This window comes from Calidithermus chliarophilus DSM 9957 (assembly GCF_000430045.1).
Taxonomy (GTDB): domain Bacteria; phylum Deinococcota; class Deinococci; order Deinococcales; family Thermaceae; genus Calidithermus; species Calidithermus chliarophilus.
The window spans coordinates 1,353,384-1,397,282 of sequence record NZ_KE387023.1; the positions used below are offsets into that span (position 1 = coordinate 1,353,384).

Here is a 43,899-nt window from a genome sequence, read left to right on the forward strand (position 1 = left end):
GGCAGCGAGCAGGCCCAGCCGCCCAGCGCCTCGCCCAGCCACTCGCGCTCGGCGGGGTGGTGCAGCGCGGCCCACAGTTCGGCGGGGTCGAAGGCCCCGGCCCCGGCGGTGAGCTGGCCCCAGGGCGCGAAGCAGGCCACGGCGAGGCCGCTCAGGCCGGCCAGCCGGGCGACGAGGCCCCGGTCGCCGGAGTGCTCGAGCGCGTCCAGCAGCGCCTGCTGCACGGCCTCGGCGGGCGGGGCCGGGAGGTGGGCGGTGACGGCCCAGCGGACGGCCTCGAGCCCCGTCTCGTGGGGCACGGCGAAGACCGCGACCCCGGCCTCGAGGCAGGCCCGGCGCAGGGCCTCGGGCACGGCGGGGATGACCGCGCCCTCGTGGAGGCCCAGCGCGAGGGCGCGCCCCCCCAGCGCGGCGGCGAAGGCCCGCTGCCGGTCGGGGTGGCGGCCCATCCACAAGCCGGTGGTGAGGGCGAGGGAGCCGGGCTCGAGGCCCTGGGCCTCCTCGGGGAACTCCACCACCTGCACCCCCCGGACCCGGCGCGAGAGGCCGGCCTCCCCGCCGAGCCGCTTCAGCTTGAGGCCGGGGTGCTCGAGCAGTTCCCCCAAGGTCATGTCTTCTTCTACACCAAATTCCCCAAACAGTGTGTAAACCGACCCTTGTATTTGGCCCCCGGGAGGGCTACCTTCGCTTAGGACACGAGGTGGAGCCATGGTAGACCGCAGCCTGATGCACGGTTCCGTCACCCCGCTGGTGACGCCCTTCAAGAACGGACACATCGACGAGGCCGCCCTCGAGCGCCTCGTCGAGCGCCAGGTCGAGGCCGGCTCGCACGGCATCAGCGTGGGGGGGACCACCGGCGAGCCCGGCACGATGAGCCTGGAGGAGCGCAAGCACCTCATCGAGCTGGCGGTACGCTTCGCCCGGGGCCGGGTCAAGGTGATGGCCGGGACCGGCACCCTGCGCCTCGACGAGACGCTCGAGCTCACCCAGTTCGCCCGGCGGGTGGGGGCGGCCGAGGCGCTGGTGATCACGCCCTACTACATCAAGCCCAACCAGGAGGGCCTCTACCGCTTCTTCGGGCAGGTCGCCGCCAGCGTGCCCGACATGCCGGTCGTGCTCTACAACATCCCGGGCCGCTCGGGCATCGAGATCAAGATCCCCACCGTGGCGCGCCTGCGCCGCGAGTTCAAGAACATCAACGGGCTCAAGCACTCCTCCAAGGACGTCGAGTACGTCTCCGAGCTGCTGCGGACGGTGGGCCGCGACTTCCGCGTGTTCTGCGGCCTCGAGGCCCTCACCTTCCCCATGATGGCCGTGGGCGCCGTGGGCACCATCGCCGCCACCGCCAACTGGCTGCCGAAGGAGACCGCCGAGATGTGCGAGCTGCTCTTGCAAGGCCGCTACGCCGAGGCGCTGGAGCTCCACTACTACGGCCTCGAGGCCAACGACGCCGTCTTCTGGGACACCAACCCCATCCCGCTCAAGACGGTGCTCTCCTGGATGGGCCTCGTGGAGAAGGAGTGGCGCGAACCGCTGGGCCCCACCACCCCGGAGGTCGAGGCCCGCCTGCGTAAGATGGCGGAGGGCTACGGCCTGCTGGTGGCCCAGGCGGGCTGAGCAAGCAGGAGGCGACGCGCGATGAAGACCGTACGATTCTTTCACAACGGCTGGGTGCGCAAGGGCATCGTAGACCACGGGCTGGTGCTCGACGAGGCGGGCGAGCTGCACCACCCCGACAGCCTGCAGTACATGCTGCCCTTCGCCCCCGGCACCGTGGTGGGGCTGGCCCTCAACTACCGCGACCACGCCGAGGAGCTGGGCCTGGAGATGCCCAAGGAGCCGGTGCTGTTCATCAAGCCCGAGTCGAGCCTGGTGCCCCACAAGGCCCACGTGGTGCGGCCGAAGGGCGTGGAGTACATGCACTACGAGAACGAGCTGGCCGTGGTGATGGGCCGCGCCGGCAAGCCCGCCCGCCGCGTCAAGGCCGAGCGGGCCATGGACTACGTGCTCGGCTACACCATCGTCAACGACGTGACGGTGCGCGACTTCGTGGGCAACATGTACCGCCCGCCCATCCGGGCCAAGGGCTGGGACACCTTCGGCCCCATGGGCCCCATGCTGGTCTCGGCCGACGAGATCCCCGACCCCCACAACCTCGAGCTGCGCACCTACGTCAACGGCGAGCTGCGCCAGCAGGGCAACACCCGCGACCTCATCTTCAGCATCCCCGAGATCATCGAGTTCGTCTCGCGCTTCATGACCCTCAAGCCCTACGACGTCATCCTCACCGGCACGCCCAAGGGCATCTCCCACGTGCGCTCGGGCGACGTGATGCGCCTGGAGATCGACGGGCTGGGCGCGCTGGAGAACTCGGTGCGCGAGGAGATCATCCCCGGCGTGGGGTGAGCATGAGCCCCCAGGAGCTCTCCCCGGTCTACCGGTCGGCCGTCTACGAGGCCGGGGGCGTGGCCTTCACCCTGGGCGAGGCCCCCGCCGGGCTCGTGCTGTTCGGGGGGCGGCCCTTCGCGGTCGTCACCGCCCACAACCCCGGCAGCCAGCCGCTCCCGGCCGAGGAGAACGCCCGGCGGCACCGGGAACTCGAGCAGGTATTGCGCGAGGGCGGCTATGAGCTCGCTCCTGGTGTGGGCTGCTCGCCGGACGGAGAATGGCGGGAGGAGGGCTTCACGGTGTTCGGCATCGGCCTCGAGGAGGCCCTGGCCGTGGGCCGGCGCTTCGGGCAGAACGCCATCGTCTACGGGGAGGGCGAGCGGGTGGGGCTGGCTTGGTGCGAGGGCGGGGGGCTCGAGTGGTTCTACCCCCGGGAGGTGGGGAGGTGAGCCTATTCCTCGGGCAAAGCCCGCAAGGCCGCCCGGACCCGGGCCTCGAGGTCGTTAAGGTGGTTCTCGACCACGTCCCACTTGCGGATTCGCTCGAGGGCTTCCAGAACGTCCTCGTAGCGCAGGCGGTCATCCCTCATAGCGGTGTGGCGTCGCGGATGGCCCGCTCGAGCACCTTCGGGCGAAGCCAATTTTCCGGGGCTACGTCCACCTTGCAGCGGAGCAGGTCCTCTAAGCCGGCGATCAGCTCACCTAAATCCCACAAGCCACGGCCTGGCTCGAGGGTGACCAGCAAATCTACGTCACTAGCTTCGTCGGCTTGGCCACGGGCCAGTGAACCGAACACCCGCACGTTTGAGGCCCCGTGTTTAGCGGCAAGCGCGAGGATCGCCTCGCGCTTGGCCCTGAGGTCGGGCAAGCTCAAAATAGCCATAAAACCAGTGTAGCAGGAGGTCGAGCCTTGAAACTGGACGACAAAACCGCAGGCATCCGCCCCGAGTTCATCGAGCAGGTGCGGCAGAAGCTGGCCTCGCGCACCTTCGAGCACTACGTCGGCGGGCAGTTCGTCGCAGGCGCGCGGGGCGAGGTGTTCGAGACGCTGGACCCCGCCACCAACCGGGTCCTAGCCCGGGCCTACCGCGGCCACGCCGAGGACATCGACAAGGCGGCGCAGGCCGCGCACGAGTCGTTCAAGACGGGCTGGGGCAGGCTCAAGGCCCGCGAGCGCAAGAAGTACCTGCTCAAGATCGCCGGCCTCATCGAGAAGCACGGCGACGAGCTCGCCACCATCGAGTGCCTCGACGCCGGGCAGGTGCTCAAGATCGTGCGCGGCCAGATCGCCCGCACCGCCGAGAACTTCAGCTTCTACGCCGACTGGGCCGAGAAGGCCATGGACGGGCGCACCTACCCCGTGGACGCGGAGTGGGTCTACTACACCGTGCGGGTGCCGGTGGGCGTGTGCGGCATCATCACCCCCTGGAACGCCCCCATGATGCTCTCCACCTGGCGCATCGCCCCCGCGCTGGCGACGGGCAACACCGTGGTGCTCAAGCCGGCCGAGTGGTCGCCGCTCACCGCCTGGAAGCTGGCCGAGATCATGCAGGAGGCCGACCTGCCCCCCGGCACCTTCAACGTGGTGCAGGGCTTCGGGGAGGAGGCCGGGGCCCCGCTGGTGGCCCACCCCCTGGTGCCCCTGATCACCCTCACCGGCGAGACCACCACCGGCTCGATCGTGATGAAGAACGCCGCCGACCAGCTCAAGCGGCTCTCCCTCGAGCTCGGCGGCAAGTCCCCCGCCGTCATCTTCGAGGACGCCGACTTCGAGCGGGCCGTCGACGCCACCGTCTTCCAGATCTACAGCTTCAACGGCGAGCGCTGCACGGCCAACTCGAGGGCGCTGGTGCAGGAGTCCGTCCTCGAGGAGTTCGTGGCCCGGGTGGCCGAGCGGGCCGCGCGGGTCAGGGTGGGCCACCCCCTCGACCCCGAGACCGAGGTGGGGCCGCTGATCCACCCCGAGCACCTCGAGCGCGTGCTGGGCTACGTGCACATCGGGCAGGAGGAGGGCGCGAGGCTGGTGGTGGGCGGGGAGCGCGTGGGCAGCGAGGGCAACTACCTGCGCCCGGCGCTCTTCGTGGGCGAAAACCACATGCGCATCGCGCAAGAGGAGATCTTCGGGCCGGTGCTCACCGTGATCCCCTTCAAGGACGAGGCCGACGCCTTGGCCAAGGCCAACGACGTGAAGTACGGCCTGGCCGCCTACGTCTGGACCCGCGACGTGGCCCGCGCCCACCGCATGGGGCTCGCCCTCGAGAGCGGCATGACCTGGATCAACAGCCACAACGTGCGCCACCTGCCCACCCCCTTCGGCGGGGTCAAGTTCTCGGGCACCCACCGCGAGGGCGGGGAGTACAGCCTGGAGTTCTACACCGAGATCAAAAGCATCGCCGTGCCGCTGGGCGAGCACCCCATCCCCAAGTTCGGGAAGTGAGGCGGGCGGGTAAGCTGAGGCATGGACGACCCCAGCGAGATCGCCGCGCTGCGCCGCCGCCTCGACGAGCTCGAGCGCAAGCTCGCCTTCGTGATGGAAGCGCTCCGGCTGCGGTACACCGACGTCCCCGCCGCGCTCGACGGGGAGGTCGTCGAGCTCGTCAAGCGCAACCAGATCATCGAGGCCGTCAAGCTCTACCGCGAGCAGACGGGGCTGGGCCTCAAGGAGGCCAAGGACGCGGTGGACGAGATCGCCCGCAGGCTGAGACAGGGGCTTTAGGGGCGGCTGGCCCATCGGCGTGCTCCCCCGGGGGCGGACGCGATACTATGGGCGAACCCGATGCCGCCGCTGCCCCCCGTCCTCGAGCGGATGCAATCCCTGATCGCCCCCTGGGAAGAGCGCGGGGACCGGCGCGCCGTCTTCCTGGGCTGCTACGCCATGATGACCCACAACATGCTCGAGGCCCTCGCCCAGGGCGAGTTCCGCGACGGGGAGTGGGTGGACCGGCTGCTGCACCGCTTCGCCGACTACTACTTCGTGGCGCTGGAGGCCTACGAGCGCGAACCCGCCCGGGCGCCCGCGGTGTGGCGGGTGGCCCACGGCGCGGCCCGCAACCCCCGCCTGCGCGGGCTGCAGTACCTGCTGCTGGGGGTCAACGCCCACATCAACTACGACCTGGTGCTGGCCCTGGCCGACCTGCTCGAGCCCGAGTGGGAGGGCCTGGACCCGGCGCACCGTCAGGCGCGCTACGCCGACCACTGCCGGGTCAACGCGGTGATCGCCCGCACGGTCGATAGCGTCCAGGACGCGGTGATCGAGCGCCTGGAGCCCGAGATGGAATTCGTGGACCGGCTGATGGGCCCGCTCGACGAGTGGCTGGTCTCGAGGCTCATCGCCGGGTGGCGGGACAGGGTCTGGCACCACGCCCTCGACCGGGTCACTGCCCCGCGGGCCGAGCGGGACCGGCTGCTGCGGGAGGTCGAGACCGCGTGCCTCGAGACCGCCCGCCTGGTCCTGCTGGGCCGGGAGGGTTATACCCGATTCGGTTAGTTCGTCACCGTCCGGCGGCGCCGCCCCGCCTTGGCGGGGCGGCCGGCCGAAGTTATCCGCGTGGCGGGGGGCGGTAGCGCCCCTCGGGAGGGATACGCTTGCTTCGCCGACCGCCAGGGAGGGGTGTGCCCTGGGATTCAAAAAGATAGCCTCCGGGGCTCTTCGGATCGGATGATTATCTTTTTGAATCCGGTATAAGGGGCCCTCGAGCACGTGAAACCCCTGGCAGGCGACCCTGCCAGGGGTGGCTGTCGGGGTTACGGCTTCCCGCGCCGCCGCGGGGAGCCAGGGCCTCACTTGTCGAGCCAGGTGGTGCGCAGGCCCAGGTAGGAGGTGTTGGGGAAGTGCTCGAAGCCCTTGACGTAGGTCGCCAGGCCCTCGTACTGCGCCGAGTGGAACAGCGGCACCATGGGCACGAGCTGGAGGATGCGCTCCTGGGCGCGGTCGTAGATGGCCTTGCGGTCCTCCTGGTCGGCGGTGGCGCGGCCTTCCTCGAGGAGCTTGTCGAGGGTGGGGTCGCTGAAGTTCATGTAGTTGCCGCCGCCCTTGGTGTGGAAGGGGTTGTAGAGGAAGTCGTCGGGGTCGCCCTGCCCGGACTCGCCGATGATGGTGGCCACGAACTTCTTGCCGATGAAGTTGGGCAGGTAGACGCTCCACTCCTCGGCCTGGATGTTGACCTTGATGCCGACCTTGGCGAGCTGGGCCTGGATCACCTCGGCCGGGGCGCGCAGGAAGTCGTAGGTGCTGGTCACCTTGAGGTCGAGGGTGAAGCCGTTGGGGTAGCCGGCCTCGCGCAGCAACTGGCGGGCGCGGTCGAGGTTGGGCTTGCCGTAGGGGCTCTTGTCGTAGGAGTAGAAGCCCCCGGCCGGGATGGTGGTGCCCTTGGCGACGATGCCGCCCGCGCCGAAGAGGGCGACGTCCACGACCTCCTGCGGGTTGAGGGCGTAGGCGATGGCCTGGCGCACCCGCACGTCGTCGAGGGGCTTCTCCTTGAGGTTGAAGTACAGCGAGCGGAAGTTGGCCGACAGGCCGCCGACCACGTCGAGCTTGGGGTCGTTCTTGATGGTCTGGATGTCGGCGGCGGGGACGTACTCGATCCAGTCCACGCTCCCGGCGCGCAGCGCGGTGGTGCGGGCGGTGGCGTCGGGGAGGTAGATGTAGGTGATGCCGTCGAGGTAGGGCAGGCGGTTGCCCTTGCTGTCGCGCTCCCAGTAGTTGGGGTTGCGCTGCAGCACCATGCGGGTGTTGGGGATGTACTCGACGAAGACGAAGGGCCCGGTGCCCACCGGCTTGTTGCCCAGCGTGGCCGCGGCCTCCTTGGGCACGATCACGTTGAGGGTGAAGGCCAGTTTGGCCAGCAGCGGGGCGAAGGGCTGCTTGAGCTTGAAGACCACCGTGGTGCGGTTGGGGGCGGTGACCGAATCCACCACCGCGAAGTCGCCGGCCCGGGGCGACTTGACGGCCGGGTCCTTGATGCGGCTGATGGAATAGACCACGTCGGCGGCCTCGAGCGCGCGCCCGTTGTGGAAGCGCACGTCGGGGCGCAGGGTGAAGGTCCAGGTCAGGCCGTCGGGGCTCACGCTCCAGCGCTGGGCCAGCGAGGGCACGATCTTGCCCTTGGAGTCGAAGCGCACCAGGGTGTCGTAGACGTTCTCGAGCTGGTTGCGGGTGGCGGTGGCGCTGGTGGTGTGGGGGTCGAGGCCCACCGGGTCGGCCTGCATCCCCGCGCGCAGGACGCCGCCGCTCTTCTGGGCTCCCCCCGCGCCGAGCAAGGCCACGAGTCCGAGTGCTACTGCGAATCTTCTCATCCCTACCTCCTATTGCCTGCGCAGCCGCGGGTCGAGCAGGTCGCGCAACCCGTCGCCGAGCAGGTTGAAACCGAGTACGGTCAGGGTGATCGCCAGCCCCGGCCCGATCGAGATCCAGGGGGAGGTCTCGAGCAGTTGGCGGCCGTCGGCGATCATCTGGCCCCACGAGGGGGCGGGGGGCTGCGTGCCCAGGCCCAGGTACGACAGCGAGGCCTCGGCCAGGATGGCGAAGGCCAGCCGCAGGCTCACCTCCACGATCAAAGGCGAGGCGGCGTTGGGCAGCACGTGGCGGAAGAGGATGCGCCAGGGGCTGTTGCCCAGGGCGTGGCTGGCCTCGACGTAGGCCTCCTCGCGCACCCGCAGCACGCTGGCGCGGGCCACGCGGGCGAAGGGCGCGGAGTAGACCACGGCGATGGCGAGGGTGAGGTTCCAGAAGCCCCCGCCCAAAAACGCCAGCAGCGCGATGGCGAGCAGCACGGCCGGGAAGGCCAGCAGGATGTCGCTCAGGCGCATCACCACCACGTCCACGTTGCCGCGGAAGAAGCCCGCCAACGCCCCGGCAATCCCCCCGGCCAGCAGGGCCAGCGTGATGGAGATGGCGGCCACCGCCAGCGAGGTGCGCGCGCCGAAGAGCACCCTCGAGAAGGTGTCGCGGCCGTAGATGTCGGTGCCCAGGGGGTGCTCGAGGCTGGGCCCCTGCAGGCGGTCGGCGGGGTTGTAGGCCACGGGGTCGAAGGGCGCCAGCAGCGGGGCGAAGAGCGCGCAGAGCACCACCAGCAGCACCAGCACGCCCCCGGTGAGGGCGCTGGGGGAGCGCAGCACGGTGCGCAGCAGGCGGGCGCGGGCGGCAGGGGCGGCCTGGGTCTGGGTCATTCGAACCTCACCCGGGGGTCGATCAGGGCGTAGAGCACGTCCACCAGCACGTTCACCAGCACGAAGGCCCCGGCCACCAGCAGCACCGCGCCCTGCACCACCGGGTAGTCGCGCAGGTTGATGCCCTCCAGCGCGAAGCGCCCGATGCCCGGCAGGCCGAAGATCTGCTCGATGATCACGGTGCCGCCCAGCAGGTTGCCCACCTGCAGCCCCACCACCGTCACCACCGGGATCAGCGCGTTGCGCAGGGCGTGGCGGTAGACCACGGCGCGCTCGGGCAGGCCCTTGGCGCGGGCGGTGCGGGCGTAGTCGAGGGAGAGCACCTCGAGCAGGCTGCTGCGCACGATACGGGTGGTGGCCGCCGCCAGCGACATGCCCAGCGCCAGGGCCGGCAGGAAGAGGCTGCGCAGGTTGCCCAGGGGGTCCTCGCTGAAGAGCACGTAGCCGGTGGGGGGGAACCAGCCCAGCTTGAGCGAGAACAGCAGGATGAAGAGGATGGCGAGCCAGAAGCTGGGGGCGGCGATGCCCACGAGCGCGAAGAGGCTGGCGAGGTAGTCGAGGGTCTTGCCCCGGTTCACCGCCGCCGTCACGCCCAGCGGCAGGGCTATAGCCAGGGCGATGAGCAGCGCGAAGAGGGTGAGCTCGAGGGTCACGGGGAAGCGCAGGGCCAAGTCGGTGAGCACCGGGCGGTCGGTGCGCAGGCTGGTGCCCAGGTCGCCCTGCAGCAGCGCGCCGAACCACTGCCCGAACTGCACGTGCAGGGGCAGGTCCAGGCCGAACAGCCGCCGCAGCTCCTCCCGCCGTTCCGGGCTGACGTTGCCCTCGAGGCCGATCAGGTTGGTCACCACGTCGCCCGGCACCAGCCGCACCATGGCGAAGACCAGCACCAGCACCCCCAGCAGCGAGACCAGGGCTAAGCCGAAGCGTTTGAGCAGGAAAGGCAGCATGGCGGGGGTCCTAGATCAGCTCGATCTCGCACTGGACGGGGGTGGTGACCTCGATGCCCTCGGCGTGGGTCAGGAAGTTGAGCTCGCTGCGCACCCCGAAGCCCTCGAGGTAGACGCCAGGCTCGAGGGTGAAGGCGAAGCCCGGCAGCAGGCGGCGGCGGTCGAGGGTCTCCCAGCCGTCGAGGTGGGCGGCCTCGCCGTGCACGTGCTGGCTGCCCAGGTTGTGGCCGCTGCGGTGCAGCAGGGCCGGGGCGTAGCCCGCCGCCTCGAGCACGCCCCGCACCGCCGCGTCCGCCTCGTGGCCCTCGGGGTAGTCCCGGGCGGCGAAGCGCTGCTGCAGGTACTCCAGCCCGCGCTGCTGGGCGGCCTTGACGGCGGCGAAGGCCCGGGCGAACTCGGGGCTGGGGGGGCCGCTGTGGGCCACCCAGGTGATGTCGGCGAAGGGGGCCAGGGCGGAGGGGACCTTGCAGACCATGTCCACCAGCACGGGCTGGCCGGGCTCGAGGGCGCGATGGGCGGAGGGGGCGTAGTGGGGGTCGCGGGTGGCCGTGCCGAAGCTCACCGCCGGCTCGTGCTCGGCGATCAGCCCCCGCGCCTCCACCCGCCCCGCCAGGTAGCGGGCCAGGGCCTGCTCGCTCACCGCCTCCCGGCGCTCGCGCAGCCAGGCCATGCCCTCGCGGATGGCTGCGCCCAGGCCCTGCGCTGCCGTGCGGTGGTCGGCCTGCTGCTGGGGGGAGAGGGTGAGGAGCCGCTGGGCCAGGTCGCCCGAGCTCACCACCTGCTTGCCCAGCGCCCGCACCAGGTCCACGGTGCCCGAGTCCACCCGGCCGACGTAGGGGTTGTCCCCCTGGGGCGAGTGCTCCATGGCGAGGGTGCTCCTGCCCTCGAGCAGCTTCCGCAGCCCCCCGACCAGGCTGGCGCGGTCGTGGTAGCGCTCGAGGCGGGCCGGCCCCGGGAAGTAGGTGGCCTCGATGGCGTGGGCCAGCACGGCCGGCTCGCCCTCGCGCGGGACGAGGCAGAACCAGCGGCGCGTGACCCGCTCGGAGCCCAGATGGGTCAGGCGGTGGGCCAGGGGGTTGAGCCCCCGGAAGTCGTAGAGCAGCCAGCCGTCGAGCCCGGCCTCCTCGAGCCAGCCCTGGATTTCCTCGAGCCTCCTCCAGATCATCGCTTCCTCCTCGAAGTGGGGTGGTGCGGTTTTAAAGCAGCGGCGGGGTGCCGACCCACAGCACCCGCAGCTCCTCGTCGCCCTCGTTGCTCCAGATGTGCCGCAGGCCCGAGTTGAAGTGGGCGCTGTCGCCCGGGCCCAGGTGGTAGATCTGCTCGCCGATCTGCAGGCGCATGTGGCCACAGAGGATGTAGAAGAACTCCTCCCCGCCGTGCGTCACCGGCTCGGAGGTGTAGCGCGGGGGGTAGATCATCAGCAGGGGCTCGAGCTGGCGCTCGGGCGCGGTGCTGCCGATGCGCCCGTAGCGCACCAGGCTCTCGTTGAGGTTGAAGAAGCGCACCTCCGAGCCCTTGCGCACCTGCGCCGCGCTGCCCTCGGTGTCGAGGAAGTAGCTCACCGGGACGCCCAGGGCGCGGGCGATCTTGACCATCGAGGCGACGGAGGGCGTGGTGCTGCCCTTCTCGACCTGCGAGAGGAAGGGGGCGCTGAGCTCCGCCCGCTCGGCCAGCTCGCGCAGGGTGTAGCCGAGCTGCTTGCGGCGGTTCTGGATCATCCTTCCGAGTTCTTCGGGTTTCATGGCTTTTTCCCCTGGATGAGGATGCCGTAAGGTATATCAAATTTTGTTTGATATGTCAATCGATGATAAAGTGGGAGCCATGGACCCAGCCAACCCGGTGGTGCGCTTCGACACGGCCCTAGGATCGTTCCGCGTGGAGCTCTACCCGCGGCAAGCGCCGCTCACCGTCGCCAACTTCCTGCGCTACGTGCGGGAAGGGCGCTACCGGGAGGCCAGCTTCTACCGCACCGTGCGCTCCGACAACCAGCCCGACAGCCCGGTGGAGATCGAGGTGATCCAGGGCGGCTTGGGGATGGAGCCCCACCCCCTGCGCCTGCCGCCCATCGAGCACGAGACCACCGACCGCACCGGCCTCACCCACCGCGACGGCACGATCTCGATGGGCCGCCTCGAGCCCGGCACCGCCGCCTCGGAGTTCTTCTTCTGCATCGGCGACCAGCCCGAACTCGACCGCGGCGGCCACCGCAACCCCGACGGCCAGGGCTTCGCGGCCTTCGGCCAGGCGATCGAGGGCCTCGAGGTGCTCCGCGCCATCCACCGCCAACCCTCCGTAGGCCAGTACCTCGACCCCCCGGTGCCGATCCTCGCCGTCGTGCTGGAGTGAAGGGGAGCGGTCAGCGGCCAGCCGTCAGCTTGTGGCTCGTGTTGGGGATATCCCCCCCGGCCCCCCTTGCTAAGGGGGGTAAAGAACGGGCGTTTAGCACTCAGCTATCGGCTATGGGCTATCGACCATCACTCCATCACCCCAACGGCATCACCCACGGCCTGCCGCTAGGGTGCCGGGTAAGGGCGAAAGGCAGGCCGTAGACCCGCTCGAGGCGTTCGGGCTCGAGCACCTCATGCGGCGTGCCCAGCGCTACGGCGGCCCCCTGGTGCAACAGCAGGACCCGGTCGCAGAAGAGGGCGGCCAGGTTGAGGTCGTGCAGCACGGCCACCACGGCCCAGCCCTCCCGGGCCAGCCTGCGGCACAGTTGCAGCACCTCGACCTGGTGGCGGGGGTCGAGGTGGTTGGTGGGCTCGTCGAGCAGCAGCAGCCGGGGCTCCTGGGCCAGGACGCGGGCCAGGTCCACCCGGCTCTGCTCCCCGCCCGAGAGGGTGGGGTACTTGCGGTGGGATAGCGCCTGGGCCTGGGCGAGGCCGAGGGCGTGGGCAGTGGCTTGGTGGTCGCGGGGGTGTTCGGGGCGGCGCTCGAGGTGGGGCAGGCGGCCCAGGAAGGCCACCTCGTAGGCGGTGAAGGGGAAGCCCAGGTCGCGGCGCTGGGTCAGCACCGAGCGCAGCAGGGCCAGCTCGGCGGCGGCGTAAGCCGGGAGCGGCTTTCCCAGCAGCCGCACCTCGCCCGAGCTGGGCCGCTCCTCCCCCGAAAGCAGCCGCAGCAGCGTGCTCTTGCCCGCCCCGTTGGGGCCCAGGACGCCCAGCACCTCGCCCGCCCCGAGCCCGAAGCTCACGCCCCCCAGCAGGCGGCGCTGGCCCACCCGGAAGGACAGGGCGCGCGCCTCGAGCATCACCGGGCCACCTCCCGCTTGAAGCGCAGCAGCAGGGCGATGAAGAAGGGCGCGCCCAGCAGGCTGGTCACCACGCCCACCGGCAGCTCGGCGGGGGCCGCCGCCGTGCGGGCGATCAGGTCGGCCAGCACGCTCAGGATGGCCCCCAGCAGCACCGAGCCCGGCAGCAGGTAGCGGTGGTCGGGCCCGGCCAGCAGGCGGAAGAGGTGGGGGGCCACCAGCCCGATGAAGCCCACGCTGCCCGCCGCGGCCACCGCGGTGCCCACCGCCAGCGCGGCCAGGGCTACGGCCTTGCGCTTGAAGGGCTCGAGGCTCACCCCCAGGTGGAAGGCCTCCGACTCGCCCAGCACCAGCGCGTTCAGGGGGCGCGACAGGCGCAGCAGGCCCCACAGCGACAGCAGCGCGGTGGGCGCGATGGCCGCCAGCAGGCCCCAGGTGGCCCCGCCGTAGCCGCCCAGGGTCCAGAAGGTCAGGCTCCTGAGCTGCTCGTCGGTGGCGCGGCTCACCAGCAGCCCGATCAGGGCCCCGGCCAGCGCGTTGAGCGCGACCCCGGCGAGCAGCAGGGTCAGCACCTGCACCTGCCCGCCGCTGCTGGCCAGCGCCCACACCGCCAGCGTCGCCAGCAGCCCGCCCGCGAAGGCCATGAGGGGCAGGGCGTAGACCTCGAGCGCCCCCGCCCCCGGCAGCGCCACGATGAACGCGGCGGCCCCCAGCGCCGCCCCCGCGCTGACCCCGATCAGGCCGGGGTCGGCCAGGGGGTTGCGGAACAGGCCCTGCATCACCGCCCCGGACAGGGCCAGCAGCGCCCCGGCCACCACCGCCAGCAGCACCCGGGGAAAGCGCACCGACGTCAGCACCGCGTAGGTGGGGTTCTCGCGCTCCCACAGGACGCGCGGGATGTCCTGGGGCGCGACGGCGTAGGCCCCGCTGCCCGCCGCCAGCAGCACCACCAGCGGCAGCGCCACCCCCAGGCCCAGCAGGGCCAGCCGGTAGCGGGAAAAAGCCTTGGGCAACCGCAGAGCGCTCTGCATGGCTCAACCCAGCAGCCGGTGGCGGCTCAGGCGCAGCTCGCGCACGCTGAGGCCCTGCTCGTCGTGGCGCACCACCTGGCGGCGCTCGGGCAGCCAGACCCCCGCCACCTCGGCGTAGGCGTCGGCGAAGCTCTCCACGGCCTCGAGGCTCCCGTCGGCCCGGCGGTGGGTCACGGTGAAGTGCGCGGGGAGGTGCCTGGCGCCCGCCTCGGCGTAGGCGTGCAGGTGGATGCGGAAGGAGGAGGCGGGGAAGTTGCGCTCGACCACCCGGACCCGCCCCTCCTGCACCCACAGCGCCGAGCGCAGGGGGTCCTCGAGCTCGACGCGGGTGCCCAGCGGGCCCTCCCCCGTGACGCGCATGGGGTACTGCCCCTCGCCCTGGGCGAAGGGGCGGGGTGAGCGGTGGGCCAGCATGGAGGCCAGCTCGCGCCGGGGCCACTCGAGCAGGTCCTCCAGCGAGGGCTCGGCCCTGCCGACCGCCAGGTGCAGCTCGATGTCCCCGGGTGTGCGGGCCACCACGCGCCCGCGGTGCCAGCTACCGTCCAGGTAGAGCTCGAGGTCGGCGCTGAAGCCGCCGAAGCCCTCGGGCAGGGTGTAGGCGCTGGCGCGGGCGAGCTCGAGCAGCTCGTAGGCCGAGGCGGTGGCGTTCACAGCTCCTCCTTGGGCCCCGCGACGTAGAGCCCGCTGCGCTCGTAGGCCCCGATGAACAGGTCGAGCGCGGCCTGCCCGGTGCGGGGGCCGAAGCCGCCCAGGTACAGGTCGTCGATCGCCACCACCCGCCCGGCCTGCCCGGCGGGGGTCTGCGACACGCCGGGGAGCTTCCTCAGGCCCTCCACCCCGCCGATGCTCTGTAGGCCCTTGGTGAAGACCACGATCAGGTCGGGCTTGGCCGCCACCACCGCCTCGGCGGTCATCTGGGCGCAGTCCTTGATGCCCCTGGCCGCGTTGGCGATGCCCGCCAGCTCCATCATCCCCACCGGGTTCGAGCCCTCCCCGCAGACGAAGGTGGTCTGGGGGCCGCGCAGGTAGAGGAAGAGCCCCCTGAGCCTCGTGCGCCGCTGCGCGAGCTTGGAGCGCAGGGCCAGCAGGTCGCGCTCCATGCGCCGGATGAGCTCTTCCCCGCGCTGCACGCGCCCCACCGCGGCGGCTATGGTGCGGATCTTCTCGCGGGCCCCCTCGAGGGTGGGCCTGTCGGGCACGCGCACCACGCTCACCCCCGCGCCCTCGAGCTGCTCGAGGACCTGCGGCGGCTTGACGTCCTCGCGCCCGAGCACCAGGGTGGGCCGCAGCGCCAGGATGCCCTCGGCGTTGAGCCGGAACTGGTACCCCACGCTGGGCAGCCGCAGCGTGGCCGCGGGGTAGTAGCTGCTGTCGTCGCGCCCCACCACCCGCTCGCCCACCCCCAGGGCGAAGAGGATCTCGGTGGTGGAACCGTTGAGGCTGACGATGCGCTCGGTGGACCGCACCGTGACGGCCTGGCCCCGCGCGTCCTTGACAGTGAAGGGCTGGGCCAGCGCCAGCCCCGCCAGCAGGGCCAGCAGCGCCGTGCCGCGCCTCATCGGCCGGCCTCCTGGGCCGGGGCTTCGGCGCTGTCGGTGAAGACCTCGTAGGTCTCGAGCTGGGAGTGTCCCCGGAAGGCCTCGCGCGGCAGGGTGCCGCTGCGGGCGTGCCCCTCCTTGAACTCCGGGCTGTTCACCCAGCCCTCGAAGTGGGCCCGGCTCTCCCAAAAGGTCATCACCATATAGGGCTGCTCGGCGGGGTTGGCGGGCCGCAAAACCAGGTTGCGGATAAAGCCGGGCATCCGGTCGACGAGCCGGGCGCGGCGCTGGAAGTTCTCCTCGAATTGCCGGGCGTACTCGAGGTTCACCGAAATGCGGTTCATGGTAACGAACATCCCTGACCTCCTCGAGAGCCAAGGCTAGGACGAACGTCCCTTAAAGTCAAGTATTCCGGTCGGAATTTAGGTATATTGAAAATGATAACTGTTATTGCTGCCGGGAGCGGCCCAGGCTCGGCCTAGACGCCAGCCTCGGCGAGGGCCTGGCGGGTGGCGGTCTCGACGGCGGCCCAGTCGCCGGCCTCGAGCGCCGCCCTGGGGAAGAGGTTGGACCCCAGGCCCACCGCCAGCGCCCCGGCCCGCAGGTAGGCCGGGACTTCGGCAGGCTTGATGCCGCCGGTAGCCATGACCTGGAGGTCGGGGAAAGGCCCCAGCAGGTCCTTGAGGTAGGGGATGCCCCCGCTCGAGCCCGCCGGGAACAGCTTGACCACCTCCGCGCCCAGGGCCCGCGCCCGCACGACCTCGGTGGGGGTGAGCACGCCGGGGACGTAGGGGACCCCCCGCGCCCGGCACAGCTCGAGCACGTCCTCCCCCAGGTGCGGGCTCACCAGGAAGGCCGCCCCCGCCCCCGCGGCGGCCTCGGCCTCGCGGGCGCCGAGCACGGTCCCGGCCCCCAAGAGCACCGCCGGCAGGCGCTCGCGCAGCTCACGCAGGGCCTCGAGCACCCCGGGGGTGGTGAAGGTGAGCTCGACGGCCCGCAGGCCACCCCGAGCCGCTGCCAGCGCCGCCTCCACCGCGGCCCGGGCCGTGGGGGCCCGCAAGACCCCCACCACTTTCGCCTCCCGCAGCGCGGCTACCACCCCAGGCCCTTCAGGAAGCGCAGCTTCTCGAGGGTGTGGAAGCTCTCGCCGCCCTCGTGGTTGTTGTAGGGGTACACCCGGATCTCCTTGGGCCCGGCGTAGTGGTTGTAGGCGGCGTAGACGGTGCTGGGCGGGCAGATGTCGTCCATCAGGCCCACCGAGAACAGCGCCGGCGCCGTGGCCCGGGCCGCGAAGTTCACCCCGTCGAAGTAGCCCAAGGTGGCGAAGACCTGCCCCACCTTGTCGCGGTGGACGCGGCAGAAGGCGGCGATCTCGTTGTAAGGCGCGGTGTCCACGACCTCGGTGGCCCGGCGGTAGTGGCAGAGGAAGGGCACGTCGGGCAGCGCCGCCTGCACGTCGGCGAGCCCGGCGACCGCGAGGGCGATGCCCCCGCCCTGGCTCCCCCCGGCCACCGCGAGGCGGCCCGGGTCCACGGCGGGGTGGCTCCGCGCCGCCTCCACCGCCCGCACCGCGTCGGTGAAGAGGCGGCGGTAGTAGTAGGTCTTGGGGCTCAGCACGCCCCGGGTCAGGAAGCCGGGGTGCTGGGGGTTGTCGCCGTCGGGGGCGAGGTCGGGGGTGTCGCCCCTGCGCCACCTCGAGCCCTGCCCCCGCGTGTCCATGACGAGGTGGGCGTAGCCCGCGCTGGCGTAGGTCAGCCACTCCACCGGGAAGCCGCGCCCGCCGCCGTAGCCCACGTACTCCACCACACAGGGCAGCCCCCCCTCGCGCTGCCGGGGCAGCAGGAACCAGCCCTTGATGGGCTGGCCCGCGTAGCCGCTGAAGGTCACGTCGAAGACCTCGAGCGTCCTCAGCCCGAAGTCGGCCGGCTCGAAGCGGGCGTCGAGGGGGTGCTGGCGGGCCTCGGAGAGCGTCTGCCGCCAGAAGGCGTCGAAGTCGGCGGGCTCGTCGCGCTCGGGGAGGTAGGCCTGGAGGCGCTCGAGCGGGTAGTCGAAGAGGGGCATACGGCAGATTATTCGAGGGGGAGCGCGCTGTCCACCGTTTAGACTCTAGGCGTGTGGATCGGGATACTCAGCGACACCCACGGGGTGCTGGAGGCCGAGGCGCTCGAGGCGCTGCGCGGCGTGGACGAGGTCTGGCACGCCGGGGACGTGGGCAGCGAGGCCGTGCTCGACGCGCTCGAGGGGCTGGGCAAGCCCCTGCGGGCGGTCTGGGGCAACGTGGACGGCCCGGAGGTGCGGGCCCGCACGCACGGGCGCCTGGAGTTCGAGGCCGAGGGGATGAAGGTGCTGCTCGTCCACCAGGCGGGCACGCCCGGCCACTACCTCCCCGAGGTGCGCCGGCGGGTGCGGGCCCGCCGCCCCGACCTCATCGTCTGCGGCCACTCGCACATCCTGCGGGTCGAGCGCGACGCGGCGGGCATCCTCTACCTCAACCCCGGGGCCTGCGGCGAGGAGGGCATCCACCGGGTCAAGACGCTGGTGCGGCTCGAGGTCGCCGGCGGGCGCATCCGCAAGGCCGAGGCCGTCGAACTCGGCGCCCGGGTGGGGGAGAGCCGCGAGCGGGCCTGGCAGACCGTGGAGGCCTTCCTGGCGACGCGGGGCCTGCGGCTGGGCGAGGCCCAGGCCTCGGCCCTGGGCCGCCGGGCCGCCCGGGTCTGCCGCGAGCAGGGCTGGCCGGTGAACCCGGTCCACCACCCGCGCTTCGGCACGGTCAACGAGTACCCGGTCGAGGCCCTGGAGGAAGCCCTCACAGAAGGGCTCGGGTGAAGCCCCCGTCCACCACCAGGGTCTGGCCGGTGAGGTAGCTGGCGCGGCTGGAGAGCAAGAACAGCGCCACGTCGGCGATCTCCTGCGGCCGCCCCAGCCGCCCGGCCGGGATCTGCTGGGCCTGCTGCTGCAGGGCGGCCTCGAGGCTGCCCCCCTGCTGCTTGGCGCGGTACTCGAAGACCTCGGTGACCCGCTCGGTGAGGGTGTAGCCCGGGGCCAGCGTGTTGACGGTGATGCCGTGGCCGGCCACCTCGCGCGAGAGGGTCTTGAGGTAGCCGGTCACGGCGGCCCGCAGGGTGTTGGAGAGGGCCAGGTTCTCGATGGGCTCCTTCACCGCCAGCGAGGTCACGGCCAGGATGCGCCCGAAGCCCTGGGCCTTCATGCCCGGCAGGAGGCCGCCCACCAGCCGGATCAGGGGGTAGAGCAGGCTGTCGGCCGCCTGGCGGAAGTCCATGGCGCCGAGGTCCTGCGCCGGGGAGGGGCGGGGCCCGCCGGTGTTGGCCAGCAGGATCTCGACGGTGCCGAAGCTTTGGGCCTGGGCCAGGATCCCCTCGACCTCCTCGCCCCGGCTGAGGTCGGCGGGGATGGCCCTGGCCTCGCCGCCCATGGCCTCGATCTCGGCCACCAGTTGCTCGAGCTTCTCGGCGTTCCGGGCCACCGCCAGCACCCGGGCCCCCTCCTGGGCCAACCCCAGCGCGATCGCACGGCCGATCCCCTGTGAAGCGCCGGTCACCAGCGCGGTTTTCCCCCTGATTCCCAGGTCCATAAGGAGGAGTCTCGGGGCTCGGCCGCCGAGCGTCAAGGGGTGGGCCGCTAGGCCAGGCTCTTGACGTACCAGCTCAGCGACGGGCCGCTGTCGCGCAGGTGGGCGAAGCCCTGGCGCGACCAGAAGTGACGGGCGACCGGGTTGTCGCCGTAGACCACCGCGAACAGCCGCTCCACCTGGCCCCGCAGGCGGGCCTCGAGCTCGCCCAGCGCCCGGGCCCCCAGGCCCTGGCCCTGCAGGCTTTCCCGGATCAGCAGCAGGCTGATGGTCGCGGCGCCCTCCTCGGGGTAGGTGAGCTTGTAGTCGAGGTAGCCCACCACCTCCCCGTCTTGCTCGAGCAGCGAGACCCGGCGCCGGGGGTCGTGCTCGAGCACCTCGAGCTCCCGTTCGACGTCGGCCAGCGAGGGGACTTCCATGCCGATGAGGTTGAAGTAGGTGGGGCTGTCCAAATACAGGCGGTGAATCTCGGGGGCCAATGCCGGCAGTACAGGACGGAATTGAAAACGGTCAGCGATCCTCATGGTTTGCCCTGATTTTATCCCCTGGCACTCTGAGATTTGGGTTATAGGACACGGCGCAGGGGCGTTCAGGGCGCTCGTTGGTCGGATGCCGGGCGCCGGGCGCGGGTCGTACGGCGTACGGCGTACGCCGATAGCTCATAGCCGATAGCCGATAGCCGATAGCTAAACGCGGAAGGCAAGACGCAAAACGCCTTGACCCTAGACCCCCGACCCCCGACTCTTGATGCCGGTGGGGAGGGGGACCCAGCGGGGAATCAGTTAAGACGGGTATCCTCTGCCCATGAACCGTGTCCGCCTTCTCCTGTTAGCGGGCGCCGCCGGCTTGTTGGGGGCGTGCGCGATCCTGCCCATCACCCTCGACCTCTTGGGCCACCTCGGGAGCCGCAAGTCGGGGAGTTATAGCCGCGAAGTGCCCAGGGGTACGGTCACCTTCGACGGGGTGACCCTGCCGCAGGAAGGCCCCTGGAGCCTCGACTTCAGCGGCCAGAACGTCCCGGTGAGCTTCAAGTCGGTCCGCCTGATCTACGAGGTGGCGCTCGCCACGAGCGGGCCGGGGCTGAGCGGCACCGTGACCGTGCAGGCCTACCTGGCCCCGGCCGGCGTAGCCGACGTCGTGCAGGAGCGGTACAGGCTGGGCAGTTCCCAGGTCCTGGACCTTGGCGCCGGCAGCTTCGAGCTCGAGGGCAGCGCCGACCTCACCGCCGAGCAGGTGGCGGCGGTCAACGACAAGAAGGTCCAGGTGGTGCTGGTGTTCGGCGGCACCGCCACCGCCGCCGAGGGCGGCACCCTCCGGCTCGACTACGAGGTGAAGAAGCTGCTGCTGAGCTTCACCGTGATTTGACCCGCCCCGGCAGAAAAACCCCCGGCCGCGGCCGGGGGTTTTGGGGTTACGAGATCAGGAGCCTAGAACCGCTTGGCGGGCTCGAGCACGGTCACGTTGGCCGCCTGGGGCCCCTTGCCGTTCTTGCCGCTTTCCACCTCGAAGCTCACCACGTCGCCCTCGTTGAGGGTGCGGAAGCCCTTGGAGTTGATGGCGCTGTAGTGGACGAACACGTCGCTGTCCCCCTCGCGCTCGATAAACCCGTACCCCTTCTCGGCGTTAAACCACTTCACTTTGCCTTTCTGCATACTGCTCCTTACGTGCCGAGCGATCGCCCGCCGGGCGAGGCTCCATCCGGGTGACGGGGTCCTGCATTGCCTTGGGGGCTACCCCAGTGGCCCAGATGCCTCAGCCTAGCACGCTCTCATCTGGCGTGTCTATCCTTTGAAAACCCGCTTCAGCTTGTCCCAAAAGCCCTCCGGGGCGACCTCCTCGCCGGTCTCCTGGGCGAACTCGCGCAGGAGCTGGCGGGCGCGGTCGGAGAGGTTGCGCGGCACGGCAATCTCGGTGACGACCTGGAGGTTGCCGCGGTGGCGCCGCCCGGCGTGGGGCAGGCCCTTGCCCTCCATCTCGAACACCTCGCCGTGCTCGGTGCCGGGGGGGATGTCGAGGGGGATGGGGCCCTCGAGCCCCGGCACCTCCACCTTGGTGCCCAGCGCCGCCTGGGCCAGCCCCAGCTTGAGGCGGTAGACGAGGTGGGGTCCCTCGCGCTCGAGGTGGGGGTGGGGGGCGAGGCGGGGCCGCACGAAGAGGTCGCCGGGCCCGCCCGGCCCCAGGTTGCCCATGCCCGACACCCGCAGGAGCTGGTTCTCGTCGATGCCTGCGGGCATCTGCACCTTGATGTGCTCCTCGCGCCGCACCCGGCCCTGGCCCTTGCAGGTGGGGCAGGTCTCGCTCATGGTGTAACCCCGGCCGCGGCAGGCCGCGCAGGGGGCCTGGGTCATCACGTTGCCGAAGATGGTGCGCTGCACCTGCTCGACCACGCCCCGCCCGTGGCAGTTCCTGCAGGGCTCGCGCTTGCCGCCCTGGCCCGCGCAGGCCTCGCAGGTCACCAGCCGCTGGTAGTTCAGCTCCTTCTCGGCACCGTGCAGCACGTCGATGAGCTCGAGCTCGACGGTGGCCTCGAGGTCCTCCCCGCGGGGGGCCCGTCCCGGCCCGCCCGGGGAGCGGAAGCCGAAGACCTGCTCGAAGAGGTCGAACACGTCGCCGAACCCGCCGGGGAAGCCGCCCATCTGGGGGGCCTCGGTGCCGTAACGGTCGTAGTTGGCCCGCTTTTCGGGGTCGGAGAGCACCGAGTAGGCCTCGTTGATGGCCTTGAACTTTTCCTCCGCCTCCTTGTTCCCCGGGTTCTTGTCCGGGTGGTATTGCAGGGCCAGCTTCCGGTAAGCCTTCTTGATCTCGTCCGGAGTGGCCTCACGGCTCACGCCCAAGGTTGCGTAATAGTCCTTCATCGAAGTTTAGTCTAGCAGACTAAAGTTTTCGCCGGGGTGCCCCTGACGCGCGGCCCTCAGGCCTCCGGCTGGGGGAGAGCCCAGGCCGGCTGCCGCCAGCCGATGCGGCCGCGTAGCCGTGCGGTGTCGACCTGCGGCAGGTGGGCCTCGACGAGCTCGAGCACCTCCGCGACCAGGCGCTCGAGCTCCCGCGCCCCGGCGGCCGGGTCCGCGCCGACCAAGCCCTCCAGCCGCTCGGCCAGGCCGCCGGGCTTGTGGCGCAGCCGCTCGATGAACTTGCGCATGCGCTTGAACTGGAAGGTCGAGTAGTACACCCGGTTGACCCCGGCCAGCACCCCCAGCAGGTTCTGGGCGGCCTCGAGCAGGGTCTGCTGCTGCCACAGCCAGGCGTCGCGGGGGGCGAAGTACTCCTGCATCCCCCACAGCGGGAAGAACTGCAGGTGCTTGCGCACCATGGCCTCGGCCAGGGCCGCGGGGTAGTCGGCCAGCCGGGCCTTCCACCCCTCGATGAGCGCCTCGCCGTGCAGGGCCACCCCCTCTTCCAGGCCCGAGAGCGCCTTCTGCAGGGTGGGCTCGAGGTCGAGCCGCTCGAGCACGTCGTCCAGGGTCTTCTCCCAGCGCCCCACCGTAGTGTGCACGATCTGTACCTGCACCCCCCCGGCGTTGTAGGCCTCGACGACCGCGCCCTCCGCGCGGCTGTCGTTCACCCACAGCCGCTCGCCGCCCCCGTTCCGCCGCCGGGCCTCGGCCAGGGCCTCCTCGGTGGGCAGGGCGGCGTAGTAGAGGATGAGGTCGAGGTCGGAGCGGAAGTCGGCCTCCCCGGCGGCCGCCGAGCCTGCCAGCAGCATGGCGCGGCAGTCGGGGTGCGGGGTGTAGACGCGGGCGCTCTGCTGGGCGAGCGCCCTCAGGTAGCGGCTGGCCTCGGTCATGGTTCCAGTGTGGCAGGGCTCAACTCCAAAAAAATCTGGGATTGTCGAGTTGGCCCTGGGGCGATTAAGGTTGGGCTAAGCCCGTGAGTGACATGAGCGCTTTACACATCTCACTACCGCTGCTATAGTCGGAGGCAGATGCGACCCTCCGCCCGAGCTATCCTGTAACGGCGCTCATGCTTCGCTGCATGAGGCCGTCGGGATTTGCCCAGCGGGGGGTTTTGCTATGCCCGCGCCGAGCGCAGACCGAAGGTGATAGCAGTGAAGCGTAAGCCCCTACAGCCCAGGCTCGAGGCGGCGAGTCCTCGGAGGAAACCATGGTCCTGCTGACCCCCGGCCCCACCCCCATCCACCCCCTGGTCCAGGCGGCGCTCGCCAAGCCGATGCGCGGCCACCTCGACCCCGAGACCCTCGCCACCAACCGGCGCATCCGCGGCTACCTCGAGGCCCTCTTCGGCGCCGGGGAGGGGGCCCTGCTCGCGGCCATGCCGGGCTCGGGCAGCCTGGGGATGGAGGCGGGCCTGACCAACCTGGCCTCGCAGGGCGACGCCGTGCTGCTGCTGGTCAACGGCACCTTCGGCGAGCGCATGGTGGAGATCGCCCACGCCTACGGGATGCGCTACACCGTGCTGCGGGCCGAGCCCGGACAGCCCGTCGACCCCGAGGCCGTGCGCCGGGCCCTCGCCGAGCGCCGCTACCAACTCGTCACGCTGGTGCACGGCGAGACCAGCACCGGGGTGATCAACCCCGCCGCCGAGATCGCGGCCCTGGTGCGCGAGCACGGGGCTTACTTCATGCTCGACGCGGTGACCACCGCGGGCATGATGCCCCTCTCCATGACCGCCATGGGCGTGGACTACGCCTTCACCGGCAGCCAGAAGTGCCTCTCGGCCCCGCCCGGGCTGGCCCCCTTCGCCCTCTCCCGGCGCGGCCGGGAGCGGCTGGGCAAGGCCCACGTGCCGGGCTGGTACTCCGACCTGGCGCGCGTGGCGGTCTACTGGGAGCAGGAGGGCTACTTCTGCACCTCCCCGGTGCTGCTGCACTTCGCCCTCGAGGAGGCCCTGCGCCTCGCGCTGGAGGAGGGCCTGGAGAAGCGCTACCAGCGGGCCAAGCGCCTGTACGGCCAGGTGCTGGGGCTGCTCGAGGAGCTCGGCTTCCGCGCCTACGCCGCCCCCGAGGCCCGCCTGCACACCGTCCTCACCGTGCGCCCCCCTGAAGGCTTCAGCGAGGCCGACCTCCGCAAGGGCCTCTACCAGCGCGGCGTCTCGGTGGCCGGGGGCATCGGCCCCACCGCCGGCCAGGTGCTGCGCCTGGGCCTCATGGGCGAGAGCGCCCGCGAGGAGCACTACCGCGTCTTCTTCCGCGCCCTGGGCGAGGTCATGGGCAAGAACGGCCTGGAGGAGGCCTTCCTCGAGCGCGCCCAGCCAGCAGCGGTGTAAAGCGGTCAGCCGTCAGCTTGTAGCTCGTGGCCCGTGGCGTGTGGTGAAAGGAAGCCCTCCCCGCCGGCGGGGAGGGGTTATCCCCCCAACCCCCCTTGTTAAGGGGGGCAAAGAAAGGGCATTTAGCTATCGGCCATCGACCATCGACACATCGACCTAAATCCCCGGCTGCGTCAGGTAAATGTGCTCCAGCTCGGCCTCGAGCTGTCCCAGCGCCTTGTCGAGCGGGCCGCCCTCGTAGGGCAGCGCGGCGTAGGCCTGGATCTGGACGTTCTGCTTGAGGCGCTTGAACACCGGGGCCACGGCCTGGGGGCCGCCTTCTTGCAGGATCAGGAGGTAGCGGCCCTCGCCCAGGCGGAACACCAGGTCGGGGCCGCGCAGGGTCTGCAGGATGGGCTCGGGGGCCTGGTCGGGGGCGGTCTGCAGCATGAGCATCATCATGGGGCGGGCGGCGGCCATGGGCTCGAGGCTCGGCGCCAGGGCCATCAGGGCGGCCCGGTTCATGGCCCCGCCGCGCTCGCGGTAGGATTCCTGCTGCAGGCTGGGCAGGGGCGGGGTCTCCCGCTGCTGGAGGAAGTACAGGCCGCAGAGCACCGCGACGCCCGCCCCCAGCGCGGCTACCGCGGCGCTGCCCTGGTAGAAGACGGGCATGGAGGTGAGGCTTAGCGCGGCGTGGGTCGCCACCGTGTAGCCCAGCAGGCCCAGGCCAAGCACCCAGCACAGCCGCACCGCCGCCACCGCCGGGGCGCGGTTGTAGAGGCTGGCGGCGCCGGTGAGGATGAGGGCGGCCATCAGGTAGGCCAGGCCTGGGTAGAGGTCCTCGCGCTGGGAATAAAACCACAGAGGGGCTATACCCAGCAGCAGGAAGATCCAGGGCACGGCGTACAACCAGGGCATCCTCTCCAGCATAGGACATTCCGCCTCATATCCGAACATCTTTCTCACCTTCTGCCTTGTTTTGCTCTCCCACACGGCAAAAACGGCCGCCACCCCAGAGGGGACGGGGTTACCCTTTGGCCGGGGCCGATGCGGGAGAATAGGTTTGGACACGATGAGCCCACTCGCCGAACGCCTACGCCCCCGCCGCCTCGAGGAGGTCGTCGGGCAGGAACACCTCACCGGGCCCGGCAAGCCCCTGCGGCGGATGCTCGAGACCGGCCGCCTGCACTCCTTCTTGCTGTGGGGCCCGCCCGGAAGCGGCAAGACCACCCTCGCCCGCCTGCTGGCGCAGGGGGTGGGCAAGGAGATGATCGCGCTCTCGGCGGTCAACGCCGGGGTCAAGGAGATCAAGGAGGCGGTGGCGCGGGCGAGGGAGGTGGGCGGGCTCGTGCTTTTCCTCGACGAGATCCACCGCTTCAACAAGTCGCAGCAGGACGCGCTGCTGCCGCACGTGGAGTCGGGGCTCTTGACCCTGATCGGGGCCACCACCGAGAACCCCAGCTTCGAGGTCAACCCGGCGCTGCGCTCGAGGGCGCGGGTCTACGTGCTCAAGCCGCTCGACGAGGACGCGGTGCGGCGGGTGCTCGAGCGGGCCCTGAACCACCCGGAGGGCCTGGAGGGGGTGGAGGCCGAGCCCGAGGCGCTCGAGCTCATCGCCCAGGCCTCGCTGGGCGACGCCCGCCGGGCCTTGTCGGCGCTGGAGATGGCCGCGCAACTCGGCCACGGGCGGGTGGACGTGGGGGCCGTCAAGGAGGCGCTGGGCAGCCAGACCCTGGTCTTCGACAAGGGCGGCGAGGCCTTCTACGACCTGATCTCGGCGCTGCACAAGAGCGTGCGGGGCAACCACCCCGACGCGGCGCTGTACTACTTCGCGCGGATGCTCGAGGGCGGCGCCGACCCGCTGTACCTCGCCCGCCGCCTGGTGCGCATGGCCGCCGAGGACGTGGGCCTGGCCGACCCCCTGGCCCTGCGCCTGGCCGTCGCCGCCCGCGACACCTACGAGTTCCTGGGCAGCCCCGAGGGGGAGCTGGCCCTGGCCCAACTGGTGGTCTACCTGGCCCTGGCCCCCAAGTCCAACTCGGTCTACGTCGCCTGGAAGAAGGCGCAGGACCTGGCCCGCCAGCACCCCGACGCCCCGGTGCCCCTCAACCTGCGCAACGCCCCCACCGGCCTGATGAAGCAGCTCGGCTACGGCGAGGCCTACGCCTACTACCACGACGACCCCGAGGGCAGCTTCGCCCAGCCCTACTGGCCCGAGGGGATGCGCCCCGCCGAGCTCTACGAGGCCAGCGGCGAGGGCTGGGAGGAGCGGGTGCGCGAGCGGCTCAAGGGCCTGCGCGAGCGCTTCCGCAAGGCCGAAGGGTCACAGCCGCATCGCCGCTGAGAGGCTGAACAGCCCGCCGCCCCCCTGGAAGCTGCCCAGGTAGCTCAGCTCGAGCACGTACGTCGAGAACGCGTAGCCGCCGGTGAGCTGGTAGACCCAGCCGCTGACGGCCTGCCCGTCGACCGAGAAGCCGACCCACTGCACGCGGGGCGAGAGGTAGAAGGCCTCGAGGCCCGCCAGCAGCCCCACGTCCACGACCACCGGGATGCCCACGGTTTCGGGCACGAAGAGCACGTAGGGCAGGGTCAGGCCCGCGTCGAGGCTGAGGCCGGGCTCGAGCCGCTGCTTGACCCCGGCCCGCACCCCCAACTGCGCCGAGACGTTGAACTCGGTCTCGCCGTCGCCCCGCGCGAAGGCCAGGTACGGCAGGACGCCGCCCCCGCCCCCCGTACTCACCACCCCGCTCAGGCCCACGCTGACGCTGCTGCCGTCGACCGGCTCCGGGGTGCGGAGCACCGAGACCGGCAGGCAGCCGCTCAGGACGGCCGAGGCCGCCACCGCCAGGGCAAGTTTTCTCATGACCCCAGTCTAGCCGACTTCAGCGCTGCAGCAGCGGCCAGGACATGTCCTTCTCCGAGATCACCTCGATGGGCAGCGGCCACTCGATGCCGATGGCCGGGTCGTCGGGGCGCAGGCCGCGCTCGGTGCCGGGGGTGTAGAACTCGGAGACCAGGTAGAACACCTCGGCCCCGTCGGTGAGGGCCTGGTAGGCGTGGGCGAAGAGGGGAGGCACGTAGAGCGCCTTGCGGTTGTCGGCGCTGAGCTCGAGGCCGAACCACTTCAAGTAGGTGGGCGACTCCTGCCGCATGTCCACGATCACGTCGAAGACGGCCCCGCGGATGCAGCGCAGGAACTTGGCCTCCAGCGCCGGGGGCACCTGGTAGTGCAGCCCGCGCACCGTGCCCTTCTTGTGGTTGTAGGACATGTTGCCCTGCACGAAGCGGTCGGGGAGGCCGTGCTGGGCGAATTCCTGCTCGCAATAGGCGCGCGCGAAGAAGCCCCGGAAGTCCTCGCGCGGCTCGAGCTCGACCACGAAGGCGCCCTTCAGGGGGGTCTCGGTGAATTTCATGGGCTCGAGTATATCCACGCGGGCCGCGAAAAAGCGCGTCGGACGGCCGGAAAGCCGCGTGAACTGGGCGTTACGGCGTTTCGGGAGGGGGGCAGAGCGATCGAGCGTGACTTTTTTGGATTCCTATTGACAAGCCGAAAGTGAGAAGGTTATTAATAGACCCGTTCCAAGGGAGTGATTCTTTGGTTCGCCCGTTACTGACGGCCTAAAGCCCTATTTCCACCCAAAACTGGGACTCCAGAGGAGGCGCTTGCATGAAGCGTTGGCATACCCTACTGGCCTTATTTGCCCTAGCCGCCCCCGGTCTGCTGGCGGCGTGTACCCAAGCCCCCAAGGCCCGGCCAGCCTCGTGGGGCGCGCAGGCGGACGCGGCCGTGTCCAAGCCCAGCCGCAGGGGAGGGGGCCTGTCGGCCCAGTCTGCCCCCGGCACCGTCGCGTGGAGCCATAGCGAGGGCTACGCCGCTGAGCTGCTGGGGGTAGGGATGGGCACCACCCCGGCCTCCTCGCCCACCAACACCAACCCCGCCACCCTGGCCATCCCCGACCCCGCTAGCGCCAAGCGGGTGCTGGCCCAGGTGGTGGTCAAGGGCGGCAGCCGCCTCGGCACCGACGAGCCGGAGGTGACCTACCCCCAGTACCGCCAGCCCTACAAGGTCACCCTCACCCTCACCTGCGGTACCCAGAGCACCCCGGTCGAGCTGGCCGAGCCCAGCCACACCACCGAGTTCGGCTGGCACTATGAGCACGACTTCGCCAACCTGAGCTGTACCCAGCCGCTCAGCCTCAGCGCGCAGGTGGATGGCGCGGTCAACGACGACCCCGACCGGCCTTTCTACAGCCCGCGCAGCTTGCAGGCGGTGGTCTTCCGTCCCGCCAGCCCCTCCGCCCCCGCCAGCAGCGGCGCGGCCCCCCACGCCGATTTGTGGTGGGGTCAGGACCGGGTGACCTACTCCCTCGACCTGCCCCTCCCCTCAGCCTCGTCCGGCCGGGCGGTGGACGTGAGCTTCATCCTGGCCGACGCCGCGCCCGAGCCCGACGAGCGGGTGATGGTGGTGCGGGCCGAGGCCGGGGGGGTGGCGCTCGAGCAGACCTACCGCAACCACAACGTCGGCGACGAGCTGCGCATCGACACCCTCACCCTGCAGGGCGTGCCCGGCAGCGCCAGCTCGGTGCGGGTGACCTTCTCCTCCCCAGTCGGCGACCCCGACCGCATTGCCTTCACCGGCGGGGACTCCTTCTTCGTCAGCGGCGTGGTAGCCACCGCCAGGCCGGCTGGCTCCCCGCCTGCGAATACGGCTCCGATGATCTCGAGTTTCACCGCCAATCCTAACCCTGTGGGGGTCGGCCAGCCGGTGGCCTTCTCCTGGGTTACCTCGGACGCGGACGGTGACGCCCTGACCTGTACCATGGATCTGGGCAACGGCACCCGGCAGGCGGTTCAGGGGGATTGCAGAAGCGCGAACACCATCACCCATACCCCGGATACGGCCGGGGCGTTCACGGTGACCCTGACGGCCAGTGACGGCAGGGGAGGCACCGCTACCCGGAGCCTGACCCTCGAGGTGACCCCGCCGCAGTCCCAGCCTTACCTCGTGCCCTTCCCGGGTTCGGCGGTGCAGCAAGCCTGGCAGAAGGTGCTGGCCCTGCCGACGGTCTCGGCGCTCGGCTTGCGCTTCAACCTTGCCGAGGCGCTGGCCTCCACCTCCGGCCAGGGTGACTACTCCCTCTTCGTCCCCGAGCCCCTCCGCGCCGACTCGATCTATGAGTTTGTCCTGGTCAATGCCGCTGTGGAGAGCGGGCGGGTGATGGGCGCGCTGCGCTACGCCTTCGACCTGCACAACGACCTGGCGGACGTGACCAACCTGCTGGAGAACCGCACCACCCGTATCACCGGCGTGAGAAGTGCCACTACCGAGCAATTGGCCGCTGCCCTTGAGCCGGTCCTCGCTGCCCCTGCCTTCAGGTCGTCGCTAGGGTTGCTCACCCACAGAGCGGGGCCGGCGGTCGTGGCATCCACGAGTGGCTGTAACAGTTGCGCCCAACAGCTCAGCGACTACAGAATTGCACTGCAACTCTACGCCCAGACTGCCGCCAACACTCTCACCGACCTCAGCAGCATTTTCTGGGGTTACTTCGTCAGTGTCGGGGGGGTGCTGGGGACAAACATTGCTGCGGGGTGGTTCAGCTCGATCAATGTGGCGGGGGATTTGGCCGTCAATGCCCTCAATTTCGCCTTCATTGTCCGTGGCGGCCAGGCCCTGCGCGCCTACAACCGGGTATTCGCCTGCGCTCGCAGCAACGACCCGAACTACGAGACCGGCACGGCCGTCATCGCGGTGCTGTCCCCGCCCCTGCCGGGCAACCGCCTGGTCTTCGTGCAGAGTGTTCCCGAGCGCATTAGCCTAGGCAGCGGGCAGATCCGGACCGACGACCTCGAGGGCAGCGCCCGGCCCATCCTCGAGGCCGCCGTGCCCAACGCCGAGTTCGTGTTCGAGGAGTACAGCGGCCGGACAGTGCTCCCGGGCGGCAGCCAGGTGGACGCCTCGACCCTGAGCATCTCTACCGCCTACGCCACCTCGGTCACGGCACCCCTGTGTATGCCCTGACCTCCCTGGCCAGGGATCATTTCTGTTAGAATGGACCCGATCTGATGAAAGGCCCGATCGCCGACTTCTGGTTGTGGTACAACCTCAGCTTCGCGTTCATCTGGGTGCCGGTGGCCGGCATCTTCCTGGTCGACGCCCTGCGCGGGCTCTACCACCGCTACCGGGACACCAGCGCGGCGCTGGCGTGCCGGGTCGCCCGGGCCTACCACGCGGCCTTCTGGCTCACGCTCTTCTTCGGCGTGGCCTTCCCGGCCCTGATGTTCTGGCTGGTCGAGGGGGACGGCTTCGCGGCCGGGCTGTACCTCCTGTTCTTCGGCTGGCGCTTCTACCTGTACTTCTTCGCGTGGCGGTGAGGCTGGAGGTGACCCTACCGCATGAGCGGCTCGAGCCCGCGCCCCGCCCTCCTCTACCGCTGGTGACCCCGCGCCGTCCCTGGCGAGCATGAGCGCCCCGGCCTGCGACGGGGATGAAGGGTGCGGCTCCCCCGGCGGTGGGCCTCGTATGCGGGTCAGTCCGCCGCGCTCGCCAGCAGCGGCCTGGCCTTGCGGGCGAGGGCCTGGTAGAGCTCGAGGAAGCGCTCCTTGGCCCGCTGGCCCAGGAAGCCGGAGGGGGTGAGCTCGGGGGGCAGGCCGGGGTCGAGGAAGAGCAGCTTGCGGGCCTCGTGGACCAGGCGGGTGAGCTCGACGAAGGCCTCCTCGGGGGTCTGGGTTTTGGGCTCGGGCTGGGCCAGGAAGGCGCGGTAGCGCACCTGGGCGGCCTTAAGGTCGAAGGACTTCTCGATGAGCTCGACGGGGTCGGTGCTGGAGAAGCGCTGGCCCTGGAAGAGCTCGACGTAGTTTTGCAGGCCGTAGAAGCCCACCAGGTCGCGGGCGGCCTCGAGGCTGCCGTTGGGGCTGACCCACACCCCGGGGGCGGGGGTGCCGTAGCCCAGCAGCACCAGCTCGTTGCGGAAGCGGTCGCGCACGGTGCGCTTGGCCTCAGGCACGGCGTAGACCAGGATGCGCCACTGGCCGTCCCAGGGAGCGCCGTAGCTGTACAGCCGTGCCCTCACCTGCTCGACCTGCCAGGCCACGCGGGGCGAGAGGCGGTAGTAGGCCTTGCGGCCGCTGCGCTCGGGGATGATCCAGCCGCGCTTGACGCTGCGCGAGACCGCGGCCCGCACCGCCGGCTCGGAGAACTCCAACAGCTCCATCCAGCGGATGAGATCCCCCACCCAGGCCCGGTTTTCCGGGTAGAGGTGTTCCATGTAGAGGGTGAAGAGGTAGGACCGGGCCCGCATGGCGTCAGTCTAGCCCTACGCCCCACGGATTTCCAGCACCCCGGCCCAAAAGCGTGGGTTTGTGCCCTGGCTCAAGACGATTCTAACCCGTCGGCACCTGCTCTGGCTCCAGGGAAAGCCGTGGGCGAAGGTGAAGAAGGCTTTAACACCGGCCATGGTGGTTCGTCCGTCACGTGGGTAACGCGGGGCGACCGGTAAAGTAGGGCGATGCGCCTGTCGCGCCCCCGCTCCAGCCCTGCGCAGTGGCTCTCCAAGGGAGTCAGCCTGCCGCTTTGGGCCTTCGTGCTGGGGTGGGGCCTCCTGATCGGGATGGTGCTCTACCTCGGACTCAGCCTGGGCCGCTCCGGGCAGCAGGACGCCCGCCTCGAGCAGCTCATGCAGCAGGCCCGCAAGCTGCAGCTCGAGCTGCGCGCCGAGCGGAGCCGCAACGAGGCCTACGCCCTGGAGGTCGTGCAGATGCGCCAGAGCCTGCAGGCGCTGGAAGGGGAGATCAACCGCCTGCGCAGCAAGAACGGGCTGCCCAAGGTGCGCCTCCTCCCCGACCCCGCCAGCGCCCCGCCGCGCCCGCAGGACCCCAAGGAGCCCAGGGGCGGCGCCGGGGAGCCGGTGGAGCTCGGCGACCTGCTCATCGAGCTGCGGGTACAGGCCGAGGCCTTCAGTTACGAGCTCGAGAACCTCGAACAGTCCATCGCCAACGCCCTCCCCGACGAGATCCTCCTCACCGAGCCCCGCGGCACGCCGCTGCGGGTGGCGAGCCGGGTGACCTCGCTCTTCGGCTACCGCGGCAACCCCTTCGGCGGGGGGAACCTCGAGTTCCACAACGGCCTCGACCTCGCCGCCCCGGCCGGCACCCCCGTCTACGCCACCGCCCAGGGCGTGGTGGAGGAGGCGGGCTGGAACCCCATCTTCGGCCTGATGGTGCTGCTCGACCACAACAACGGCTACCGCACCCTCTACGGCCACCTCTCGAGCCTCGCCGTGAGCCAGGGCCAGCGCGTGCGCATGGGCCAGATGCTCGGCCAGGTGGGCTCCACCGGGCGTTCCACCGGCCCCCACCTGCACTACTCGGTGTTCCGCTACGGCCTGGCCGTAGACCCCCAGGCCTACGTCTTCGCGCGGGCCTCGCGCTAAAGGGAGAACCCGGCCCCTGAGGCCGGGTTCCGGGTTTGGCCGGGCTTACTGCTTCACCAACTGGCCGCGGATCTCGCCGCTGGTGTGGGTGACGCTGTGCACGTTGATGTAGAGGTTGCCGGCCTCGAGCGCGGCCTTCTGCTCGGCGTCGAGCTTGACCTCGCCGCTGAAGGTGCCGCTGAGCAGGTCGGAGGCGGCCTGGACGCTCAGGGCACTCACCACTTCGCCGTTGACGCCGGGAGCGCCGATGTGCAGGTGTACCCCGCCCCCGACCGCGGTGGCGAGCTGGGAGCTGAGGTCCTTGAAGCTGCCGTTGATCACCAGCGTGCCGTCCGCCCGGAGGGTCGCGGTAGCCGTGCCCGTGGCGCTGGTGACGACCGGCGGGTTCTCGTTCTGCCCTTTGAGCTCGCTCTTGTAGGTGGCCGTGGTGGTCTGGGTGCAAGCGCCCAGGGCCAGGGTAAGAGCCAGCAATCCGACGATTCCGAATGTCTTTCGCATCGTTCACCTCCGATCTCACCGTACGTGAGCCAGGTAAAGCTTAGATTTGAAATGGGAGGGTTCTTCGAGAAACTTCAAAAGCGCTTAACTTAACCCCTCGCGGTAACGCCGCCGGAGCCTGTTCCAATCCGCCGGGAAGGGGCACTACGTATGGTAAAGTGTGCCCGCATGAGCCTCGAGCACTTCTCCGACGAAGCTCTGCTGGCCCTGGTGGCCCGCGGGGACGAGGAGGCGCTGCGGTGGCTCTACCGGCGGTACGCGGGGTCGGTGCTGGCCCTGGCCAAGCGCATGGGCCTGGACGCGGCGGCACGGGAGGACTGTGTGCAGGAGGTGTTTCAGCGCATCTGGCGGGGGGCGGCCAGCTTCGACCCCCGCAAAACCCAGGCCCGCAGTTGGCTGCTAGCGGTGGCCCACCACATGGCGGTGGACCTGGTGCGCCGGGACGCGGCCCGCCCCAAAGCCCTCGAGCCCGCCCGCGACGAGGAGGAGCTCGAGGCCTTCGACCTGCCGGGCCCCGGCCTCGACGAGGGGGGCGCCCTGGACCGCGTCCGCATCCAGCGGGCTTTGGCCGCCCTCTCGCCCGACGAGCGCCGCGTCATCGAGGTGCTCTACTACCAGGGCTACGCCCACGGCGAGGCCGCCGAGCGCCTGGGGATCCCGCTGGGGACGCTCAAGACCCGTGCGCGCCGCGCGCTGGAGAAGCTGAGGGAGGTGCTGGGTGAAGCCTGAGGAAGCCCGCGAGCTCCTGCCGCTGTACGCCCTGGACGCGCTCTCCCCCGAGGAGCGGGCCCGGGTGGAGGCAGCCCTGGGGGCCTCCCCCCAGCTCCAGGCCGAGCTACGGGAGTTGCAGGCCGCCGCCGCCGACCTGGCCCTGGCCCTGCCCCCCGAGCCGCTGCCGGAGGGGCTCGAGGAGCGGGTGCTGGCCTCCCTGCCACCCCCCGACGCCTTCCCCGCGCCCATCCCCCTCCCGCCCGTCCGCCGCCGGGTCAGGCCCCTGCGCTGGCTGGCCCCCGCCGTCGCCGCCGCGGCCTTGCTGGTAGTGGCCTGGGTGGGCAGCCTGGGCTGGGGCTGGGTGCAGGCCCTGGGCGACCCCCAGTCCCGCCTCGTCACCCTGGTCGACGCCCAGGGCAACACCGTGGGCCGCGCCCTCGTGCGCCCCGACCGCCAGACCCTGATGGTGCTCAACCTCCCGCGCCCTGCCCCAGGCAAGGTCTACCAGGCCTGGGGCGTAGGCGGCACCGTAGCCCAGCCGATCCCCCTCGAGACCTTCCGCGGCCGCGTGGTCACACTGAAACTGCCCTCACCCGCCGTTGCCCTCGCCATCTCCGAGGAGCCGGGCGGGGGAAGCCAGACGCCTACGGACATCCGGGCGTTGCCGAAGCTTTGAGGGGCGGGCAGCGGTCAGCTATCAGCCGTCAGCTTGTAGCTAGTGGCTCGTGGTGAAAAAGGAACCCCTCCCTGCCGGCAGGGAGGGAATATCCCCCCTAGCCCCCCTTGTTAAGGGGGGTAAAGAAGGGGCGTTTTGCTTTTAGCTATGGGCTATGGGCTATCGGCTATAGGCTATCGACCACCAGCTACCCGCCATCACCATCCCGCACGCCCAAGAACAACACCATGTGCTCCTCGTCCACGTAGGTGCTGCCCACCTTGAGCGCCTGGTGCTCGAGCCCCCACACCTGGAAGCCCAAGCTGCGGTAGAGCCTGCGGGCCGCTTCCTGGGGCGTGGCCACGGCGAGGTGGACCTGCTCGAGGCCGCCGTACTGGGCGACTCGGCCCAGTAGCTGCACCAGCAGGGCCTTCGCCAGGCCCTTGCCGCGGGCTTCGGGGGCGACGTACATGCCCCAGACGGTGCCCTTGTGCTGCATCTTGGGCCCGTCGCTGCGCACGAAGCCCACGATGCCCACCAACTGCCCGCCCTCGAAGGCCCCAAGTGTGAAGTTGCCCTCGGGCCACTCCTGGAGCCGGCGGGCGACCTGTTCCAGCGGCGTGTCGCGGTACTCCTCGGCCGAGCGGCCGAAGGCCAGGGGCTCTTCCTCCAGCGCCCGCAGGCGCAAAGCATGGAAGGCCTCGGCGTCGGCCTCGGTGAGCACGCGGATTTCGGCGGTTCCTACCAGCATGGCTGACCTCTTCAAGCCTGGGGTGCGGGTTGGGCCTCGAGGCGGAACCAGCGGCCCGTGCGGTAGCGCAGCACGAACATGCTGATGCGCACCAGCTCCTCACCCAGCAGCCTTCCCAGGAATATACCCCACAGCCCCAGCCCCAGGCCAAACCCCAGCCAGTAGGCCAGCGGCAGCCCCACCACGAACACCGTCACGAAGTCGGAGAGCAGCAGGTAGCGGGTGTCGCCCCCGCTGCTGAGCACGCCGAAGAAGATCATGTTGGAGACCTTGACCGGCTGGAACAGCGCGTTGAGCAGCACCGCCCACACCGCCCACTGCTGCACCTGGGGGCTGGTGTTGGGGTAGAGCAAGGGCAGCAGCAGGCTGCTCAGGGCCATCAGCAGCCCGAAGGCCGCCGCGCTCAGCAGGCCGATGCGCCAGATGGCCCCCGCCACGCGCCAGGTGCCCCCGTCGTCGCGCCGCCCGATGGCCTGGGCCACCAGGATGGTCGCGGCCACGTTGAACCCCAGCGAGGCCGTGATGAACACGCCCTCGAGGGTGTTGGCGATCTGGAACACCGCCAGCTCGGCGGTGCCCAGCCGCTCGAAGAGCAGCGCGAAGAGGAAGGAGCCCCCGCTGAAGACGATCTCGGTGATGAACAGCGGCAGCACCAGCGGCACCATGCGGCCCAGGATCTGCCGGGCTTGGCCCAGGTCGGGCCAGTTCCAGGCGATGCCCCAGCGGCTGAAGAACAAAAACCCCACCAGCGTCAGCGCCCGCAAGCCCTGCGCGGTCAGGGCGGCGATGGCGGCCCCCACCGCCCCCAGCCCCAGCGGCAGCACCAGCAGCCAGGAGAGCAGCGGGGTGAGGGCCAGCGCGATCATCGTCACCGTCATGGGCAGCCGCGCCTCCCCGACGGTGCGGAAGACCGAACTCGCCACCGTGCTGGCGGTGATGAGCGGCAGGGTGAAGGCGATGAGGGCCAGGAACGGCGCCCCGATCTCGGCGATCTCGGGGTTGGCGCCCACGCCGCGCAGGAACGGCCCGGCGAAGAGCGCCAGCGGCAGGGCCAGCAGCAGCGAGAGCAGGGTGGCGAAGACCAGGGAGAAGCTCGAGATGCGCGCCACCATTACGCCGTCCCCCGCGCCGCGGGCCCTCGAGGCCAGTATCGCGCACCCCGAGCCCAGCGTGCTCAAGCAGAGGATGCCGATGAACATCACGTTGTTGGACAGCCCCACCGCCGCGATGGTGGCCGTGCCCAGGATGCCCACGATGACCTGGTTGATGAAGCCCAGCACCAGTTGGAAGGAGGACTCGAGGCTCACCGGAATGGCGATCTTGAAAATCTCGCGGCGCGTTTCAGGGCTCATAACCTTGCCACACTACCACCGCGGGCCGGGGGCAAAGTGATCGAGGTGGCGATAAGGGACCAACCTCGCGACGAGGGCAGGAGGAAGGGCGGGCACGGGACCCGCCCCTGTGCTTGGTGTTCAGCCATCAGCCATCAGCGGTCAGCCGTCAGCTAGTGGCCTGTGCTTACCCCACCCCGTCCCTCCCCGCGCGCGGGGAGGGGGTATCCCCCCTAGCCCCCCTTGCTAAGGGGGGTAAACAAACGGCGTTTTGCGTATTGCGTACGATGTACGACCCGCGCTTAGCGTTCGGCCATCGGCTATCAGCTATCAGCTATCAGCTATTGGCTATCGACCATCGCCAACTCAATGCTTCACCATCACGTGCCGCACCACGGTGTAGTCCTCGAGCGCGTACATGCTCATGTCCTTGCCGTAGCCCGACTGCTTGAGCCCGCCGTGGGGCATCTCGTTGACCAGCATGAAGTGGGTGTTGATCCAGGTGCAGCCGTACTGCAGGCGGCTGGCGATGCGCATGGCCTTGCCCACGTCGCGGGTCCAGACCGAAGAAGCCAGGCCGTAGTCGGAGTCGTTGGCCCAGGCGATGGCCTGCTCGGTGTCGGTGAAGCGGGTGACGCTCACTACCGGCCCGAACACCTCGCGCCGCACGATCTCGTCGTCCTGCTGGGCCCCGGCGATCACGGTGGGCTCGTAGAAGAAGCCCTTGCCCGGCCCCGGCCTGCCCCCTGCCGTGACCTCGATGTGCTTCTGCATCTTGGCCCGCTCCACGAAGCTAGCCACGCGCGAGCGCTGCCGCTCGGTGATGAGGGGGCCCATCTCCACCCCGTCCTCGTTCTGGCTGCCCACCTTGATGCGGCTCACCGCGTCGGAGAGCTCGGCCACGAACCTGTCGTAGATGCCGGCCCCGGCGTAGACCCGGCAGGCGGCGGTGCAGTCCTGGCCCGCGTTGTAGTAGCCGAAGACCTTGATGCCCTCCACGGCGGCCTCGAGGTCGGCGTCGTCCATCACGATCACGGGGGCCTTGCCGCCGAGTTCCAGGTGGGTGCGCTTGAGGCTGGAGGTCGCGGCCTCGAGCACCCGCTTGCCCGTCGCCACGTCACCGGTGAGCGAGATCATGCGCACCTGGGGCTGGTGGATCAGGGCCGAGCCCACCGTCTCGCCCACGCCGGTGATCACGTTGACCACGCCGGGCGGGAAGAGCTCGGCCAGCAGTTCGGCCAGCTTGAGCGTGGTGAGGGGGGTCTGCTCGGAGGGCTTGATCACGCTGGTGTTGCCCGCCGCCAGCACCGGGCCCAGCTTCCAGGCCGCCATCATCAGCGGGTAGTTCCACGGCGCGATGGAGGCCACCACCCCGATGGGGTCGCGCCGGATCATGCTGGTATGCCCCGCCAGGTACTCCCCGGCCACCGCCCCCGTCATGGCCCGCGCCGCCCCCGCGAAGAAGCGGAAGCAGTCGGAGATGGCGGGAATTTCGTCGTTGAGCACGGCCAGGTAGGGCTTGCCGCAGTTGAGCGACTCGAGCCGCGCGAACTCCTCGGCCCCCTCCTCGATCCTGTCGGCCAGCTTCAGCAACAACAGCGAGCGGTCCTTGGGCGTCGTCTGCGACCAGGCGTCGAAGGCGGCCTCGGCGGCGGCCACGGCGGCCTTGACCTGCTCGAGCGAGGCCTCAGGCACCTTGGTGAGGGCCTCCCCGGTCGCGGGGTTGAGGATCTCGTAGGGGGCCCCCTCCCCCAGAACGAACTCGCCGTTGATGAGTTGCTTGATCTGCATGGGTAAAACTCCTTTCAGCTATGAGCGGGTACGGGGTTGAGGACGACGGGTGTAGGGGCGTCCTCCGGCGTTTGGCGTCGGGCGTCACTCAGCTCGTCTTCCCGCCCCCGTGCAGGTCGTCGGTGTCGCGGGTGAGCCACTGCGCGAGCACGATGGGCAGGAAGGTTATGAGCATCACGAACACCGCGACCACGTTGGTCACAGGGCGCTCCCTGGGCCGGAAGAGCTCGTTGAGGAACCAGATGGGCAGGGTCTTCTGGTCGGCGGCGGTGAAGGTGGTGACGATGACCTCGTCGAAGGAGAGGGCGAAGGAGAGCATGCCCCCGGCCAGCAGCGCGGTGGCGATGCTGGGCAGCACCACGAAGCGCCAGGTGCGAAACCAGTCGGCCCCGAGGTCCATGCTGGCCTCGACCTGCGAGTAGCCGGTGCGGCGGAAGCGCGCCACCACGTTGTTGTAGACGGTCACGATGCAGAAGGTGGCGTGCCCGATGACGATGGTCCAGAAGCCGGGCTCGAGGGCCAGCCGCTTGAAGGTGGTGAGCAGCGCGATGCCGGTGAGGATGCCCGGCAGGGCGATGGGCAGGATCAGCAGCAGGGTGATGGCGTCCTTGCCCCGGAACTGGAAGCGGTACATGGCCGCCGCCACCATCGTCCCCAGGACCAGGGCGATGAACGTCGCCATCCCCGCCACCTGCAGCGACAACAGCAGCGCCCGCCACATGTCCTGCCGCTCGAGGGCCTCCCCGAACCACTTCAGCGTCAGCCCCGGCGGCGGGAAGCGGTACGTGCGGTCCTCGGTGGTGAGCGCGTAGAGCACGATGATGACGATGGGGAAGTGCAAAAACAGCATTCCCGCCCAGAACGCCAGGCGCAGGCCGAGGGAGGGCTTATTCGGCATGGCTGCCTCCAGGCACGCTACAGCGCATTGAACGCCCCCATCCGGCGCACGACCAGCAGGTAGACGGCGATGATCACCACCGGCACCACCGAGAAGGCGGCGGCCAGCGGCAGGTTGCCCGCCGTGCCCTGCTGCACGTACACCATCTGCCCGATGAAGAAGCCGGGCTGGCCCACCACCTGCGGGATGATGTAGTCGCCCAGCGTCAGCGAGAAGGTGAAGATCGAGCCGGCGGCCACCCCCGGCACGGTCAGCGGCCAGATCACCTTCCAGAAGGTCTGGCGCGGCCTGGCCCCGAGGTCGGCGGAGGCCTGCACCAGCGACTTGGGGACGCGCTCCAGCGCCGCGATGATCGGCAGGATCATGTAGGGCAGCCAGATGTAGGTGAACACCAGGAACATCCCCAGGTAGCTGTTGGAGAGGCTGGTGCCCCCCACCACCGGCACGCTGAGGAGGCCCTCCAGCAGCCACCCCAGCCCCAGCGCGTCGAAGAACCAGCTCACCACGCCCTCGCTCGCCAGGATCAGTCGCCAGGCGTACACCTTGATCAGGTAGCTCGACCACAGCGGCAGCAGCACCATCAAGTACCAGAAGGTCTTGCTGCCGCCCCGCGTGTAGAAGGCGATGTAGTAGGCGATGGGGAAGGCGATCACGGCGCAGGCCAGCGTCACGGCCAGGGCCATGAGCGTGGTGCGCACGACGATGTCGATGTTGGCCGGCGAGGAGAAGAGCTGCCCGAAGGCCGACAGCGAGAAGCGGTACTCGACCTGCCCGGTGAAGTCGTTGAGCGAGTAGAAGCTGTAGAGCAGCAGGTTGAACAGCGAGCCCAGGTAGATGATGCCCAGCCACAACAGCGGCGGGATCAGCAACAAGAGCAGCAGGAAGCGCGGGCGGAGGTAGAACAGGTCGGAGACTCGCCGCCGCAGGGTCTTGGCCGGGAGGGACACGCTCACCGCGCCACCTCCAGCTCCCGCAGCGCCGAGGGCTCCCAGCCCAGCGTCACCGGGCCGCCGATGGGAAGCTCCTGCTCGTCGGAGGAGGCGATGGCGGTGAGGCGCTGGTTGCCCACCCGCACCTCGTAGCGGGTCTGCGAGCCGAGGTAGTGCACGTCGAGCAGCTCACCCGCCAGGCAGTTGGGGCCGCCGTGGTGCCCGGCCTGCACGCGGATGCGCTCGGGGCGCAGGGCGTACTTACCCTCGAGCCCGATGGCGGAGCCCTCGAGCACGTTGGCGCTCCCCACGAAGCGGGCCACGAACTCGGTGCGGGGGTATTCGTAGAGCCGCTTGGGCGTGTCGAGCTGCTCGATGCGCCCCTGGTTGAACACCGCCACCCGGTCGCTCATCGAAAGGGCCTCGCTCTGGTCGTGGGTGACGTAGATGAAGGTGATGCCCAGGCTGCGCTGGAGGGCCTTGAGCTCGATCTGCATCTCCTCGCGCAGCTTGAGGTCGAGGGCGCCTAAGGGCTCGTCGAGCAGCAGCAGCTTGGGCTGGTTGATGAGCGCGCGCGCCAGCGCGACCCGCTGCCGCTGCCCGCCCGAGAGCTGGCCCGGCCGCCGGTCACCGAAGCCCGCGAGCTTGACTTGCTCGAGCATCTCCTCGGCCCGGCGGTAGCGCTCGGCCCTGCCCACCCCGCGCACCATCAGCGCGTAGGCCACGTTGTCGCGCACGTTCATGTGCGGGAACAGCGCGTAGTCCTGGAAGACGGTGTTCACGTCGCGGGCGTAGGGCGGCAGGCGGCCGGCGTCCTGCCCGAAGAGCCGGATGGCCCCGGCGCTGGGCTGCTCGAAACCCCCGATCAGGCGCAGGCAGGTGGTCTTGCCCGAGCCCGAAGGCCCCAGCATGGAGAAGAACTCCCCGGGGCGGACCTCGAGGTCCACCCCGTCCACGGCCCGCACGGGCCCAAAGTGGCAGGAAAGGTTGATCAGCTCGACGGCGTTGGACATAGAGGCGTCGATGGTCGGTGGTCGATCGCCGATAGCTAAATACGGACGACCGACCACCGACGTGTGGGCTATCTGCCTCCCTGGATGGCGATGTAGTCGCTCACCCAGCGGCTATAGGGCACGCACTTGTTGTTCTGGGTCTTGCACTGGGTGGTGGGGGTGCGCCAGAACCAGATGTTGTCGAAGTCGAAGTAGCCCTGCTTCTGGCAGCCGTCGGCGGCCAGCAGCGAGCCGCTCACCGTGCAGCCTTTGGGCACCACGGGGTTGGAGCCGAACCAGCCGGCGATGTCGGCCTGCACCTTGGGCGTGAGCTGCCAGTCGAGCCACTTGTAGGCGCAGTTGGGGTTCTTGGCCTTGGCCGCGAGCATGGTGGTGTCGGCCCAGCCGGTGGCCCCTTCCTTGGGCACCACCCAGTCGATGGGTTGGTCGTTGGCCTTGAGGGTGTTGACCTGGAAGATCCAGGTGGTCGAGGCCACCACGCCCTCGTTGGTGAAGTCCTGCACCTGGGCGTTGGCGTCGTTCCAGTAGCGCTGCAGGATGGCCCGCTGCTGGCGCAGCAGCTTGAGCACTTCCTGGTACTGCCGCTCGTTGAGCTCGTAGGGGTCCTTGATGCCGAGCTCGGGGCGGGTCTTCATCAGGAAGAGCGCGGCGTCGGCGACGTAGATGGGGCCGTAGTAGGCCTGGATGCGGCCCTTGTTGCTCTTGCCGTCGGGGAGGGTCATCTCCTTGAAGACGATGGCCCAGGTGGTGGGGGGCTTGGGGAAGACCTTGGTGTTGTAGGCCAGCACGTTGACGCCGAACTGGTAGGGCACGCCGTAAGGCACGCCGTTGACGGTGTACCACGGCGCCCCGATGAGGCGCTTGTCGAGGTTGACGGTGTTGGGGATGAGCTTGTAGTTGATGGGCACCACCACGTTGCCCGAGATCAGGCGCTGGGTGGCGTCGCCGGAGGCGGTCACGAGGTCGTAGCCGCCCTGGTTCATCAGGCGCACCGCCTCGTCGGAGGAGCTGAAGACCTTGACGTTGACCTTGCAGCCCGTCGCCTGCTCGAACGGGGTCACCCAGTCAGCGCTCTTGTCGGTGGAGCCGTTTTCCACGTAGCCCGGCCAGGCCAGGATGTTGAGCTGGCCCTCGAGCTTGCCGATGGACTGCTGCGCCCGGCTGGCCGGGATCTGGGCCATCACCAGCCCGCCCGCCACCGCCAGCGAAACCGCGCCTAATGCCCACAACCACGCTTTTCTTCTCATGCCTTCCTCCTATGCCATGAGCCACAACACCGATGCCTCGAGCAAGCCCGGGCCCGGTCGAACAACGTTGTCGTGCTGCGGGGTAGCATACGCACCACCCCGGGACGGGAACAAGAAAGCTGAGGATATGGCAGTTATCGGGGGAAACGATGGATGAGGAGCGGACAGCCGTCAGCGGTAAGCGTGTTGCTCGTAGTTATACCGGATTCAAAAAGATAATCATCCAACCCAGAACCCTGGAGGCTATCTTTTTGAATCCTAGAGCACACCCCTCCCTGACGGCCGGCGAAGAAAGCGTATCCCTTCGGTCGGGTCAGTTCGTCACCGTTCGGTGACGAACTGACCGAATCTGGTATTACCCCTCCCGCCGCCGTCGAGGGTCCAGGGTCGAGGGCCAAGGCGTCTTGCGTCTCGCGTTTTGCGTTTAGCTATCGGCTATCGGCTATGAGCTATCGGCCTACGACGCAGGACGTACGACGCCGTACGCAGGAACACGACCCCCGCCCCCCTCACGCCAACTCCTCCGTGTACTGGTGCAGCCTCGAGTGCTCCCCCACGATCACCAAAAACTGCCGGGCGGTCTCGGAGAGCTCGCTGCCCTTGCGCCAGGCCACGCCGATCTCGAGGCGGGGCAACTCGCCGGTGAGGGGGCGTGACTCCAGGCGGTCGCCCTCGAGCGACCAGGGGCGGTACATCAGGTGGGGCAGCACGGCCACGCCGATGCCCACGGCCACCAGGCTGCGCATGGCCTCGATGGACTCGGTGCGCACGGTGATCTTGGGGTATCCGGCCAGCCGGTGCACCTGCTGGGTCACCTCGTCGAGCTCGTCGTTCTTGAGCACCAGCAGCCGCTCGCTCTGGAGCTCCTCGAGCGCGACGGCCTCCCGCTTGAGCAGGGGGTGGTTGGAGGGCAGCCACACCCGCCAGGGCGCGCGCAGCAGGGTGCGGGTCTCCAAGGCCTGCTTGTCCACGCTCGAGACGTTCATGATCGCCACGTCGAGCTCGCCGTTGATGAGCAGGTGCTCGATGTAGCCGCGCCGGTCCTCGACGAGCAGCACCTCCACGCCCGGGAAGACCCGCTCGAAGCGGTCGAGGAGGTAGGGGAGGTAGTAGGCCGTGACCAGGCTGCTCACCCCCAGGTTGAGCCGCCCGGTCATGGTGTCGGGGCGTTCGCGGATGGCCTGCTCGGCGTTGCGCAGGGCGGCCAGCACCTCGTGGGCGTGCCGCAAAAACTGATGCCCCGCGTGGGTGAGCACCATCCCCCGCGCGTGCCGGTTGAAGAGCTGGGTCCCCAGGCTTTCCTCGAGCTTCTTGATCGCTTCAGTCACTACCGACTGCGCCACGTCCAGCGAAGCCAGGGCACGCGAGATGGACCCTGCCTCGGCCACGGCGATGAAGTAGACCAGTTGCTTGAGCGAGATCTGCATGGCGGGAATCGGTTTTGCCGATACCCAGTATACGGCGGTGGTCGATGGTCGATGGTCGATAGCTGATAGCCGATAGCTAAATGCCAAACGCCCCTTGTTTACCCCCCTTAGCA

The 43,899-nt window shown here is 69.9% G+C and carries 49 protein-coding genes; 16 read left to right on the forward strand and 33 right to left on the reverse strand.

Translation table 11 applies throughout. The features are described 5' to 3' along the window. Window positions 1-611 (reverse strand): PucR family transcriptional regulator ligand-binding domain-containing protein (locus tag MEICH_RS23955; RefSeq protein WP_036218398.1); only part of this gene is annotated, 611 nt, incomplete at its 3' end. 97 nt (window positions 612-708) lie between these two features. On the opposite strand from MEICH_RS23955, the gene hpaI reads away from it, so the two are divergent. The 3 genes from hpaI to MEICH_RS0106515 are packed head-to-tail and all read left to right on the forward strand — an operon-like array spanning window position 709 to window position 2,837. Further along, entirely contained in the window at window positions 709-1,617 is a 909-nt protein-coding gene (hpaI, locus tag MEICH_RS0106505) for a 2,4-dihydroxyhept-2-ene-1,7-dioic acid aldolase (protein ID WP_027891939.1), read from the forward strand. A 21-nt stretch (window positions 1,618-1,638) separates the two neighbouring features. Continuing rightward, complete coding sequence (locus MEICH_RS0106510; RefSeq protein WP_027891940.1) at window positions 1,639-2,406, forward strand: fumarylacetoacetate hydrolase family protein; 768 nt, start codon at window positions 1,639-1,641, stop codon at window positions 2,404-2,406. 2 nt (window positions 2,407-2,408) lie between these two features. Next, window positions 2,409-2,837: a DUF3293 domain-containing protein gene (locus tag MEICH_RS0106515; protein ID WP_036218400.1), complete on the forward strand. Its 429-nt coding sequence runs from the start codon at window positions 2,409-2,411 to the stop codon at window positions 2,835-2,837. Between the two features lie 2 nt (window positions 2,838-2,839). Here the strand turns inward: MEICH_RS0106515 and MEICH_RS28470 are convergent, their stop codons facing one another. Both MEICH_RS28470 and MEICH_RS0106525 read right to left on the reverse strand, forming a co-directional pair. After that, window positions 2,840-2,977 (reverse strand): hypothetical protein, encoded by a 138-nt coding sequence (locus MEICH_RS28470; protein WP_157202640.1) that lies wholly within the window; start codon window positions 2,975-2,977, stop codon window positions 2,840-2,842. Further along, the gene (locus MEICH_RS0106525; protein WP_036218402.1) at window positions 2,974-3,270 is read right to left on the reverse strand and encodes a nucleotidyltransferase family protein; all 297 of its coding nucleotides are present in this window, start codon (window positions 3,268-3,270) and stop codon (window positions 2,974-2,976) included. Before MEICH_RS0106525 ends, MEICH_RS28470 begins: the two co-directional genes overlap by 4 nt. A gap of 27 nt (window positions 3,271-3,297) precedes the next feature. On the opposite strand from MEICH_RS0106525, the gene hpaE reads away from it, so the two are divergent. The 3 genes from hpaE to MEICH_RS0106540 are packed head-to-tail and all read left to right on the forward strand — an operon-like array spanning window position 3,298 to window position 5,874. Further along, window positions 3,298-4,824: a 5-carboxymethyl-2-hydroxymuconate semialdehyde dehydrogenase gene (gene hpaE, locus MEICH_RS0106530; protein WP_027891943.1), complete on the forward strand. Its 1,527-nt coding sequence runs from the start codon at window positions 3,298-3,300 to the stop codon at window positions 4,822-4,824. A gap of 21 nt (window positions 4,825-4,845) precedes the next feature. Next, on the forward strand, window positions 4,846-5,103 hold the full coding sequence (locus MEICH_RS23960; RefSeq protein ID WP_036218404.1) for a ribosomal protein L7/L12: 258 nt from the start codon (window positions 4,846-4,848) through the stop codon (window positions 5,101-5,103). Between the two features lie 60 nt (window positions 5,104-5,163). Next, entirely contained in the window at window positions 5,164-5,874 is a 711-nt protein-coding gene (locus MEICH_RS0106540) for a DUF5995 family protein (RefSeq protein WP_027891944.1), read from the forward strand. A gap of 293 nt (window positions 5,875-6,167) precedes the next feature. Here MEICH_RS0106540 and MEICH_RS0106545 read toward each other — a convergent pair whose 3' ends face one another. The 5 genes from MEICH_RS0106545 to MEICH_RS0106565 are packed head-to-tail and all read right to left on the reverse strand — an operon-like array spanning window position 6,168 to window position 11,244. Next, window positions 6,168-7,682 (reverse strand): ABC transporter substrate-binding protein, encoded by a 1,515-nt coding sequence (locus MEICH_RS0106545; RefSeq protein WP_027891945.1) that lies wholly within the window; start codon window positions 7,680-7,682, stop codon window positions 6,168-6,170. Between the two features lie 9 nt (window positions 7,683-7,691). Beyond that, entirely contained in the window at window positions 7,692-8,555 is an 864-nt protein-coding gene (locus MEICH_RS0106550) for an ABC transporter permease (protein WP_036218406.1), read from the reverse strand. Further along, window positions 8,552-9,502 (reverse strand): ABC transporter permease, encoded by a 951-nt coding sequence (locus MEICH_RS0106555; RefSeq protein ID WP_027891947.1) that lies wholly within the window; start codon window positions 9,500-9,502, stop codon window positions 8,552-8,554. Before MEICH_RS0106555 ends, MEICH_RS0106550 begins: the two co-directional genes overlap by 4 nt. 10 nt (window positions 9,503-9,512) lie before the next feature. Next, on the reverse strand, window positions 9,513-10,667 hold the full coding sequence (locus MEICH_RS0106560; protein WP_027891948.1) for a M24 family metallopeptidase: 1,155 nt from the start codon (window positions 10,665-10,667) through the stop codon (window positions 9,513-9,515). Between the two features lie 31 nt (window positions 10,668-10,698). After that, window positions 10,699-11,244, reverse strand: a complete 546-nt coding sequence (locus tag MEICH_RS0106565) for a helix-turn-helix domain-containing protein (RefSeq protein WP_027891949.1) — start codon at window positions 11,242-11,244, stop codon at window positions 10,699-10,701. Window positions 11,245-11,323: 79 nt separating this feature from the next. On the opposite strand from MEICH_RS0106565, the gene MEICH_RS0106570 reads away from it, so the two are divergent. After that, window positions 11,324-11,848 (forward strand): peptidylprolyl isomerase, encoded by a 525-nt coding sequence (locus tag MEICH_RS0106570; RefSeq protein WP_027891950.1) that lies wholly within the window; start codon window positions 11,324-11,326, stop codon window positions 11,846-11,848. 136 nt (window positions 11,849-11,984) lie between these two features. Here MEICH_RS0106570 and MEICH_RS0106575 read toward each other — a convergent pair whose 3' ends face one another. The 7 genes from MEICH_RS0106575 to MEICH_RS0106605 all read right to left on the reverse strand — a co-directional run bounded on the left by MEICH_RS0106575 (window position 11,985) and on the right by MEICH_RS0106605 (window position 17,376). Next, window positions 11,985-12,749: a heme ABC transporter ATP-binding protein gene (locus tag MEICH_RS0106575; RefSeq protein WP_476695753.1), complete on the reverse strand. Its 765-nt coding sequence runs from the start codon at window positions 12,747-12,749 to the stop codon at window positions 11,985-11,987. Continuing rightward, the gene (locus MEICH_RS0106580; RefSeq protein WP_027891952.1) at window positions 12,746-13,777 is read right to left on the reverse strand and encodes a FecCD family ABC transporter permease; all 1,032 of its coding nucleotides are present in this window, start codon (window positions 13,775-13,777) and stop codon (window positions 12,746-12,748) included. The genes MEICH_RS0106575 and MEICH_RS0106580 overlap by 4 nt, the downstream gene beginning before the upstream one ends. 3 nt (window positions 13,778-13,780) lie before the next feature. After that, window positions 13,781-14,428, reverse strand: a complete 648-nt coding sequence (locus MEICH_RS0106585) for a DUF3386 family protein (RefSeq protein WP_027891953.1) — start codon at window positions 14,426-14,428, stop codon at window positions 13,781-13,783. Beyond that, window positions 14,425-15,336: a heme/hemin ABC transporter substrate-binding protein gene (locus tag MEICH_RS0106590; protein ID WP_027891954.1), complete on the reverse strand. Its 912-nt coding sequence runs from the start codon at window positions 15,334-15,336 to the stop codon at window positions 14,425-14,427. Before MEICH_RS0106590 ends, MEICH_RS0106585 begins: the two co-directional genes overlap by 4 nt. After that, entirely contained in the window at window positions 15,333-15,671 is a 339-nt protein-coding gene (locus MEICH_RS0106595) for an antibiotic biosynthesis monooxygenase family protein (protein WP_027891955.1), read from the reverse strand. Before MEICH_RS0106595 ends, MEICH_RS0106590 begins: the two co-directional genes overlap by 4 nt. A gap of 122 nt (window positions 15,672-15,793) precedes the next feature. Further along, window positions 15,794-16,414, reverse strand: coding sequence for a bifunctional 4-hydroxy-2-oxoglutarate aldolase/2-dehydro-3-deoxy-phosphogluconate aldolase (locus MEICH_RS0106600; RefSeq protein ID WP_027891956.1), 621 nt, complete (start codon window positions 16,412-16,414; stop codon window positions 15,794-15,796). After that, a complete protein-coding gene (locus MEICH_RS0106605) occupies window positions 16,408-17,376 on the reverse strand; it encodes an acetylxylan esterase (RefSeq protein ID WP_027891957.1) in 969 nt (322 codons plus the stop codon). The genes MEICH_RS0106600 and MEICH_RS0106605 overlap by 7 nt, the downstream gene beginning before the upstream one ends. Before the next feature lie 51 nt (window positions 17,377-17,427). Here MEICH_RS0106605 and MEICH_RS23965 point away from each other — a divergent pair, with 51 nt between their 5' ends. After that, the gene (locus MEICH_RS23965) at window positions 17,428-18,141 is read left to right on the forward strand and encodes a metallophosphoesterase family protein (RefSeq protein ID WP_084542208.1); all 714 of its coding nucleotides are present in this window, start codon (window positions 17,428-17,430) and stop codon (window positions 18,139-18,141) included. Here MEICH_RS23965 and MEICH_RS0106615 read toward each other — a convergent pair. Beyond that, window positions 18,122-18,907, reverse strand: coding sequence for an SDR family oxidoreductase (locus tag MEICH_RS0106615; protein WP_027891958.1), 786 nt, complete (start codon window positions 18,905-18,907; stop codon window positions 18,122-18,124). The genes MEICH_RS23965 and MEICH_RS0106615 overlap by 20 nt on opposite strands. Before the next feature lie 47 nt (window positions 18,908-18,954). Beyond that, window positions 18,955-19,428: a GNAT family N-acetyltransferase gene (locus MEICH_RS0106620; protein WP_027891959.1), complete on the reverse strand. Its 474-nt coding sequence runs from the start codon at window positions 19,426-19,428 to the stop codon at window positions 18,955-18,957. A gap of 280 nt (window positions 19,429-19,708) precedes the next feature. Here MEICH_RS0106620 and MEICH_RS0106625 point away from each other — a divergent pair, with 280 nt between their 5' ends. Next, window positions 19,709-20,269, forward strand: coding sequence for a type 1 periplasmic-binding domain-containing protein (locus MEICH_RS0106625; protein ID WP_027891960.1), 561 nt, complete (start codon window positions 19,709-19,711; stop codon window positions 20,267-20,269). A gap of 62 nt (window positions 20,270-20,331) precedes the next feature. On the opposite strand, the gene MEICH_RS0106630 is transcribed toward MEICH_RS0106625, so the two are convergent. The 3 genes from MEICH_RS0106630 to MEICH_RS0106640 form a co-directional block, all read right to left on the reverse strand. After that, a complete protein-coding gene (locus MEICH_RS0106630; protein ID WP_027891961.1) occupies window positions 20,332-20,556 on the reverse strand; it encodes a cold-shock protein in 225 nt (74 codons plus the stop codon). A gap of 129 nt (window positions 20,557-20,685) precedes the next feature. Next, window positions 20,686-21,759: a J domain-containing protein gene (locus tag MEICH_RS0106635; RefSeq protein WP_027891962.1), complete on the reverse strand. Its 1,074-nt coding sequence runs from the start codon at window positions 21,757-21,759 to the stop codon at window positions 20,686-20,688. 56 nt (window positions 21,760-21,815) lie between these two features. Then, window positions 21,816-22,688: a hypothetical protein gene (locus MEICH_RS0106640; protein WP_027891963.1), complete on the reverse strand. Its 873-nt coding sequence runs from the start codon at window positions 22,686-22,688 to the stop codon at window positions 21,816-21,818. A 317-nt stretch (window positions 22,689-23,005) separates the two neighbouring features. Between MEICH_RS0106640 and MEICH_RS0106645 the strand changes: the two genes are divergently transcribed. Then, window positions 23,006-24,127, forward strand: coding sequence for a pyridoxal-phosphate-dependent aminotransferase family protein (locus tag MEICH_RS0106645; RefSeq protein WP_027891964.1), 1,122 nt, complete (start codon window positions 23,006-23,008; stop codon window positions 24,125-24,127). Between the two features lie 156 nt (window positions 24,128-24,283). On the opposite strand, the gene MEICH_RS0106650 is transcribed toward MEICH_RS0106645, so the two are convergent. Then, window positions 24,284-25,024: a hypothetical protein gene (locus MEICH_RS0106650; protein WP_245587628.1), complete on the reverse strand. Its 741-nt coding sequence runs from the start codon at window positions 25,022-25,024 to the stop codon at window positions 24,284-24,286. Between the two features lie 154 nt (window positions 25,025-25,178). Between MEICH_RS0106650 and MEICH_RS0106655 the strand changes: the two genes are divergently transcribed. Continuing rightward, entirely contained in the window at window positions 25,179-26,450 is a 1,272-nt protein-coding gene (locus tag MEICH_RS0106655) for a replication-associated recombination protein A (protein WP_036218408.1), read from the forward strand. Here the strand turns inward: MEICH_RS0106655 and MEICH_RS0106660 are convergent. After that, a complete protein-coding gene (locus tag MEICH_RS0106660) occupies window positions 26,430-26,969 on the reverse strand; it encodes a hypothetical protein (protein ID WP_027891967.1) in 540 nt (179 codons plus the stop codon). The two genes, MEICH_RS0106655 and MEICH_RS0106660, sit on opposite strands and share 21 nt — an antisense overlap. A gap of 19 nt (window positions 26,970-26,988) precedes the next feature. Further along, window positions 26,989-27,519 carry a dTDP-4-dehydrorhamnose 3,5-epimerase gene (rfbC, locus tag MEICH_RS0106665; protein ID WP_027891968.1) on the reverse strand — a complete coding sequence of 177 codons (531 nt, stop codon included), beginning with the start codon at window positions 27,517-27,519 and terminating at the stop codon, window positions 26,989-26,991. A 254-nt stretch (window positions 27,520-27,773) separates the two neighbouring features. Here rfbC and MEICH_RS0106670 point away from each other — a divergent pair, with 254 nt between their 5' ends. Together MEICH_RS0106670 and MEICH_RS0106675 are read left to right on the forward strand one after the other, a co-directional pair. After that, entirely contained in the window at window positions 27,774-30,125 is a 2,352-nt protein-coding gene (locus MEICH_RS0106670) for a PKD domain-containing protein (RefSeq protein ID WP_157202641.1), read from the forward strand. Window positions 30,126-30,169: 44 nt separating this feature from the next. After that, window positions 30,170-30,478, forward strand: a complete 309-nt coding sequence (locus tag MEICH_RS0106675) for a hypothetical protein (protein ID WP_027891970.1) — start codon at window positions 30,170-30,172, stop codon at window positions 30,476-30,478. Window positions 30,479-30,633: 155 nt separating this feature from the next. Here the strand turns inward: MEICH_RS0106675 and MEICH_RS0106680 are convergent, their stop codons facing one another. Then, window positions 30,634-31,404 carry a PaaX family transcriptional regulator gene (locus MEICH_RS0106680; RefSeq protein ID WP_027891971.1) on the reverse strand — a complete coding sequence of 257 codons (771 nt, stop codon included), beginning with the start codon at window positions 31,402-31,404 and terminating at the stop codon, window positions 30,634-30,636. A 207-nt stretch (window positions 31,405-31,611) separates the two neighbouring features. On the opposite strand from MEICH_RS0106680, the gene MEICH_RS0106685 reads away from it, so the two are divergent. Then, on the forward strand, window positions 31,612-32,535 hold the full coding sequence (locus MEICH_RS0106685; RefSeq protein ID WP_027891972.1) for a M23 family metallopeptidase: 924 nt from the start codon (window positions 31,612-31,614) through the stop codon (window positions 32,533-32,535). 45 nt (window positions 32,536-32,580) lie between these two features. Here the strand turns inward: MEICH_RS0106685 and MEICH_RS0106690 are convergent, their stop codons facing one another. Further along, complete coding sequence (locus tag MEICH_RS0106690) at window positions 32,581-33,033, reverse strand: CHRD domain-containing protein (protein WP_084542209.1); 453 nt, start codon at window positions 33,031-33,033, stop codon at window positions 32,581-32,583. A 168-nt stretch (window positions 33,034-33,201) separates the two neighbouring features. On the opposite strand from MEICH_RS0106690, the gene MEICH_RS0106695 reads away from it, so the two are divergent. Both MEICH_RS0106695 and MEICH_RS0106700 read left to right on the forward strand, forming a co-directional pair. After that, window positions 33,202-33,762, forward strand: a complete 561-nt coding sequence (locus MEICH_RS0106695) for a sigma-70 family RNA polymerase sigma factor (RefSeq protein ID WP_027891974.1) — start codon at window positions 33,202-33,204, stop codon at window positions 33,760-33,762. Further along, window positions 33,752-34,420 (forward strand): anti-sigma factor, encoded by a 669-nt coding sequence (locus MEICH_RS0106700; protein ID WP_027891975.1) that lies wholly within the window; start codon window positions 33,752-33,754, stop codon window positions 34,418-34,420. Before MEICH_RS0106695 ends, MEICH_RS0106700 begins: the two co-directional genes overlap by 11 nt. 187 nt (window positions 34,421-34,607) lie before the next feature. Here MEICH_RS0106700 and MEICH_RS0106705 read toward each other — a convergent pair whose 3' ends face one another. The 8 genes from MEICH_RS0106705 to MEICH_RS0106740 all read right to left on the reverse strand — a co-directional run bounded on the left by MEICH_RS0106705 (window position 34,608) and on the right by MEICH_RS0106740 (window position 43,786). Next, window positions 34,608-35,150 (reverse strand): GNAT family N-acetyltransferase, encoded by a 543-nt coding sequence (locus tag MEICH_RS0106705; protein WP_036218411.1) that lies wholly within the window; start codon window positions 35,148-35,150, stop codon window positions 34,608-34,610. An 11-nt stretch (window positions 35,151-35,161) separates the two neighbouring features. After that, complete coding sequence (locus MEICH_RS0106710; protein ID WP_027891977.1) at window positions 35,162-36,502, reverse strand: MATE family efflux transporter; 1,341 nt, start codon at window positions 36,500-36,502, stop codon at window positions 35,162-35,164. Window positions 36,503-36,847: 345 nt separating this feature from the next. Next, on the reverse strand, window positions 36,848-38,272 hold the full coding sequence (locus MEICH_RS0106715; protein ID WP_027891978.1) for a gamma-aminobutyraldehyde dehydrogenase: 1,425 nt from the start codon (window positions 38,270-38,272) through the stop codon (window positions 36,848-36,850). Between the two features lie 88 nt (window positions 38,273-38,360). Then, a complete protein-coding gene (locus MEICH_RS0106720) occupies window positions 38,361-39,170 on the reverse strand; it encodes an ABC transporter permease (RefSeq protein ID WP_027891979.1) in 810 nt (269 codons plus the stop codon). A 17-nt stretch (window positions 39,171-39,187) separates the two neighbouring features. Further along, a complete protein-coding gene (locus tag MEICH_RS0106725; protein ID WP_027891980.1) occupies window positions 39,188-40,123 on the reverse strand; it encodes an ABC transporter permease in 936 nt (311 codons plus the stop codon). Next, entirely contained in the window at window positions 40,120-41,112 is a 993-nt protein-coding gene (locus MEICH_RS0106730) for an ABC transporter ATP-binding protein (RefSeq protein WP_027891981.1), read from the reverse strand. The genes MEICH_RS0106725 and MEICH_RS0106730 overlap by 4 nt, the downstream gene beginning before the upstream one ends. 68 nt (window positions 41,113-41,180) lie before the next feature. Next, on the reverse strand, window positions 41,181-42,359 hold the full coding sequence (locus tag MEICH_RS0106735; protein ID WP_036218420.1) for an ABC transporter substrate-binding protein: 1,179 nt from the start codon (window positions 42,357-42,359) through the stop codon (window positions 41,181-41,183). A 509-nt stretch (window positions 42,360-42,868) separates the two neighbouring features. Continuing rightward, window positions 42,869-43,786 carry a LysR family transcriptional regulator gene (locus tag MEICH_RS0106740; RefSeq protein ID WP_027891983.1) on the reverse strand — a complete coding sequence of 306 codons (918 nt, stop codon included), beginning with the start codon at window positions 43,784-43,786 and terminating at the stop codon, window positions 42,869-42,871. Window positions 43,787-43,899 lie beyond the last annotated feature (113 nt).

Bases quoted from the DNA above. Each gene is read 5' to 3' on its own strand.
- hpaI (WP_027891939.1), top strand. From the start codon at position 709: ATGGTAGACCGCAGCCTGATGCACGGTTCCGTCACCCCGCTGGTGACG.
- MEICH_RS0106510 (WP_027891940.1), top strand. From the start codon at position 1,639: ATGAAGACCGTACGATTCTTTCACAACGGCTGGGTGCGCAAGGGCATC.
- MEICH_RS0106515 (WP_036218400.1), top strand. From the start codon at position 2,409: ATGAGCCCCCAGGAGCTCTCCCCGGTCTACCGGTCGGCCGTCTACGAG.
- MEICH_RS28470 (WP_157202640.1), bottom strand. From the start codon at position 2,977: ATGAGGGATGACCGCCTGCGCTACGAGGACGTTCTGGAAGCCCTCGAG.
- MEICH_RS0106525 (WP_036218402.1), bottom strand. From the start codon at position 3,270: ATGGCTATTTTGAGCTTGCCCGACCTCAGGGCCAAGCGCGAGGCGATC.
- MEICH_RS23960 (WP_036218404.1), top strand. From the start codon at position 4,846: ATGGACGACCCCAGCGAGATCGCCGCGCTGCGCCGCCGCCTCGACGAG.
- MEICH_RS0106540 (WP_027891944.1), top strand. From the start codon at position 5,164: ATGCCGCCGCTGCCCCCCGTCCTCGAGCGGATGCAATCCCTGATCGCC.
- MEICH_RS0106545 (WP_027891945.1), bottom strand. From the start codon at position 7,682: ATGAGAAGATTCGCAGTAGCACTCGGACTCGTGGCCTTGCTCGGCGCG.
- MEICH_RS0106550 (WP_036218406.1), bottom strand. From the start codon at position 8,555: ATGACCCAGACCCAGGCCGCCCCTGCCGCCCGCGCCCGCCTGCTGCGC.
- MEICH_RS0106555 (WP_027891947.1), bottom strand. From the start codon at position 9,502: ATGCTGCCTTTCCTGCTCAAACGCTTCGGCTTAGCCCTGGTCTCGCTG.
- MEICH_RS0106560 (WP_027891948.1), bottom strand. From the start codon at position 10,667: ATGATCTGGAGGAGGCTCGAGGAAATCCAGGGCTGGCTCGAGGAGGCC.
- MEICH_RS0106565 (WP_027891949.1), bottom strand. From the start codon at position 11,244: ATGAAACCCGAAGAACTCGGAAGGATGATCCAGAACCGCCGCAAGCAG.
- MEICH_RS0106570 (WP_027891950.1), top strand. From the start codon at position 11,324: ATGGACCCAGCCAACCCGGTGGTGCGCTTCGACACGGCCCTAGGATCG.
- MEICH_RS0106580 (WP_027891952.1), bottom strand. From the start codon at position 13,777: ATGCAGAGCGCTCTGCGGTTGCCCAAGGCTTTTTCCCGCTACCGGCTG.
- MEICH_RS0106590 (WP_027891954.1), bottom strand. From the start codon at position 15,336: ATGAGGCGCGGCACGGCGCTGCTGGCCCTGCTGGCGGGGCTGGCGCTG.
- MEICH_RS0106595 (WP_027891955.1), bottom strand. From the start codon at position 15,671: ATGTTCGTTACCATGAACCGCATTTCGGTGAACCTCGAGTACGCCCGG.
- MEICH_RS0106605 (WP_027891957.1), bottom strand. From the start codon at position 17,376: ATGCCCCTCTTCGACTACCCGCTCGAGCGCCTCCAGGCCTACCTCCCC.
- MEICH_RS0106615 (WP_027891958.1), bottom strand. From the start codon at position 18,907: ATGGACCTGGGAATCAGGGGGAAAACCGCGCTGGTGACCGGCGCTTCA.
- MEICH_RS0106620 (WP_027891959.1), bottom strand. From the start codon at position 19,428: ATGAGGATCGCTGACCGTTTTCAATTCCGTCCTGTACTGCCGGCATTG.
- MEICH_RS0106625 (WP_027891960.1), top strand. From the start codon at position 19,709: ATGAACCGTGTCCGCCTTCTCCTGTTAGCGGGCGCCGCCGGCTTGTTG.
- MEICH_RS0106630 (WP_027891961.1), bottom strand. From the start codon at position 20,556: ATGCAGAAAGGCAAAGTGAAGTGGTTTAACGCCGAGAAGGGGTACGGG.
- MEICH_RS0106635 (WP_027891962.1), bottom strand. From the start codon at position 21,759: ATGAAGGACTATTACGCAACCTTGGGCGTGAGCCGTGAGGCCACTCCG.
- MEICH_RS0106640 (WP_027891963.1), bottom strand. From the start codon at position 22,688: ATGACCGAGGCCAGCCGCTACCTGAGGGCGCTCGCCCAGCAGAGCGCC.
- MEICH_RS0106645 (WP_027891964.1), top strand. From the start codon at position 23,006: ATGGTCCTGCTGACCCCCGGCCCCACCCCCATCCACCCCCTGGTCCAG.
- MEICH_RS0106650 (WP_245587628.1), bottom strand. From the start codon at position 25,024: ATGCCCTGGTTGTACGCCGTGCCCTGGATCTTCCTGCTGCTGGGTATA.
- MEICH_RS0106655 (WP_036218408.1), top strand. From the start codon at position 25,179: ATGAGCCCACTCGCCGAACGCCTACGCCCCCGCCGCCTCGAGGAGGTC.
- MEICH_RS0106660 (WP_027891967.1), bottom strand. From the start codon at position 26,969: ATGAGAAAACTTGCCCTGGCGGTGGCGGCCTCGGCCGTCCTGAGCGGC.
- rfbC (WP_027891968.1), bottom strand. From the start codon at position 27,519: ATGAAATTCACCGAGACCCCCCTGAAGGGCGCCTTCGTGGTCGAGCTC.
- MEICH_RS0106670 (WP_157202641.1), top strand. From the start codon at position 27,774: ATGAAGCGTTGGCATACCCTACTGGCCTTATTTGCCCTAGCCGCCCCC.
- MEICH_RS0106675 (WP_027891970.1), top strand. From the start codon at position 30,170: ATGAAAGGCCCGATCGCCGACTTCTGGTTGTGGTACAACCTCAGCTTC.
- MEICH_RS0106680 (WP_027891971.1), bottom strand. From the start codon at position 31,404: ATGCGGGCCCGGTCCTACCTCTTCACCCTCTACATGGAACACCTCTAC.
- MEICH_RS0106685 (WP_027891972.1), top strand. From the start codon at position 31,612: ATGCGCCTGTCGCGCCCCCGCTCCAGCCCTGCGCAGTGGCTCTCCAAG.
- MEICH_RS0106690 (WP_084542209.1), bottom strand. From the start codon at position 33,033: ATGCGAAAGACATTCGGAATCGTCGGATTGCTGGCTCTTACCCTGGCC.
- MEICH_RS0106695 (WP_027891974.1), top strand. From the start codon at position 33,202: ATGAGCCTCGAGCACTTCTCCGACGAAGCTCTGCTGGCCCTGGTGGCC.
- MEICH_RS0106705 (WP_036218411.1), bottom strand. From the start codon at position 35,150: ATGCTGGTAGGAACCGCCGAAATCCGCGTGCTCACCGAGGCCGACGCC.
- MEICH_RS0106710 (WP_027891977.1), bottom strand. From the start codon at position 36,502: ATGAGCCCTGAAACGCGCCGCGAGATTTTCAAGATCGCCATTCCGGTG.
- MEICH_RS0106715 (WP_027891978.1), bottom strand. From the start codon at position 38,272: ATGCAGATCAAGCAACTCATCAACGGCGAGTTCGTTCTGGGGGAGGGG.
- MEICH_RS0106720 (WP_027891979.1), bottom strand. From the start codon at position 39,170: ATGCCGAATAAGCCCTCCCTCGGCCTGCGCCTGGCGTTCTGGGCGGGA.
- MEICH_RS0106730 (WP_027891981.1), bottom strand. From the start codon at position 41,112: ATGTCCAACGCCGTCGAGCTGATCAACCTTTCCTGCCACTTTGGGCCC.
- MEICH_RS0106735 (WP_036218420.1), bottom strand. From the start codon at position 42,359: ATGAGAAGAAAAGCGTGGTTGTGGGCATTAGGCGCGGTTTCGCTGGCG.
- MEICH_RS0106740 (WP_027891983.1), bottom strand. From the start codon at position 43,786: ATGCAGATCTCGCTCAAGCAACTGGTCTACTTCATCGCCGTGGCCGAG.